Genomic DNA, 57,671 nt, shown 5'->3' with positions numbered 1-57,671 from the left:
GGCCGGCCTGCCCCGGCAGGACGTCGAGGGCGTGGAGCGGTCGGTCGGCGTGTACGGCCGGGGCATCACCCAGCTGGTGGTGGTGCCGATCCCGGGGCGCTTCGCCGACCGGCTGCGCGGGCAGCTGGACGTCGCCCCCGGCGCGGTGCTCGACGACCTCGGCGTCCGGCTGTCCGCCGGACCGCTCGGACTGATGATCGCCACGGGTCCCCGGGGCGCCACCTACCTGCTGGCCGGCACCGTCACGAGCGAGACGCTCGCGTCGGTGGCCGGGCAGCTGCCCACGACCGGAGGACGCGGATGACCGGGGCCCTGACCACCACCGGGACGCCGGGCGCGGCGCCGCCGGTGCGACGGTCGGCCACCACGGTGATCGGCACCTCGAACCTGCGCAAGCGCTACGGCGCGGTGCACGCCGTCGACGGCATCGACCTGGACGTGCGCGCCGGCGACGTCTACGGCTTCCTCGGGGCCAACGGCTCGGGCAAGACGACGACGGTGCGGATGCTGCTGGGCCTGGTGCTGGCCACCGAGGGCGAGATCGAGCTGCTCGGGGAGCCGATGCCGCGGGCCGGGCGCCGGGTGCTGCCCCGCGTCGGAGCGCTGATCGAGAACCCCGCGCACTACGGCCACCTCTCCGGCCGGGTCAACCTGACCCTGCTGGACGCCGCCGGCCCGGGCGGGGACCGGCGCACCCGCGCCGACCGGGTGTCGGCGGTGCTGGAGCAGGTCGGGCTGGGCGCGGTGGGCCGCCGCCCGGTGAAGGCCTACTCACTGGGCATGCGCCAGCGCCTGGGCCTGGCCGGGGCGCTGCTGCGCCGTCCGGAGCTGCTGGTCCTGGACGAGCCGACCAACGGCCTGGACCCGCAGGGCATCCACGAGATCCGCGACCTGCTGCTGGAGCTCAACCGCACCGGCACCACGGTCTTCCTCTCCAGCCACCTGCTGGCCGAGGTGGAGCAGCTGTGCACCCGGGTGGGCGTGCTGGACCGCGGCCGGCTGGTGCTGCAGGACGAGCTGGCCACCCTCACCGCACCCACCGGCGCGACCCTGGTGCAGACCCCGCGACCGGACCTGGTGCACCGGGTGCTCGGCGGCCGGGTGCTGCGCGTCGACGGTGAGCGCGTGGTGGTGCACGGCGCCGACCCGGCCGAGGTCAACGCCGCGCTGGTCGGCGCCGGCGTGCCGGTGACCGGGCTGGAGCTGGAACGGCCCTCGCTGGAGGAGGTCGTGCTCGCCGCGGCCAGCAGCAGCGCCGACCGGGTGGACGGCGCAGCGGGCCGGGGAGCCGGCCGGTGATCGCCGTCGAGCTGGTCAAGTTGTTCCGCCGGCCGCGCACCTGGGTGACCATCGCGCTGCTCAACGCACTGCCGGTGCTGGTCGCGGTGCTGCTGGCGCTCACCGACCTCGGGCCGCGCCCCGGTGAGGGCCCGGCGTTCCTCTCCGCGGTGCTGACCAACGGCAACCTGTACCCGCTGGCCGCGCTGGCCATCGTGCTGCCGCTGTTCCTGCCGATCGCGGTCGCCGTCGTCGCCGGGGACTCGGTGGCCGGCGAGGCGCAGGGCGGCACGCTGCGCTACCTGCTCGCCCGGCCCGCCGGGCGCACCCGGCTGCTGGTGGCCAAGCTGGTGGCGGCCTTCGTGTTCGTGCTGGTGGCGGTGGTCGTGGTCGCGGCGGTCGGCTACGTCACCGGCTCGGTGCTGTTCGGCGTCGCACCCACCGGCACCACCACCTTCTCCGGGACGACGCTCAGCTCCCAGCAGATCGTGGTCCGCACGCTGCTGGCGATCGGCTACGTCACGTTCTCCATGCTCGGGGTGGCGGCGTTCGCGCTGTTCTTCTCCACCCTCACCGACTCACCGCTCGGGGCCACCCTGGGTGCCCTCGCCGTGCTGATCACGTCCTCGCTGCTGTTCACCCTGGACGCCGCGTCGTCCATCGCGCCGTACCTGCCCACCCGGTACTGGCTGTCCTACGTCGACCTGTTCCGCGACCCGATCCTGTGGCGGGACATCGTGCGCGGCGTCGGGCTGCAGGCGGTGTACCTCGTCGTCCTGCTGGGTGCGTCGTGGGCGAACTTCACCACCAAGGACGTCACCAGCTGACCCGTGCTGGGCATGATCACGGCGTGAGGGGAAGGCGCCGCAGGGCGGTCGAGTGGCTGGCCGCCACCGCGGCAGGCGGCCTGCTGGCCGCCTGCCTGGTGACGGCGCTGCTGTCCCTGGTGTCCCGGGACCGGTGGGACTGGGGCCGGTTCTGGTTCCTGGTGCTCATGATGGGCGTCTGCTCGGTGGCGGGACGGGCGGGGGAGCGGCTGGGCCGCCGGATCGACCGGCCGCCGCTGCAGGCGCCGACGGCCCGGGAGTCGGCGCACACCCGGCACAGGGCCGAGACCGAGGAGGCGGTGCGCGCCGGGGTGCTGCCGGAGGGCGCCGACCCGGCCGAGTGGCGCGTGCGGGTGCGCGGCTACGTCCGGGGGGCGGACGCCCTCGTCGCCGGTTGTGTCGCCGCCTGCTGGCTGACCTCCGCGCTCACCGCCCTGGCCGCCGAGCTGCACTCCGACGGTGACCCGGTGGTGCGTGCCCTCGCCGTCGTGCTGCTGGTGCTGCCGGCGCCGCTCGGCCTCGTGCCGCTCCGGGTCCGCCGCCGGGTCCGGCGGCTCACCGACCAGCTCTGACCCCGGGGGCCTCGCCGGGGGCCGGAGCCGCCGCGCCGGAGCAGTGTCCCTCGGCCGGCCGCTCCCACGCCGGAACCGGCCGTTGTGGGGACGACGCTTCGACGGCCGGGCACGGTGACGAGCAGCTGCGGCTCGCCGACCTGACCTCCTGAGCGGGCAGTGTCCCCCGCCCGGCCGTCCTGGTACCCGGAACGGCCGCCACGGGGACGACGCCCGGCGGGCCGACGCTCAGGCGGCGGACAGCCGGGCACAGTCGGCGGCGGTCAGCGGGACCGGTGGGCCGGGGGCGAGTTCGGCCAGCACCATGGCCTGCACCAGCGGGTCGCGGGGGAGCTGGCCGTGCTCCACGCGGGAGTCGGCGCACACCGACTGCACCTGCAGGTCCAGGGCACCGTCCAGGCGGGCGGTCTCCGGCGGGGTCACCGTGGTGTCGGCCGTCGTCCAGATCGACACGTAGGTGGGCCCGGGCGGGGTCTCGTCGCCGGCGTTCAGCTCGGCCAGCAGCGCGCTGTCGGTGGTCAGCTGCTGGCAGGCCTCCGGGCAGACCGACGGCCCGACGTCCTGGCCCAGGTCGGCCAGCCGGGTGCCGTGGTTCGGCGTGCCCAGCAGCACCACCCGGCGGGCCTGGTCGGCGCCGCCGTCGGCCAGCCACAGCCGGGTGATGACGCCGCCGGCGGAGTAGCCGACCACGTCGACGCTGGTGGCACCGGTGCGGGCGAGCGCGGCGTCGACGGCCTCGCCCAGCACGTCGGCGGAGGCGTTCATGTCCCCGGTGCCGTCGCCGGGCACCTCGACCACCTCGGCGTCCCGGCCCTCGGCGCGCAGCCGGTCGGCCAGCGTCTGCAGCGACGCCGTCGAGCCGCCGTACCCGGGCACCAGCAGCACCGGGCCCACGGTCTCCTGCGGCACGGCGGCCACGTCGCCCGCGGTCAGCCGGGGCACCACCAGGGCGGCGGTCAGCGCCAGCGCGGCGACGACGACGAGGGCGGCGAGGCCGAGCGCGAGGCGGCGGCGGGCGGGAGCGAGACCGGAGAGCACGCCACCACTGTCCCCGCTGCACCGGACCGCGGGCCGGTGCGACCGGTGCGGCCACCCCGTCGGGGATGCTGGGCCGGTGCAGATGCTGAGCCGGGACGAGTACTTCGCCGCCTGGTCGACCTGGCACGGCGGCACCGACCCCAACGACAGCCGGCTGGTGCGCGGCTGGCTGTCCGCCGCGTACGCCCTCGCCGTCCCGCTGGCCGCGGTGCCGCCGGTGGCCGCCACCGCGTTCGGGCTGGCCGTGGCCGCGGCGGCGATCGGCCCGGCCGCCGCGGGCGGGTGGTGGCTGGTCGCGGCCGGGCTGCTCGTCGGGCTGTCCGGCCTGCTGGACTCGCTGGACGGGGCGCTGGCGATCAGCACCGGCCGGGCCTCGCGCCGCGGGTTCGTGCTCGACTCCGTCGTGGACCGGCTGACCGAGGTCGCCTACGCCCTCGCGCTGTGGGTGGCCGGCGCCCCCGGCTGGCTGGTGGTGCTCTTCGGCGCGCTCTGCTGGCTGCCGGACTACCTGCGGGCCCGGGCGGGCCAGGCCGGCGTCAGCGAGACCGGCGCCATCTCGGTGTGGGAGCGCCCCACCCGGGTGGCCATGGCCGGGATGACCCTGGGCGGCGCGGGCATCGTCTCGGCGACCGGGCAGGCCGGGCTCGTCGTCACCGTCGGGACGGCGGTCGGGGCGGCCCTGGGCCTGCTCGGCACCGTCCAGCTCGGGGTGCAGCTGCGCCGCCGTCTGGGTGAGCCCTGAGCCGGCAGCGTGCGGTCCGGCGGGGGCGTTGCCTACCCTGGTGGGGTCGTCCGGGTGGCAGGCAGGTGAACTGCCGCCTCCCCGGTGCGCGAACACCGTCCGCCCGCCCCGCGTCCCGCCCCTCCCTGGAGCCTCCTCGTGCCCGTCGCCGTGACCGGTTCCATCGCCACCGACCACCTGATGACCTTCCCCGGGAAGTTCACCGACCAGTTCGTCGAGGGCCAGATGGAGAACGTCTCGCTCTCCTTCCTGGTCGACGACCTGGTGCAGCACCGTGGCGGGGCCGGCGCGAACATCGCCTACGGCCTGGGCCTGCTCGGTCTCGCGCCGGTGCTGGTGGGCGCGGTGGGCAGCGACTTCGCCGACTACGACTCCTGGCTGAGCCGGCACGGCGTCGACACCGGCAGCGTGCACTGGTCGGAGGTCAAGCACACCTCCCGCTTCGTGTGCACCACCGACGCCGCGAACAACCAGATCGCGTCCTTCTACTCCGGGGCGATGGCCGAGGCGTCGATGATCGAGCTGGCGCCGGTGGAGAAGCGGGTGGGCTCGCTGGACCTCGTCGTCGTCGGCCCGAACGACCCGACGGCGATGGTGCAGCACACCCGCGAGTGCCTGGAGCGCGGCTACCCGTTCATGGCCGACCCGTCCCAGCAGCTGGCCTGGGCCGACGGCGAGATGGTGCGCACCCTGGTCGACGGCGCCGACCTGCTGTTCACCAACGAGTACGAGGCCGGCCTGCTGCTGCAGAAGACCGGCTGGACCGCCGACGAGGTGCTGGCGAAGGTGGGCACCTGGGTGACCACCCGGGCGGCGCACGGCACGATGGTCCGGCGGGCGGGCGAGGAGACGATCGAGGTCATCGCCGTGCCCGAGACCAAGACCGTGGAGCCCACCGGCGGCGGCGACGCGCTGCGCGCCGGGTTCATCGCCGCCCGCCAGTGGGGCCTGGGTCTGGAGCGGGCCACCCAGGTCGGCTCGGCGGTGGCCACCGAGGCGATCGAGGTCGTCGGCACGCAGGAGTACAGCCTGCCGCGCGGGCCCTTCCTGGAGCGTTTCGCCGCCGCCTTCGGCGCCGACGCCGCCGACGAGGTCGCCCCGCACCTGCCCTGACGGGCGGCCCCGCCCTGCCTCACTCCCCGCGCAGCGCCCGGCCGATCGAGGGGTCCTGCTCCCAGGTGCTGTAGGGGATGCGGCGGATCTCCTTGAGCTCGCCGACCGTCGTCCACTCGTTGCCGCCGAGCCGGGCCAGCGGGCGCAGCTCCTCGATCCGCGGTCGGCCGTCCCGCACCACCCGCGCGTGCGCGGCGACGTGCACGACCTCGCCGAGGACCACGGTGCTGTCGCCCAGGCGCAGGGTGGAGTGCAGCCGGCACTCCAGCGACACCGGTGAGTCCGCGACCCGCAGGGCCGCCACCCGCTCGCTGGGTTCCAGCCGGACGCCGGTCAGCTCGGCCTCGCTCAGGTCCGGTGGGAAGTCGGTGCCGCCGGCGTTGACCTGCTCGAAGAGCTCCACCGGGGCGAGGCTGACCGTGAACTCGCCGGTCTCCTCGACGTTGGTCAGCGAGTCCTTGCGGCCCACCGAGGTGAACTGCACGATCGGCGGGTCGACGCAGGCCACGGTGTAGAACGAGTAGGGCGCCAGGTTGTGCACCCCGGCCGCCGACCGGGTGCACACCCACGCGATGGGCCGGGGGACGACGACGGAGTTCAGCACCCGGTAGAAGGCGCCGGCGCCCATCTCGGCCGGGTCGAAGTGCACGCGCTCGGGGGAGTCGGGGACTGTCACCGGACCATCGTCGCCGAGCGGGCCGAGGTCACCGCGCCGGGGGTGACGACGCTCCCGGGCGCCCCACGTCCAGCGAGCGGCCGCGCCAGGTGAGCCGCCCGGCGCGGTGCGCCCGCAGCGACCGGACGAGCAGGACGTCGAAGGCCAGCACCGACAGCGGGTGCGCCAGTGCGTCGGGCCAGGCGCGGCCGCCGGTCGCCCGCGCGACCACCACCCGGTTCAGCACCCCGGCCGCGTAACCGACCAGCCCGGACCGGTGACCGGCCAGCGCGGCCACCGGGGGCACCACCCAGACGGCGGTGAGCAGGACGCCGGCCGCCGCCGAGGACACCGGGCTGCCGCCCACCGCCGCCCACAGCGACTTCGTGTAGCCCTCGCGCACGGCCGGCCAGCCTTGGTACATCCGGCAGGAGGCCAGCGAGGAGCCGTCGACCACGACGCCCGAGCCTCCCGCGCGCTTGACCGCGCGCAGCAGCGTGACGTCCTCGATCACCGCACCGCGCACCGGCGCGTGCCCGCCGGCGCGGTCGTAGCCGTCGGCCCGGCACACCAGGAACTGGCCGTTGGCGGCGGCCAGCGACGGCCGGGGTGAGCGTTCGGCGGCGCGCAACGGGAGCAGCGTGCCCCACAGCCACTGCTGCAGCGGCTGGACCAGGCGTTCGGCGGCGCTGCCGGTGAGCTGGCGGGGCCACGGGGACACCAGGTCCAGTCCGGTGCCGGCCAGCAGGGCCACGGCGGCGGCCACCGCCTGCGAGTCCAGCCGCACGTCGGCGTCGAGGAAGACCAGCACGTCGGTGTCCCCGGCGGCGGCCCGGCCCACCGCGCAGGCGTGCGGCTTGCCCAGCCACCCGGGCGGCAGCGGCCCGGCGGGCAGCAGGGACACCCGCGGGTCGTCCAGCCCGCGCACCAGGTCGGCGGTGCCGTCGGAGGACCCGTCGTCGACCACGACCACGGCCAGCCGCGGCACGCCCTGCTGGGCGAGCACGGCGTCCAGGCAGGCGAGCACGTGCTCCCGCTCGTCACGCACCGGCACCACCACGGTCACCCGGGCGCCGGTCGGCGGCGCGGGCAGCGGCGGGCGGTGCAGCAGCCGCACGTTCAGCGCCGCGTGCGCCGCGGCCAGCACCGACAGCCCGGCGAGCGCCGGCACCACCCGGCTGCCGGCGGTGCGGGTCACCGGCCGGCGCCGGGCCGCGCGGCGCGGTGGTGGAGGCCCAGCGCGGCCAGCACCGGCACGGCGAGCGCGACCCCCCAGGCCGCGGAGCCGGGCAGCCCCAGCCAGCCGACGTGCGCCAGCGCGCCGCCCAGGGTCATCCAGGCCAGGGCGACCAGCGGTGCGGCGTCCCCGGTGTGCGGGCTGCCGGGCTCCCGGGTGCGGTCGACGAGCACGTCGAGCAGGCCCATCAGCACGATCCCGGCCAGCAGCCAGCCGGCCAGGTTGGTCAGCGGCACCGTGTCGATGCCGGGCAGGCCGGGGGAAGGGTGCGCCCAGGTCCAGTAGCCGGCGTCGACCATCTGCGGGTCGAGCAGCACGTCCCAGCCGGCGAACACGTAGGCCGCGACCAGCACCCGCGCCGGGCGGCGCCGGGCCAGCCGGGCGGCGAGCACCCAGCTCGGCCAGGCCATCATCAGCCACGCCAGCGGCACCAGGAACGGCACCCCGGCCAGCGTCGGGCCGAGCTGGTCGGAGTACGTGTACGTCCCGTACGGGTAGCCGGTGGCCAGGCCCACCGCCTCGAACGCCACGGCGACCACGGCCACCAGCCCGAGCAGCCCCAGCGCGGTGCGCGGGCCGCGGCTCACCCCGGCGTGCACCACCGACAGGGCCGAGCCGAGCAGCACGATCGCCCAGCTCACCACGTCCCGGACGGCGCCGTCGGAGGTCAGCGGGTAGGCGATGGCGGTGAGCAGCAGCGCCCCGGTGAGCACCGCGGGCGCCCGCCGGGCCGCCGGCACCCGGGTCAGGGCACCGGCCGTCATCGGGTGGGGTCCGGGGGCAGGGCGGGGGTCATCGGGTGGGGTCCGGGGGCAGGGCGGGGCTCATCGGCGCCGGAGGGCCGACAACCCGGCCGACAGGCCGGCGGACACCGCCCGGCGGGCCCGCGCCGCCGGGGCGCGGTCGGCGAGCACGATCCGGGCCGCCGTCCGGCCGGAGTTGCCCGACACCCCGCCGCCGGGATGGGTGGAGGCCCCGGCCAGGTACAGCCCGTCCAGTCCCGGTACGCGGTGGCCGGACAGCGCCGGGGTGGGCCGGAAGGCGAACATGCTGGCCAGGCTCATCTCCACGTGCATCACGTTGCCCCGGGGCAGGGACAGTTCCCGCTCCAGCTGCAGCGGGGTCTGCACGTAGGTGTCCAGCACGGAGGCCGCGAAGCCGGGGGCGTACCGGTCCACGGCGTCCACCAGCTGCCGGGCGGCGGGCTGTGCCAGGTCGTCCCAGTCGCTGCCGTCGGCCAGCTGGTAGGGGTACCACTGGCCCCAGATGGTCACCACGTAGCGGCCCTCGGGCGCCAGCGTCGGGTCGCTCGCGGAGAACGACATGGCCAGCGGCACCGGGTCGCGGGGCAGCAGCCCGGCTAGCCAGTCGCCGTGCGCGGAGGCCAGTTGCGCCCGGTCGGTGCACAGCAGCTGCAGGCCCTGCAGGGCGTCGTCCGGGTCGACGCCGGGGTAGGCGGGCAGCGCGTCGGTCAGGCAGCGCACCACCAGCCCGAAGCCGTTGCCCAGCGGGGGCGCGGCGTCGGCCAGGGCGGGCGGGGCGTGCTCGCCGGCGATGTCGCGGGTGGCCAGCACGTGGCACGCGGCGACGACGACCGGGGCCTCGACCCGCCGTCCGGACGCCGTCCGCACGCCGGTGACCCGGCCGTCGTCGACCAGCAGCCGGGCGGCGCCGTCCCCGAGGATGACCCGGCCGCCGTGCGACTCCAGCTTGCGGCGCAGCGCCTGGGTCAGCCCACCGGAGCCGCCGACCGGGTGACCGGGCGGGGTGGTGTGCAGCAGGGCGACCCAGCCGACCATCGCCGCGGTGCCGGGCTCGTGCATGGGAGGGCCGGACTGCGCGCCGAACCAGGACAGCGCCGCCTTGAGTCGCTCGGAGCTGAACCAGCGGTCCAGCAGCGCGTCCCCGGAGCCCAGGAAGTCGGTGGCCAGCTCCGCGCCGGCGGTGCGCTCCTGCCCCTTCTGTGGTGCGCCCAGCGGCCACAGGTGCCGGGCCAGCCGGCCGGGGCTGGGCCGGTCGCCGAAGGCCCGCACCACGTGCGCGCTGCGCGGGCCCCAGACGCCGACGAAGCGCCGGTAGGCGGCGGCGTCCGCCGGGCCGCAGGCGGCCGCGATGGAGGCGCAGGTGGCGTCCAGGTCGACGGAGAACACCAGCGGCCTGCCGTCCGGGCCGGGGTCGCCGGGCACCGTGGCCGGGGCGAAGCCCCACGGGTCGCAGTCGATGTAGGTCAGCCCGTGGTCGGCCAGGCCCAGCTCCTCGACCACCCCGCTGTGCCGGATGATCACGTGCGCGCTGGAGCCGCGGTCGACCAGCACGCCCGGCCAGCGCTCGACGGTGGACACGGCGCCACCCAGCACGTCGTCGGATTCCAGGACCTCGACCCGGAGCCCGGCGGCGGCCAGGTGGCAGGCGGCCACCATGCCGTTGTGCCCGGACCCGATGACGACGGCGTCGGCGACGTCGGTGTGGATGTGTTCGATGTCGTTGGCGGGGGCGGGGCTCACGCGGGTTCAGGACTCCGAGGGACGGGCGCCGGGGCGCGGCAGGGGCAGCCGGGCGCCGAGGATGGCGAAGGGGCGGGCGTCACCCGGGAAGTGGTAGCCGCGGGCCAGGTCGACGAAGCCGTCCGCGTGGTAGAGCCGGAACGCCTTGGTGTCGGCGTCCGGGGTGGAGAGCAGGGCGGCCGGGTGCGGCAGGCCCTCGACCAGCGCGTGCAGCAGCTGGCGGCCCAGCCCGCGGCTCTGCGCGTCGGGGTGCACGTGCAGCTCGCACACCTCGAAGGCCCCGGTCAGCCACTTCTTCGCGGTGCGGCGGTCCAGGGCGTTGCGCACCTGGTCGTGCCACCACTGCCCGGGCTCGGCCAGGTAGCCGTAGCCGAAGCCGACCAGCCGCTCGCCGTCCACCGAGTCCGAGAACGCGCCCACGGCGCGGAACCCGGGCCGCTCGGTGTGCTGGACGGCGTAGCCATACCGGCCGGCGACGACGGACTCTCCGTAGCCCATCGCGGCGCCGTAGATGGCCAGCGCCTCGTGCATGTGGTCGCGCAGCCAGCGGGTGGGCAGCTCGGTGACCCGGGTGGCCGGGGTGGTGTCGGTCATGGCAGTGCTCCCTGCTGGGCGGTGCCGACCTCGGCAGGGGTGCCGTCGGTCAACCGGATCAGCTCGTCGTAGCTGGTGGGGAAGACGGTGTGCGGGTGGCCGGCCGCGGCCCAGACGGTGTCGAACCGGGCGAGTTCCACGTCGACCAGGGTGCCGATCGGCTCCGGGTGCCCGATGGGTGAGACCCCGCCGACGGCCTGGCCGGTGTGCTCGCGCACGAAGTCGGGGGTGGCCCGCTCGACCCTCGGCACCCCGAGCAGCCGGGCGACCGCCGGCTGGTCGACCCGGTGCGCGCCGCTGGTGAGCACCAGCAGCGGGCTGCCGTCGACGTCGAACACCAGGCTGTTGGCGATCGCGCCGACCGGGACGCCGAGCTGTGCCGCGGCCGCCGCGGCGGTGCGGGCGCTGTCGGGCAGCTCGCGGACCTCACCCCGCACCCCGGCCTCGGCCAGCAGCCGGGCCACCTCGGCGCCGGGGGTGCGGGCTGGCGGGGTCATGCAGGGCAGTCTCCCACCGTCGCGCGCGGCGCGTGGCGGTGACGTCGGGCCACCGTCACCGGGCCCCACCGGTCGCCGCCGGGTGACGTGCTGTCACCGAGCCGCACACCACCCGTGACCTGGGCGGCGTCCGGGCCGCAGCGCCCCGGCGACACCACCGCGGGACCGCGCGTCCGGCTTGACGCCGCCGGTGGGGTCGGGTCTACTCATCGGTGTTCGAACACGTGTTCGAACGTCGGCGGCCTGGTCGCCGGGCGGGGCGAGAGTGCGGAGTCTGACATGAGCCGGGTGCTCGTCGGGTCTGATGGCCGGGTCGGGGAAGAGGTGCAGGTCGAGCGGGGCCCGTCGGGGCCGGCGCAGTTCTGGCGCGGGCAGACCCGCTACGAGGTGGGCGAGCTGCTCGACTCCTGGGTCGAGACCACCCCCTGGTGGCGGCACGACGGCGGCCCCGGGCGCGGTGGCGCGTCGGCCACGCTGGTCACCACCCGCCAGGTGTGGCGGGTGGAGGCCGTGCGCGCCGGCCGCTCCCGGATGAGCTTCGCCGGGGTGTTCGACATCTCCTGGAACTCGATGGCCGACCAGTGGCTGCTCGTCCGGGCGCACGACTGATGGGCGCCCGGGTCCTGGCCGAGCAGCTCCCGCTCCCCGTGTCGCTCCCCGCCCGTCTGCCGGCCGCCGCCGCGCAGCTGCTCGGCCAGGCCCACCGCGGGCTGGCCGAGGCCGCCGTCTGCCCCGACCCGGGCTGGCGGTACGCCACCGCCCACCTGGCCGCGCTGCGCGGGGCGGCCGCGGTGCTGGCCGCACGCACCCGGCCCGAGGCGGGGCGCCGCCGGCCGCGCAGCGCCTGGGTGCTGATCGGCCAGGTGGCCCCGGAGCTGGGGGAGTGGGCGGCGTTCTTCGCCGCCGGCGCCGCCAAGCGGGCGGCTGCCGAGGCCGGGCTGCGGCACGCGGTCACCGAGCGGGAGGCCGACGACCTGGTCCGCGACGCCGGGGAGTTCCTCGCCGTCGCCGAGGCCTGCCTGGGGCAGCGGCCCGCCCCCGTCCGCGAGCCGGAGTCCCCCCGGGAGTCCCCCCGGGAGTCCTCGCGGCGGGTCACCCACCTGCGCCCCGCCACCCCCCGGCGCGCATCGCCGGTGCCCCCGTCCCCGGCCGACGAGCCCGGGCGGTGAGCGACCCCTTCGTCCACCTGCACGTCGCCTCGGGGTACTCCATGCGCCACGGGGCCAACCACCCGGCCGACCTGGTCGCCCGGGCTGCCGACCACGGGATGGAGGCGCTGGCGCTCACCGACCGCGACGGCCTCTACGGGGCGGTCAAGTTCGCCCTGGCCTGTCGCTCGGCCGGCATCCGGCCGCTGTTCGGAGTCGACCTCGCGGTGGCCCCGGCCGTCGACTCCACCCTGCCCCCGGCGCTGGCCCGGGCGATCGGCGGCGGCCCCTGGGACGCGGCGCCGTCCCCGGTGCGGCTGCACCCCGTCGGGCAGCGTCCCGGCGGTGCACGGTCGGGCCCGGCCCGGTCGGCGTCCGGGTCCATGTCGGCGGCCGGTCGCCGGGGCCCGGCCCGGGGCGGGGCCAGCGTCGACCCGCGGCTGCCGCGGGTCACCTTCCTGGCCCGGGACGGCGCCGGCTGGCGGTCGCTGTGCCGGCTCACCAGCGCCACCCACCTGCGCAGCACCCGCAGCGAGCCGGTGAGCTCGCTGGCGATGGCCGCCGAGCACGCCACCGGCCTGGTCGCCGTCCTGGGGCCCGGCTCACCGGTGGGCCGGGCGCTGGCCGCCGGCCGGGCCGACGTCGCCGAGGAGCAGCTGGACACCTGGCGGGCCGCCTTCGGCCCGGGCCGGCTGGTGCTCGAGGTCGTGCACCACCTGGGGCAGGGCGACCGGTCCCGGGCCCAGGCGATGCTCCGCTTCGCCGCGCAGGTGGGCGTGCCGGTGGTGCTGTCCAACGCCGTCCGCTACGTCGACGCCATCGACGCCCCGACCGCCGACGTGCTCGACGCCGCCCGCCGCCTGGTGCCGCTGGGTGAGCGGCACGTCGACCGGCGCACCGCCGAGGGGTACCTGAAGTCGGGCAAGGAGATGGCCCTGGTGGCCGAGGACCTGGCCGGCCCCGACCGGGACGCCGCCGCCCGGCTGCTGGCGGCCACCGCCCGGCTCGCCGAGCAGTGCGCCGTCGACGTCCGCGGCGACCTCGGCATCGGCACCGTGCGCTACCCCGAGCTCGACGTGGTCACCACCCCGGCCGAGCAGGGCATGACACCGGCCCAGGTGCTGCGGGCCCGCTGCGAGGCCGGCTTCGGCCGGCGCGGGATGGCGGTGACCGGCGCGGTGCACCAGCGGCTGGCCGAGGAGCTGGCGGTCATCGAGCAGCTGGGCTACCCCTCCTACTTCCTCACCGTCGCCGACGTCGTCGACCTGATCCGCGGCCTGCGGGTCCGGGCAGCGGCCCGCGGCTCGGGCGCGGGCAGCCTGGTCACCTACCTGCTGGGCATCTCCGACGTCGACCCGATCCGCTACGGCCTGCTGATGCAGCGCTTCCTGTCCCCGCTGCGCCACCAGCTGCCCGACATCGACATCGACGTGGAGTCCGCCCGGCGGTTGGAGGTCTACGACGCGGTCATCGACCGGTTCGGTGCCCACCGGGTCAGCTGCATCTCGATGATGGACACCTACCGGGTCCGGCACGCCATCCGTGACGTCGGCGCCGCGCTGGGCCTGCCGCCCACCGAGGTCGACGCCGTGGCCAAGGCCTTCCCGCACATCCGGGCCAGCCAGGTGCACGCGGCGCTCCGCGACCTGCCCGAGCTGCGGGCCAGCCGGATGGGCTCCCGGCGCGGCGGCGGTACCGGCGACCTGGACCTGCTCTTCGACCTCGTGGCCCGGCTCGACGGGCTGCCCCGGCACATCGCCCTGCACCCGTGCGGGGTGCTGCTGTCCGACGCCAGCCTGCTCGACCGCACCCCGGTGGAGCAGAGCCACCTCGGCTACCCGATGAGCCAGTTCGACAAGGACGACGTCGAGGAGCTGGGCCTGCTCAAGCTCGACCTGCTGGGCATCCGGATGCAGTCGGCGATCCGGCACGCCATGGACGAGGTGGCCCGGGTCGACGGCGAGCAGGTCGACATCGACGCCGTGCCCCGCGACGACCCCACCACCTTCGAGCTGATCCGCAGCACCCGCACGCTGGGCATGTTCCAGATCGAGTCGCCGGGTCAGCGCGAGCTGGTCGGCAAGTTCGGGCCGCAGACCTTCGAGGACCTGGTCATCGACATCTCGCTGTTCCGGCCCGGCCCGGTGAAGAGCGACATGGTCACCCCCTTCCTGCTCGCCCGGAACGGCTGGCGCGACCCGGTCTACCCGCACCCCCGGCTGCGCCCGTACCTGGAGCAGACCGCCGGGGTGGTGGTCTTCCACGAGCAGGTGCTGGAGATCGTCGCGGAGATGACCGGCTGCACCCTCGCCGAGGCCGACGAGGTGCGCCGCGCCCTGGGCGAGAAGGACGCCCACCCGGAGGTGCGGGCCTGGTTCATGCCGCTGGCCCTGGACAACGACTTCACCGAGGACGTCGCCGAGCAGGTGTGGCAGGTGCTGGTGGCCTTCGGGTCCTTCGGGTTCTGCAAGGCGCACGCGGCCGCCTTCGCCCTGCCCACCTACCAGTCGGCCTGGCTGAAGACGCACCACACGGCTGCCTTCCTGGCCGGTGTGCTCACCCACGACCCCGGCATGTACCCCAAGCGCCTGCTGCTGGACGACGCCCGCAACTTCGGGATCACCGTGCTCGGCCTGGACGTCAACGCCTCCGCCGACACCTACCGCATCGAGCGGCTGCCCCCGGCCGCAGACCCGGCCGGGGGCGGGCCGGCACCGGTCGCACCGGACGACGACGGCGCCCGCGCGCGCGACCGGCCGGACTGGATGCCCGCTGCGATGCCCGCCCCCGGCCGGTACGGCATCCGGGTGTCCCTGGCCGACGTCAAGGGCATCTCCGCCGAGGAGGTGGCCCGGGTCGTGGCCGGGCAGCCCTACCGGTCGCTGGCCGACTTCTGGGCCCGGGCGGCGGTCTCCCGGCCGGTGGCCGAGCGGCTGGTGCTCGCCGGCGGGTTCGACTCCCTCTACGGCTTCGGGGTGCGCGACAGCGAGGGCGGCCGGGCGGCGCGGGGGCGGTCCCAGGTCACCCGCCGCGACCTGCTGCTGCAGATCAGCGAGCTCGACCGGTGGAGCCGCAACGCTGCCCGGTCCACCGCCGGGGGGCAGCTGAGCCTCGACCTGTTCGACGAGGACACGCCCCAGGACCGGGACGCCGACCGCGACACCATCCGGGGCGGGACGGGGCGGCCGGACCACGGGGGTGAGCAGCACTGCCTGGACCAGGAGGACCGCCCCGACGAGCCGGGCCACGCGGACGCGGGCGAGCGGGGCCATGCGGACGAGCTCGACCACGCGGACGAGCGGGACCGCCTGGACGAGCGGGACCGCCTGGACGAGCGGGACCGCCTGGACGAGCGGGACCGCCTGGACGAGCGGGGGCCCGGCCCGGCCCGGGGCGTGGCCAGCGGGTTGCCGGAGTTCACCGACGAGGAGCGGGTGCGGGCCGAGCTGGAGGTGCTGGGCCTGGACACCAGCCAGCACGTCATCGCCTCCTACCGGCCGTTCCTGGCCGCGCTGGGGGCCGTGCCGGCCGGGGAACTGCTCGGCCGGCGCAGCGGCGCCCGGGTGCTGGTGGCCGGGGTCAAGGTGGCCACCCAGACCCCGCCGATCCGGTCCGGGCGCCGGGTGGTGTTCGTGACCCTCGACGACGGCACCGGCTGCACCGACTCCACCTTCTTCGAGGACGTGCAGGGTCCCTACGCGGCCACGGTCTTCCACTCCTGGCTGCTGGTGATCCGGGGGGAGATCCGCCGGACCGGTCCGCGGGGGGTGTCGATGCGCGCGACCGGTGCCTGGGACCTCACCGCCCTGCACGCGGCCTGGGAGTCCGGCGGCACGGACGCGGTGGCCGAGCTGATGGCCGCACCGGGGGAGTACACCGAGCAGGCGATCGCCGGGGCCGCGGCCTCCCGGGCGTCGCGGCCGGTGGTGGTCCGGCCGGTGCTGGTGCACCCGACCGGGTTCCGGATGTCGCCCTACGCGGACATCAAGCCCGCCGGCGAGGACTCCAAGGGCGCCCCGCGCAAGCTGTGGCACTCCAGCCCGGGCAGTCCCGGGCACTGAGGAAATCCCGCGTGCCCCCGCACACGCACGCCGGGCACTGAGGAGACCCCGCGTGCCCCCGCACACGCACGCCGGGCCCCGGCACCGGCAGGGCTACAGCACGCCGCGGAACTCCAGCACGGCCTGGGCGCTGTGGAAGCGCTGCTGCACCCCGGCCGGGCAGCGGGCCAGCCAGCCCGGCTGCCTCCCGGTCAGCCGGCCGAACACCTCGACGGTCAGGTCCTCGGCCAGCGCGCGGCTGGGTGCCAGCCGGCTCATCCAGCCGAGCACCACGGCGGCGTCGTCGGCCGCCTCGCGCGGCGACCCGGCACTCATGACGCTCCCGCTCCGGCGCGGCCGGGCACGGGCCGCGAGCGAACGGTCCCTGATCTGGAACGCATCATGATCGACATTGCGTTGCACGCTATACGTCTCACGCAGCGTGGTCGTCCCCCCACGGACGATCGACACGCACTCGTCATCCCCAGGAGTGACGAGCGGCCCCCGGGACACCAGCCGCACCTGCGGCACCCGGGGAGCGCAAGGTCCTCGCCCGGTCCGGGGGCAGCGGACGCACCGCCGGCCGGCCCGGGTGCGCCGCGGCTAGGCTCCGACGGGTGCCGCCTCCCGCCGCCGCCGCGCCCACCGCCGAGCAGTTCCCCGCCCGCACCGCGGCCATCTGGGCGGCACTGGACCCCCTGGTCGCCGCCGGCCGACCGCTCCAGGTGCTCGACGTCGGCGGTGGCAGCGGCATCTTCGCCGTCCCGCTCGCCGAGCTGGGTCACCAGGTCACCGTGGTGGACACCAGCGCCGACGCCCTGGCCACCCTCGCCCGTCGGGCCGGGAACGCCGGCGTCGCCGACCGGGTGCGGGCCCTGCAGGGCGACGCCGACCGGCTGGGCGGTGTGCTGCCCGCGGCAGGCGGTACCGGCTCCTTCGACCTGGTGCTGTGCCACTTCCTGCTGGAGGTGGTCGACGACCCGCACCGCACCCTGCAGGAGATCGCCGGCGTCCTGCGCCCCGGCGCCCCGGTCAGCGTGGCCGGTGCCAACCGGGCCGGCGCCGTGCTCGCCCGCGCCCTGTCCGGCCACCCGGTGGAGGCCCGGGCACTGATCGACGACCGCGACCCGGCTCCCGGGCGGGCCCGCCCGGCCCGGCGCCGGTTCACCCCCGACGAGCTGCTCGGCCTGGTGCGCGCCGCCGGGCTCCAGCCCGGGCCGTGGCGCGGGGTCTCGGTGGTCGCCGACCTGCTCGGGGCGTCGTCCGGGGCCGACCCGGCCGCGGTGCGCCGGCTGGAGGTCGCGCTGGCCGAGAGCTCGCCCTACCGCGACGTCGCCACCGCGCTGCACGTGCTGGCCACCCGGCCGGCCGACGCCGGCCCCGACGGCGCGGCCGGGGCCGCGGCGCTGGCGCCGGAGTGAGCGGCCGCCCCGGCGACCTGCTGGTCCCCGACTACGGCCGGGACACCCTGGCCGACGTGCTGCCCGGGGCGGCGGCGTCGCTCGGGGTCACCGTGCAGCGCGGTGACCTGCCGGCCGACCCGCTGGGCCTCACCGAGGCCCTCGGCGGGGCCCGGCGGGTGCTCGTGCTGCTCGTCGACGGGCTCGGGGCCGACCTGGTGGCCGCGCACGCCGACCTGGCCCCGACCCTGGCCGCACTCACCAGCCCGGCCGGCGTGCTGAGCGCGCCCTGCCCGAGCACCACCCCGGTCAGCCTCACCACCCTGGGCACCGGCCTGCCACCGGGCAGCCACGGCGTGCTCGGCTTCGTCACCGAGGTGCCCGGCGAGGGCCGGCTGGTCAACCACACCCACTGGACCGACGACCCCGACCCCGGCGCCTGGCAGTCCCGGCCCACCGTCTTCCAGCAGGCCATCGCCGCCGGGGTCCCGGCCACCGTGGTGGCGCCGCACAGCTTCGCCCGCTCCGGGCTCACCGCGGCCGCCTACCGGGGCGCCCACTACGCCGCCGCCTTCTCACCCGGCGACCTGGTCGCGCTGGCCCTGCAGTCCCTCGCCGCCGCCCCCCGGACCCTGGTGTACGGCTACCACGCCGAGCTCGACCTGACCGGCCACGTCCGCGGGGTGGGCTCCGACAGCTGGCGCAACCAGCTGTCCGTCGTCGACCGGATGGTCGAGCAGCTGGTCGCCGGGCTGCCCGCCGACGGCGCCCTGCTCGTCACCGCCGACCACGGCATGATCGACGTCGGCCCGGACACCCGGCTCGACGTGGACACCCACCCCGACCTGCTGGACGGCGTCCGGCTGCTGGCCGGTGAGCCGCGGGCGCGCTACGTGCACGCCGAACCCGGGGCCGAGGCCGACGTGCTCGCCCGCTGGCAGGGCGTGCTGGGCGACCGGGCCTGGGTGATGGGCCGCGAGGAGGCCGTGCAGAGCGGCGTCTTCGGCCCGGTCGGCGCCGGCCTGGACGCCCGGATCGGGGACGTCGTCGCCCTCGCCCGGGGCGACTGGGTGATGACCGCGACCCGGCAGGAGCCGATCCCGTCGATCCTCGCCGCCTACCACGGCTCGCTCACCGCCACCGAGCTCGCGATCCCCCTGCTGATGGCCCGAGGCGGCGCACTGGGCTGACGGGGCCCCGGCCGGGGGTCACCGGTGACGGGCTCGAGCCGGGGGATCCCGGTCGGGGCGGCGTCCGGCCGCGACGCGGCTCACGGGGTGGTGAGTGCCATGGCGTGCCAGGTGCGGGCCCGTCCCGGCCCGGGTGCCGCGCAGGTGAGCCGGTCGGGGTGCGCCGGCAGCCGGCTCTCCACGACCACGGCGACCGCGCCCCGCGGGCCGGCCAGCGTCACCGCCCACCGCTCCACGTCCGCACCGGGAGAGTCCAGGGTGGACAGCCGGAGCAGCGGCAGGTCCGCCAGCCCGGTCAGCCCGAGCTCGTGCCGGGCGTGGTGCTGGGCCGCCTGCACCGGCAGCGGCAGGCCGGTCCGCCCGCGCAGCCACGGCAGTGCCACCCGGCCCTGCTCGTGGGCAGCCACCACCTCCGCGCCGTCGCCGGGCACCTGCCCGTAGTAGCAACCCTGCGGCAGCACCACGATGTTCGCGGCGAACCGGCAACCGCCCAGGTGGCTGGTCTCCCACACGTCGGCCGGGCTGGGCGCCGGCAGGTCCCGGGCCAGCGGCCGCCCGCGCACCGCGCAGCACGTGTCGTGCGCGCCGTGCGTGCAGACCAGGTACATCGGCCGGTCGGCGGGGGTGCCCACCGACCCGTCCCAGGGCACGTCGAGCAGCTCGGCGTCGGTGGACCGGATCGACCACCACGCCCGCTCGACGCCGGGCGAGGTGTCCACGTACGCCCAGCGCCGGCGGGTGTCGGCGAGCCGGGCACCCGGACGCCGGACCAGCTGCACCCGCACGCCCTCCTCCCGGGCCCGCCGGGCCACCCGGGAGGCCACCGCCCGGTCGAACCGCGACTCCAGCAGCGCCTCCCGGCCCCACGGCCCGGGCTGCTCGACCAGCAGCCACCGCTGGGCCGGGGGAGCGGTGGCCACACCGGAGTCGCCGCGGGTCAGCGCGGCGACCGAGCAGCGCTCCGGGTCCAGCCGGGGCACCGGCCGGGACACCGCCGGGCCGGCACCGTCGTCCGGGATGCAGAAGTCGTCGAGCGTCTCGGGGGCCGGTGCGGAGGTGCAGCTGCTCACCCGGGGAGCCCGGTCAGGACCCGGGTCCGGCATCCCACGCACGCACCCCATCCTGCCCCGCGCCGGCCGGCGGTGACCCGGGCAGCACGGCGACCGCCTCGACCACCAGCTGGCGGGCCAGCTCGAGCTGCTCGCCGGCGGCCAGGCCGGGCAGGTCGCGGACGGCGACCGGTGCCCCCGCCAGCAGCGCGGCCAGCGCCGGTCGCCGGGCCGCGGGCAGGTCGAGCGTGCGCCGCCCGGCGACCAGGGCGACCCGGTCGCCGACGGCCGGGCGCAGCTGCACGCGCAGACGCGGCCGCAGCTGCAGCACCGAGTCCGGGCCGAGCGCGGCGGCGGCGGCGGAGGTGGCCAGCGGCGTGACCGGCTGCGGGCGCACCTGGGACCAGGCGCGGGCACGCAGCCGGTCGGCGACCTGCCCGGGGTCGATCCGGTCCAGCGCGGCGTGCAGCCCGGCGAGCACCGCCGCGACGTCGTCCGCGGCGCTGTCCGGGTCGGCCAGGTCGGTGCCCAGCGGCAGCGACCGGCGCAGCTCGGGGTCGTCGGCGGCCGCGACCCGGAGCAGGTCCAGGGCGGACTCCAGTGCACCCCACCGGGTCACCGGGTGCACCCCGATGGTCAGGTGGGCGCTGATCTCGCCCAGGGCGGTGGCCGCGTGCAGGTAGCCGCGCGGCAGGTACAGGGCGTCCCCGGGGCGCAGCACCGTGTCGATCACCGGTGGACGGCGGGCGGCGGCGGCGACCTCGGCGGCCCTGTCGGCCCACGGCTGGGTGCGCAGCGGGTCGGTGAGCACCGGTGAGTGGATCGTCCAGTGCTTCTCCCCGGCCACCTGCAGCACGAAGACGTCGTGCACGTCGTAGTGCGGGGAGAACCCGCGCGAGGACGGCGGGGTGACGTAGGCGTTGACCTGCGTGGGGTGCCCCAGGTCGGCGGCCAGCTGGTCGGCGAACTCGATCAGCGGCGGCCAGAGCCGGTGCAGGCCCTGCAGCACCACGGTGCTGCCCTCGGCGAACAGGCGCAGCACGGAGTCCGAGGAGACCTGGTCGGCGATCTCGGCGCCGGCGCCGCCGGAGGACGTGAACCGCCCCGGGTCCACCACGGCGCCGTCCTTGGCGATCCGCAGGAAGGGGGTGCGCAGGCCGCGCGTCGACAGCAGCTCGTCGACGTCGGCCAGCGTCAGCAGGTCGGTGAAGTCACCACCCAGGTCGGCGGCCCGGGACAGCATCGGCAGACGCGACCAGTGTTCCGCTGCGAAGACCCCCGGGTCGCCGGTGATGCAGCGGCGCAGGGCCGGGCGGTCGTCGTCCCCGGAGGGGGAGGACGCCGCCCGGCCCTGCGTGGTCGCGGTGAGGGTCAGGCCGACCCGTCCGCGCCGCCGTCGGCGCCACCATCGGCACCGCCGTCGGCGCCGCCGTCAGCACCACCGTCGGCACCGCCGTCAGCACCACCGTCCGCGGGCCCGTGCGCGCCGCCGTCGGCCGGGCCGTGGGCGCCACCGTCGGCACCGCCGTCCGCGCCACCGTCGGCACCACCGTCAGCGCCGCCATCGGCACCACCGTCGGAGCCGCCACCGGCAGCGCCGCCGTCCGCGGGGCCGTGGGCGCCACCGTCGGCGCCACCGTCGGCACCGCCGTCGTGCTGACCGGGGGTGCCCTCGCCGGCGCCGCTGTCCGCGGGGCCCTCTGCGCTGGTCATGTCCTCGTCGTCGAACGCCATGGGCTTCTCCGATCTCTGAGTTCGACCGGCCACCGGACGGCGGCCGCTCCGTGGGTCCCTACCGCGTTGATCCACGACCCACACCTGCCGCCCGAACGTACCCCGGCAGGTCAGGGCTCCGCGGTGAGCTGGTCGGCGTCCAGGCGCCCCTCCAGCAGGTCCAGCGCCAGCCCGTCGTCCGAGGTGTCCTGGGCGTGGGCCCGGGAGCGCAGCACGCCGCCGCCAGCAGCCCGCGGACGACCACGCCGCCGACCGTCCCGGCTATCCTCCTGGTCGAACACGTGTTCGATCGACGGGAGGGGTCCGGTGGGTGGGAGCACGGCGCGCGCTGCCGGGTGCACGGTGCTGCACGTCGACATGGACGCCTTCTTCGCCAGCGTCGAGGTGCGCCGGCACCCCGAGCTGGCCGGCACCCCGGTGATCGTCGGCGGCCACGGCAACCGGGGAGTGGTCACCTCGGCGACCTACGAGGCGCGCCGGTACGGGGTGCACAGCGCCATGCCGGTGTCCCGCGCGCTGCGGCTGTGCCCGACGGCCACCGTGCTGCCGGGTGACCTGGCGCTGTACGAGGAGGTCTCCCGGTCGGTCATGGCCCTGTTCCGCTCGATCACCCCGGTGGTCCAGCCGCTCTCCCTGGACGAGGCGTTCCTCGACGTGTCCGGCTCCGGTCGCCGGCTGGGCGACGCCCTCGCGATCGCCGAGCACATCCGTTCCCGCGTGCACGACGAGCAGGGCATCACCTGCTCGGTGGGGGTGGCCGGCAGCATGTTCGTGGCCAAGCTCGCCTCCACCCACAGCAAGCCCGACGGCCTGCTCGTCGTGCGGCCCCCGGAGGTCATGGCCTTCCTGCACCCGCTGCCGGTCGGGGCGCTGTGGGGCGTGGGCCCGAAGACCGAGGACGTGCTGCTGCGCCTGGGGCTGCGCACCGTCGGTGACCTCGCGCACGTGCCGGCACAGACCCTGCAGCGGGCGGTCGGCGCCGCCGCCGGCCGGCACCTGCACGAGCTGTCCTGGGGCCGGGACCCGCGTCGCGTCGTCCCCGACGAGCCGGACCGGTCGACCGGCGCCGAGGAGACCTTCTCCACCGACGTCGACGACCCGCAGGTGGTGCACCGGGAGCTGCTGCGGCTGTCCGAGCGGACCGCGGGGCGGCTGCGGTCGGCCGGCCACCTGGCCCGCACCGTCAGCATCAAGGTGCGCTTCGCCGACTTCCACACCATCACCCGCTCGCGCACGCTCGCCGCACCCACCGACGTCGGGCAGGAGCTCTACGACACCGCCCGGGCGCTCTACGACGCCCTCGGGCTGGACCGGGCGCGCATCCGGCTGGTCGGGGTGCGGGCCGAGCGTCTGGTCGACGAGGGCTCGGCGGCCCAGCAGCTGGAGCTCGGCGTGCGCGAGCACGGCCGCCGGGACGCCGAGCTGGCCGCCGACCGGGCCGCGCGACGGTTCGGTGCCGGGGCCGTGCGCCCGGGCACGCTGATCCGGCCGGCCGCCGGCGGCGGCGGCCGGCCCTGACCGCCCGCCCGGTCCCCGGCGCCGCGCGGGAGAACGTTCCCGGCCCCTCCATGGGATGAACCACACGGGCTGCTGGCGCGTCGGGAGGCTCTCGCCTTTCGCACTGTGCCAACGCCTCGTATCCTCGGGGTACCGTCGGTGGAGAGCCACCGACGCACTTGAGTTCCGCGCACCTGGAGGCCGACGTGCCGCTCTCCGAGCACGAGCAGAAACTGCTGGAGCAGATCGAGCGTGCGCTGGTCGACGACGACCCGAAGTTCGCTTCCACCGTCCGTACCGGCGACCACCGCATCAAGGCGCGCCGCAAGCTCCAGATCGGCGTCCTGCTGATCGTCCTCGGGCTCGCCGGCCTGGTCGCCGGCGTGGCGTGGAGCGTCCCGCTCGGTGTACTCGCCTTCCTGGTCGCCTTCGGCGGCGCCGTGCTCGGTGTCCTGAACTACAAGGCCGCGACCGGGGCGGTGGAGACCGGTCCGGTCGCCTCCGGCACCAGCGGCCGGCCGGGCGGTGCCAGCTCCACCAAGCCCCGCCGCCAGCCGCTCAAGGGCCGCCTCGAAGAGCGCTTCCGCCGGCGCTACGACCAGTAGCAGCCTCCTCGCACGCACCGACAGCCGCCGTCCCCCGGGACGGCGGCTGTCGTCGTCTGCGCCCGAGGTGGCCGCGGCCGACCCGGGGGCCGACCTGACGGGGGCAGACCCGAACCGAAGGCCGACCTGACGGGGGCCGGCCCGACCCGAGGGGCCGACCTGCCGGGGAGCTGACCTGCCGGGGGCCGACCCCGGCCAGGGACCGACCCGACCGGGGACCGCAGCGCACGAAGCGCAGGCGGAGCCGCGCTACGACCCGGCCGCCGCGAGGCGGCCCGGGCGTCAGGCCGGGCGGGTGCGCCCCGGGCGCCGGCGGGCCCAGCCGGTGACGGTGGCTGCCAGCCCGCGCATCGTGGATACCGGCCAGAGCAGCGCGCGCACCCGCTCGCTGCGCGAGGTGGCCCGCAGCAGACCGCGGCGGGCGGTGCCCAGCGCGTCCACCGGGCCCACGACGGCGCTCCCCGGCCGGCCGTAGCTGCTGCCCTCCTCGGCCACGGCCAGCGCGCGCACCGCGGCCACGGCGTCGGGCTCCAGCGGGGCCACCAGCTCGGCCAGCTGCCGGGCGGTCTGCCGGGGGGTGCGGGTGTCCGGCACCAGCACGCCCAGGTCCTCGGCGGTGGCCATCAGCTCGTCCCAGAGGGCGCTCGGCCCCCCGTCGGCCACCCGGCGCCGCCGCTGCCCGGCCCGGGCGACCCCGGGTGCGGCGAGCAGTCCGGCCAGCAGCGCCACCCCGCCGGTGCCCAGCAGCAGGCTGCGCCAGGGGACGGCGCTGTCCTGCGGGGCGACGGCGACCGGCACGAACTGGTCGTCCTCGTCGATCTCGGCGGTCGGCGGCGCGGGGGCCGCGGTGGGTGCGGGCAGCGCCTCCGGGGTGCCGGGCTGCGGCTGTACCGGGGCGTCGGCCCGCGGGGCCCACGGCAGCTCGACGGCGCGGCCGGCCGAGATGGGCGTGGGGTCGAAGGTCACCCAGCCGACCCCGGGGAACCAGACCTCGACCCACGCGTGCGCGTCGTCGCTGGTGATCGTCCGGCTGCCGTCGGTCTGCAGCATCCCGGTCGTGTAGCCGAGCACCACCCGCGCCGGCACCCCGGCGGCGCGGACCAGCACCGCCATCGCCCCGGCGTACTGCTCGCAGTAGCCCTGCTTGGCGTCCAGGAAGTCCAGCAGCGCGTCCCCGGTGGTGCCCGCGGCCGTGGTCAGGCTGTAGGTGAAGCCGTTGGCGCGGTCGGTGAGGTAGTCGCTGATCGCCCGCACCCGGTCGTAGGGCGTCTGCGCCCCGGCCGTCAGCCGGACCGCCAGGTCGGTCACGCGGGGCGGCAGCTCGGGCAGGGCCAGGTACCGCTCGGCGACGTCCTGGTCGTACTCCCCGGGGCTGGCCTCCAGCTGCGCCTCGCTCGGCCGGGGCTCGGCGGCGGTGACCTCGTACGTGCGCCCGCCGGTGGTGACGTCCTCGCCGAACACGGTGCTGGTGCCCGTGTCGAGGTACCAGTCGTCCTCGTCCTCGTCGATCCGGACGCTCAGCGGCGACCCGGGCACGGGCAGGAACCGGTCGTCGTGCTGCAGCACGGTGACCGTGGCGTCCACCTCGCGGCCGCTGGAGCCCGCGGGCAGGGGGGCCAGCGGCTCGTCGGACACGGCCGGCTCGTCCTCGTCCAGGGCGCCCATCCGCCAGCCCCGGTCGCCGTACACGTCCAGGGTGACCGCGCGCAGGTAGGGCGGGTCGTCCACGGACGGCGCCACCGACAGCAGCGGGATCGGCTGCGGCAGGGACAGCTCGCCCTGCAGCTCGGCGAACGGGTCCAGGCTGGTGCCGGTCCCGCCCGAGCCGGTGCTGTTCCCCAGCCCCTTGGCCAGCTGGCCCTCGGCCAGGGTCGGGACGGCGAGGGGCAGCAGCAGCCCGGCGACCAGGGCGACGGCGCCGGTGCGCAGCGCGGTGAGCGTGCCCGCACCCAGCGGTGCCCCGGGGCCCGAGCGCAGCCGCCCGGCCAGTCGGGTGCGCTGGTCGGCCCAGAGCAGCACGGCGAACCCGGCTGCCGGCCCCAGGAAGGTCAGCACGCCGACGTCGCCCACCACGGTGCTCACCGGCACGCAGTAGAGGACCAGCAGCCCGATGCCGCCGAGCGCCGGCTGCCGTGCGCCGGCGGCGACGAGGTCCACGGCCAGCGCGACCAGCCCGACCGCGACCGTGGTCAGTGCCACCAGCCCGTCCAGCGGCAGGGCCGGGGTGGCCTGCTCCCGCAACTGCTCACCGCCGCTGCCGAAGACGGCGAACAGGTCCGCGGCGCTGGTCGGGGTCGGCAGCCCCCAGGCGGTGTGCTGCGGGGCGAACACCCAGGTCAGGTAGGCGAACAGCACCGCCAGCTGCACCAGCGGCACCACCGCCGAGCCCAGCGTCGTGCCGCCCGGGTCCCGGCCGGGGCCCAGCGAGTCGACCGCCCAGGGCAGCGTGGTGCGCAGCAGCAGGCCGACGACGGTGACCACCACGACGGCGCCCACCACCGGCGGCACCCAGTCGGCGACGGCGAACACCGGGCTGAAGGCCAGCGACCCCAGCGCGGTCGCCACCCCGGCCGCGACCCCCGGTGTGGTCGACCGGCCGTTCACCCCTGCACCGGTCACGAGGCCACCGTCCGCAACCCGAGCTCCGGGCCCGACGTCACCCTGTCCCAGACCTGTTCCACCGACTCGTCCGCTCCTGCCGTGGCCACCCGCCAGCCCGCCGACCGCAGCAGGTCGACGGCGCCGGTGCGCTGGCGCTCCAGTTCCGCCCGGGCCGCCGCCGCCAGCGGGCGCCGGCCCCGGGAGCCGCCGGCGTCGGCCCAGCTGACCACGTCGACCAGCACCGCGACGTCCCGGCTGGGGCCGGACCGGGCGCGCACCAGCGCCTCGGCGTCCTCCACCCCGACCAGGCCCAGCAGGCAGACCACCGGTCCGTCCGCGCCGGCCCGCCGCAGCGCCTCGATGCCCAGGTCCAGCTCACCGGTGCGGGTGGGGCCCAGGGTGGCCAGCCGGTCCAGCAGCTCCCCGGCGTCGAACCCGCCCCGGGATGCGGTGGGGGTCAGCTCGCCGGTGTCGGTGACCACGCGCACCGTGGCCCCCCGCTGGGCCAGGTGGCTGCCGATGCTGGCCGCCGCCTCGACCAGCCACTCCAGGCTGTCCGGCGGGGGCGCGGGGTCACCGGGCGGGCCGACGACCTGGCCGCCGCCCAGCAGGTGCGCGCTGCGGCGGGTGTCGACGAACAGCGTGGCGTGCGAGCGCCACGGCCGCTCCTCCAGTCGCACCATCAGCTCCCCGGTGCGCGCGGTGGCCCGCCAGTGCACCTTGCGCAGGTCGTCGCCGTGCCGGTACTCCCGGGTGCTCACGTCGTCCTCGCCCTGCACGGCGAAGGACCGCCGCAGCCCGGCACCGCCGCCGCCCGCGCCGCCGTCCAGACCGGCCGGCGACAGCGGCCGCACCCGGGGGACGACGACGAGCGGCGCGGTGTCGGCACCGGCGGTGGTGCGCAGCACCAGGCCGAACGGGTCGACCAGCCGCAGCCGCAGCGGACCCAGGGCGTACCGGCCGCGCCGGGAGCCGTGCACCCGGTAGCGCAGCGCCGCGGTCGCCCCGGCGGGCAGCCGGTCGACGAGGAAGCGGGGCTCGGCGTGCAGGTCGCCGGGCACCAGCTCCGACAGCGCCCACGTACCGCCGGGACGCCGGTCGGTGTTGGTCACCTCCAGCAGGACCTCGGCGTCGGTGCCGCGCGGCACCTGCGCCGGCACGACGGTGCGCCGGGAGGCCAGCCGGAACCGCTCCCGCAGCACGGTGGCCGCCGACAGGGCCGGGAGCACCAGCGCGAAGACGGCCAGGGAGAGCAGGGCCTGCTCACCCAGCAGCGCGCCCAGGGCGAACAGGGTGATGCCGCCGGCCACCAGGCAGCGGCCGCGCAGGGTGAGCGAGGAGAAGGCGGTCCGGACCCGCCCGGTGGACACGTGCGGGGTGCCCGTCAGCGCCCGCGCGGCACGGGGACGGTCGCCAGCAGGTCGGTGACCACCGTGTCGGCGCTGCGCCGGGCGAGCGCGGCGTCGGGGGTGAGCAGCAACCGGTGGGCGAGGACCGGGCCGGCCATCGCCTGCACGTCGTCGGGCAGCACGTGGTCCCGGCCGGCCAGGGCGGCGGCCGCGCGCGCGGCGCGCAGCAGCTGCAGCCCGGCCCGCGGCGAGGCGCCCAGGCGCAGGTCGGGGGAGCGGCGGGTGGCCTCGGCGAGCGCCACCACGTACCGGCGGACGGCGTCGGCCACGTGCAGCTCGCGCACCGCGGCCACCATCGCCCGGACGCCGGCGGCGTCGGTGACCGAGGTGAGCGCGGCCAGCGGGTCGACGGTGCCGCGCTCGTCCAGCATCGCCAGCTCGGCCTCGCGGTCGGGGTAGCCCATCGACACCCGCGCGGTGAACCGGTCGCGCTGGGCCTCGGGCAGGGGGTAGGTGCCCTCCATCTCGATCGGGTTCTGGGTGGCGACCACCATGAACGGCCGGGCGAGCTCGTAGGTCACGCCGTCCACGGAGACCTGCCGTTCCTCCATGCACTCCAGCAGTGCCGACTGCGTCTTCGGCGAGGCCCGGTTGATCTCGTCGGCCACGACCAGGTTGGCGAACACGGCGCCGGGCTTGAACTCGAAGGCGCGGCTCTCCTGGTCGTAGACCGAGACGCCGGTCACGTCGCTGGGCAGCAGGTCCGGGGTGAACTGGATGCGCCGCACGGTGCCGTCGATCGACCTGGCCAGTGCCTTGGCCAGCGTGGTCTTGCCGACCCCGGGCACGTCCTCGATGAGCAGGTGGCCCTCGGCCAGCAGCACGACCAGCGCCAGCCGGACCACGTGCGGCTTGCCCTCGACCACCCGGCCGATGGCCGCGGCCATCGCGGCGCCCTCCGCCGCGACGTCGACGTGCCGCACCGGCTCCGACTCCGGGGGCGCGGCCGGCTCCGCGGCGTGGGCCGGGGTGGAGGACCCGGTGGGGGACGCGGCGGGGTGCGCGTCCGGGGCGTCGCCGGAGCTGGTCCGGGCGGTCGCTGTCGCTTCCGTCACCCCGCCCACGGTACGTGGCCACCCGCCACGCGCGGTGGCCGCGCGGGAGCGCTCCGCACGTCCGGTCACGGAGCTCGTGATCACGCCGTGACCGGCTGTCCTGACCTGGCCGGTGGGGCGCGGGGGAGGTGTGGGGACGACACGGGTCGAAGTGGTGTTTGGTGGGGGCCAGTGGGCTAATGTGTCGAGCAATGGGGAGCCGGGGTCCACTCGGGATCCCGTGGAGCCAGAGGAGGACCAGGTGGCGGAGGTGATCCCGTGTTCGTCGGCAGCTTCCCTCTGCGCCTCGACGAGAAGGGTCGCGTCGCGCTCCCGGTCCGCTTCCGGGACCAGGTCTCCGCGGGCATGGTGATCACCAAGGGGCAGGAGCGCTGCCTCTACGGACTCACCCTCGAGCGCGTGGCGGAGGTCCAGCGGGCGCGAGCGGCCGCGGTCGCCTCCGACACCGCCAAGGCCCGTGCCCTCAGCCGCCTCGGCTTCGGTTCCATGGCCGAGCTGGAGCCCGACCGGGCCGGCCGCATCACCATCCCCGCCTCCCTCCGGGAGTACGCCGGCCTGGACCGCGACGTGGTCGTGGTCGGCGTCGACACCCGCTTCGAGATCTGGGACTCCGCGGCGTGGGACGCCTACGTCGCCGAGCAGGAGGCCGAGTACGCGGCCATGGAGAGCGAGGGGATGCCGACGTTGTCCTGACCCTCCGTCCCCGACCCGTCCCTGCGACCGCTCCACCGGGCGGAATCCCCTCCGCGCGAGGAGCACCTGCACGACGCACTCCCGCTCGAGTCGACTTCCCCGCGACTCGAACGACCGGGTGCGAGCCGACTTCCCCGCGGCTCGCCTCCACCGCACCACCGATCCACCGCAGGACCGATCCACCGCACGACCGACGAGCAGCACCCCCGCCGTGCCGGCGGGGGCCCGCCCCGGCACCGTTCCCCACGGCGCCGGGCGGGCCCGGCGGGTCCTCCCGCCCCACCCCGTCCCACCCGCGCCACCCCGCCCCACCCGCGCCGTCCCCCCACCGGCCCCCACCCCGCCCGCTCCCGTGCACACCCCGGCCCCGCCCCGCACCCGGCGCGGCAGCCGGCGTCCCGCGCCTCCTGGCCGGTCCAACCCACCGCCCACCGAGAGGCAGCCGACGATGAGCAGCACCGAGCCCTCCGGGCCGCCGGTGCACGTGCCCGTCCTGCTGGACCGGGTCACCGAGCTCCTCGCCCCCGCCTGCTCCGCCGACGGCGCCGTGCTGGTCGACGCCACCTTCGGCCTGGCCGGCCACTCCATCGCCCTGCTGCGCGCCCACCCCGGGCTGCGCGTGGTCGGTCTGGACCGTGACCCGGACGCCCGCGCCGAGGCCACCCGGCGGGTCGCGGCCGCCGGGCTCGCCGACCGCGTCACCCTGGTGCCCGCCGTCTTCGACGAGATCGGCGACGTGCTGGACCGGTTGGGCATCGAGGAGGTGCAGGGCGTGCTCTTCGACCTCGGCGTCTCCTCGCTGCAGCTGGACCGGCCCGACCGCGGCTTCAGCTACTCCACCGACGCCCCGCTGGACATGCGGATGGACCCCTCCGGCCCGGTCACCGCCGCCGACGTCGTCAACACCTACAGCCGCGGGCAGCTGACCCGCGTGCTCAAGGTCTACGGCGAGGAGCGGTTCGCCTCCCGGATCGCCGCCGCCGTCGAGCGCGAGCGCGCCCGCGAGCCGTTCCGCGGCACCGCGCGGCTGGCCGAGCTGGTGCGGGACTCGATCCCGGCCGCCACCCGGCGCACCGGTGGGCACCCCGCCAAGCGCACGTTCCAGGCGCTGCGCATCGAGGTCAACGACGAGCTCGGCGCGCTGACCCGCGCCCTGCCGGCCGCCCTGGACGCCCTCGCCGTCGGCGGGCGGCTGGTCGTGATCAGCTTCCAGTCCCTGGAGGACCGCATCGTGAAGCAGGTGCTCGTCGCGCAGGCCACCGACCGCACCCCGCCGGAGATGCCGTTCCCGGTGCCCGAGCACGCGCCCGTGCTGCGGCTGCTGACCCGCGGGGGCGAGGCCCCGGACGACGCCGAGATCACCGCCAACCCCCGTGCCGCCTCCGCCCGCGTGCGGGCGGCCGAGCGCATCCGGCGTGCGCCGTGAGCACCCCGCCCGCCCCCCGCCCGGCCGCCGGCGCGGCCGCCGCGCGCACCGGCAACCGCCCCGCGGTGCACCGCACCGGCGCCGTGCGCACCGGCAGCTCGCGCCGCGCCCCGGCCGCGCGCCCGGTGTCCGCACCGGTCCGGCACTCCCGCGCGGTGCCGCCCCTGCCCTCGACGTCCCAGCCGGTGCCGCCGCTGCGCCTGGTGCCCGGCCGGCTCGGGGCGACCGGCGCCACGGCGACGACGACCGGCACGCCCCGCTGGTGGACCACCCCCAGCGGTCGCCGCGCGCCCTACGTGCTGCTGCTGGTGGTGCTCATCCTGGCCACCTCGCTGGGGCTGCTGGCGCTGAACACCGCCATCGCCGTGGACTCCCTGCAGGCCACCCGCCAGCGCACCGCCAACGCGGAGAAGGCCCAGGAGGTGGAGGAGCTGGAGCGGCGGGTCACCGCCGGCAGCACCAGTGCCGCCCTGGCCGCGGCCGCCTCCGCACTGGGCATGGTGCCCGCGGGCACCGCCGCGCACCTGGTGCTGGACCCCGACGGCGGCTCCGCCGTGGTCGGTGAGGCCGTTCCGGCCCCGGTGCCCCCGCCGCCGCCCGCGCCGGCGGTCCCCGCAGGAGCGGCTCCGGCCGCTCCCGGCGGCACCCCTCCGGCGGGCACCGTTCCCGGTGCCGCCGTCCCCGCCCCGGCCGGGACGCCCACCCCGGACCCGGCCACCCCCGCTCCCGCGCCCGCGGCGGAGGGTGACTGACCGGTGACGGACACGCCATCGTCCTGGGGTCCAGGAGATCGGCGCCGGAACGGGCACCCTGAGGGCGTGGACGATCACGACCGGCGCCGCCGGGAACCGGGGAGTCGCGGCCCGGCCAGCGGCCGGGCAGGCCGCCCCGACCCGGCCCGCCGGGCCGTGCCCCCGGCGCGGGCAGGCGCCCCGGCGCCCGGACGCGGCGCGAACGCCCCGTCCGCGCGGGGCTCCAGCACCACACCCGGACGCGGCGCGAGCGCGGCACCCGGACGGGGCGGCGCCTTCGCCCCGCGCCGCGAGCCCGGCAGCCGGCGCGTCGAGGGCCGCCTCGGCACCGCCGGCCGCAGCCGCTCGCACCGCTGGGGCGCGGTCCTGCTCGTGCTGCTGCTGGGGGCCATCGCCGTCCGGCTCGTCGTGCTGCAGGGCATCGACGGCAGCGCCTACGCCGCCCAGGCCACCGACGAGCGGATGCGCTCCTACCCGGTGGACGCGGTGCGCGGGAAGATCCTGGACAGCGCGGGCAACGTGCTGGCCTACTCCGTCGACGCCGAGCGCGTCGTGGCCAACCCCCGGCAGATCTCCGACCCGCAGGCCACCGCCCAGGCGCTGACCGGGCTGCTCGGCGTCCCGGTGGAGACGCTGGTCGAGAAGCTGTCCCGGGACTCCGGCTACGTGGTGCTCGCCCGCCGGGTGGCCCTGGACGTGACCGACCAGATCCGTGCCCTCGACCCGGCTCTGGCCGGGATCAGCTATGCCGACGACCCGGTCCGGCTGTACCCGGCCGGCGCCGTCGGCGGCCAGGTGGTCGGCTTCGTGGGCAGCGAGGGCACCGGGCTGGCCGGCATCGAGTCGGAGTACCAGGACGTGCTGGCCGGCACCCCGGGGGAGGAGCGCGTCGAGGTCGGCGCCAACGGCAACGTCATCCCCAGCGGCATCGACGACAGCACCCCCGCCGTCGACGGCGGCACGGTCACCCTGACCCTCGACGAGGACGTGCAGTACATCGTCCAGCAGCGCCTGGACCAGGCCTGCGCCGACGGCGACACCACCAGCGGGTCGGCCGTCGTGCTGGACGTGCAGACCGGCGAGGTGGTCGCCATGGCCTCCTGCCCCGGCTACGACCCGGGCAGCTACAACACCACCGACCCCGACCTGCTGGGCAACCCGGTGGTCTCCGACGTGTTCGAGCCCGGGTCGGTGATGAAGGCCGTCACCATGGCCGCCGCCGTCGAGGAGGGCATCGCCACCCCGGACACCGTGCTCAGCGTCAACGGGCACATCCAGGCCGGCGACAAGGTGGTCACCGACGCCCACGACCACGCGCCGGTCGACTGGACCGTCACCGGCATCCTCGCCAAGTCCAGCAACGTCGGCACGATCATGCTGGCCCGCGAGGTCGGCGACGCGAAGCTGGAGGCCTACATGCGGGCCTTCGGCCTCGGCAGCCGCACCGGCGTGGAACTGCCCGGGGAGAGCGCCGGCATCCTCGAGCCCTCCGCGGACTGGACGGCGAGCCGGGCGGCCAACGTGCCGATCGGGCAGGGCGTCTCGGTGACCGCGCTGCAGATGGCGTCGGTCTACCAGGCCATCGCCAACGGCGGCGTGCGCATCCCGCCGCGGGTGGTGGAGTCGGTGACCGCGGCCGACGGCACCGTCACCCGCCCGCCGGCTCCGGAGCCGACCCGGGTGGTCAGCGAGACGAGCGCGCGGGCCGTGGCGTACATGCTGGAGGCCGTCGTGGGCAAGGGCGGCACCGCCCCGCTGGGCGAGGTGCCGGGCTACCGGGTGGCCGGCAAGACCGGCACCGCGCAGCGCGCCAACCCCGACTGCAGCTGCTACTCCGGCGGCGGCTACTTCACCACCTTCGTCGGCTTCGCCCCCGCCGACGCCCCGCGGTACGTGGTCGCCGTCGACCTGGAGCGGCCCAACAGCGACGCCGAGGGCGGCCAGGTCGCGGCGCCGGTGTTCGCCGACGTGATGCGGCAGGTGCTCACCCTGGACCGGGTCGCACCCACCGGGACGGCGCGGCCCGACTTCACCCTCGTGGCACCGTGACCCCGGCCCCGCGCGTGCCCGCGGGCGCCCGCGGGGCCCGCCGGTAGATTGGCCCCCCGTGAGCCCGACCGCGCCCGGGTCGGTGCCCCGTCCTGCGGGCACCGACCCGCACCTGCTGACCGACCTCGCCGACCTCGTCGGCGAGCCCGTGTCCGGTGACCCCGCCACCGTCGTCTCCGGCGTCACCCTGGCCTCGACGGAGGTGCGCCCCGGCGACCTCTACGCGGCGCTGCCCGGCGCGCGCACGCACGGCGCGCGCTTCGCCGCCGACGCCGCGGCCGCCGGCGCCGCCGCGGTGCTCACCGACCCGGCCGGCCGGGCAGACGCCGAGGCCACCGGGCTGCCGGTGTGCGTCGTGGACGACCCGCGGACCACGCTCGGCCCGGTCGCCGCGCGGCTCCACGGCGAGCCCAGCCACCGGGTGCCGGTCATCGGCATCACCGGCACCAACGGCAAGACGACCACCAGCTACCTGGTCGAGGCCGGCCTCGCCGCCGCCGGCTGGGACAGCGGCCTGATCGGCACCGTGCAGACCCGCACCCGCGGCCGGGACGCCACCGGCGCCCCGGTGGTCAGCGCCCTGCCCAGCGTCCGGACGACGCCGGAGGCGCCCGCCCTGCACGGCCTGCTGGCCGGCATGGTGGGGTCCGGTGTGCGCGCGGTCGTGATGGAGGTGTCCAGCCACGCCCTCGTGCAGGGCCGGGTGGGCGGGGTGCGCTTCGCCGCGGCCGGGTTCACCAACCTCTCCCGGGACCACCTGGAGTTCCACGGCGACCTGGAGAGCTACTTCCGGGCCAAGGCGCTGCTGTTCGACGGCCGGGCCGCGGTCGAGGTGGTCGACGTCGACGACCCGCACGGCCGGCGGCTGGTGCGCGGGGACACCGTCACCGTCTCCACCACCGGCACGGACGCCGACTGGTGGGCCGGTGACGTGCAGCGGGCCCCGGCCGGCGGCTCGGCCTTCACGCTGCACGGCCCGGGTGGGCGCTCCTGGCCTGCGCGGCTGCGGCTGCCCGGCGGGTTCAACGTGGCCAACGCGGTGCTCGCCGTCGCGTTGCTGGACGCCGTCGGCGTGCCGGTCGAGGCCGCGCTGGAGGGCATCGCGGCCACCGTGGTGCCCGGCCGGATGGAGCCGGTGGACGCCGGGCAGCCCTTCGTCGCCGTCGTCGACTACGCGCACACCCCGGACGCCGTGGCCACCGCCCTGGCCGCGCTGCGCGGGTCGACCCCGGGCCGGCTGCTCACCGTGCTCGGCTGCGGGGGTGACCGCGACCCCGGCAAGCGCGCCGGCATGGGCGCCGCCGCCGCGGCCGGCAGCGACCTGCTCGTGGTCACCGACGACAACCCCCGCTCGGAGGACCCGGCGCTGATCCGCGCCGCGATGCGCGCCGGTGCCGACGGCGTGCCGGCCGGGAGCCGGGCCGAGGTGCTGGAGGTGGGCGACCGCCGCGCCGCCATCGCGGCGGCCCTGGCCCGCGCCGCCCCGGGCGACACCGTGCTCGTCGCCGGCAAGGGCCACGAGACCGGCCAGGAGGTCGCCGGGCGGGTCCTGCCCTTCGACGACCGGACCGTGCTCCGCGAGCTGCTGGAGCGCGGCCACGCCACCCCCGGTGGGCCCACCGCCGGGCCGGCCGGCCACCCCACCCCCTCGACCCCGGATGCTGGTGCCCCCGCGTGATCCCCCTGACGCTGGCCGAGGTCGCCGCCGCGGTCTCCGGCGAGCTGGTCCCCGGCTCCCCGCAGCCGTCCCCGTCGCCCTCCGCGCCGCCCGCCGCGACGCCTGCTGGAGCGCCCCGTGCTCCGGCCCCCGCCGGGCCGGTGGGAGCGGTGCCGGTCACCGGTGCCGTCACCGTCGACTCGCGCACCGTGTCACCGGGGGACCTGTTCGTCGCCCTCCCCGGTGAGCGGGTCGACGGGCACGCCCACCTGGGCGACGCCGCCGGCGCCGGCGCGGTGGCCGCGCTGTGCTCCCGGCCCGACCCGGCGCTGCCGTGCATCGTCGTCGCCGACCCGGTGGTGGCCCTCGGCGCCCTGGCCCACGAGGTGTACCGGCGGCTGACCGCCGGCGGCCTGGTCACCGTTGGCATCACCGGCTCGTCGGGCAAGACCTCGACCAAGGACCTGCTCGGCCAGGTGCTCGGCGCCGCCGGGCCCACGGTGAGCCCGGTCGGGTCGTTCAACAACGACATCGGCCTGCCGCTCACCGTGCTCACCGCCGACGCCGGCACCCGGTACCTGGTGCTGGAGATGGGCGCGCGGGGCAGTGGCCACATCGCCCGGCTCACCCGGGTCGCCCGGCCCCGGGTGGGCGTGGTGCTCAACGTGGGGTCGGCGCACCTGGGCGAGTTCGGCAGTGCCGACGGCATCGCAGCGGCCAAGGGCGAGCTGGTCGAGGCGCTGCCCGCCGACGGCACCGCGGTGCTCAACGCCGACGACCCGCGGGTGCGGGCGATGGCCACGCGCACCCGGGCCCGGGTGCTGTCCACCGGGCTCGCGCCCGACGCCGAGGTGCGCGCCGAGGACGTCGAGCTCGACGAGCGGGCCCGCGGCCGGTTCACCCTGGTCACCGCGGGCGAGCGGCACCCGGTGGAGCTGCAGGTGATCGGCGCGCACCAGGTGTCCAACGCGCTGTCCGCCGCCGGAGCCGCCCTGGCCGTGGGCCTCGCCCCGGCCCAGGTGGCCGCGGCGCTCACCGCGGCCGGCCCGCGCAGCCGGTGGCGGATGGAGGTCGACGTCCGCGCCGACGGCGTGACCGTCGTCAACGACGCCTACAACGCCAACCCGGAGTCGATGCGGGCCGCGCTGGCCGCGCTCGCCGGCCTGGCCGGCCGCCGCCGGGTCGCCGTCCTGGGTGCGATGGCGGAGCTGGGGCCGGACGCCCCGGCCGAGCACGAGAGACTCGGCCGCGAGGCGGTGCGCAGCGGGGTCGACCTGCTGGTCGCCGTCGGCCCGGACGCGGTCGCCCTGCACGCCGGGGCGGCGGCGGAGTGGGCGCAGCGGTACGGGCGGGACCCGGGACGGGGACAGGAGGAGGGCGTGGTGCACGTGCCGGACCGTGAGGGCGCTGCCGCGCTGCTCGCCGGGGTGCTCGAGCCCGGGGACGTCGTCCTGGTGAAGGCCTCGCGGTCCTACGGCCTGGAGCTGCTCGCCGCCGAGCTGCTGGCCGCCCCTCCGGCCGGGTCGGTGACCGCGTGAAGTCGGTCCTGATCGCGGCCGGCTTCGGCCTGGCCATCTCCATCCTGCTGACGCCGCTGGCCATCAAGGCCTTCCGCACCCGCGGCTTCGGCCAGGAGATCCGGGACGACGGCCCGGAGAGCCACCTGTCCAAGAAGGGCACGCCCACCATGGGCGGCACGGTGATCGTCGGCGCCACCGTCGCCGGGTACCTGATCGCCCACCTGTTCCTGCTCAACCAGCCCGGCCGCGGGGTCACCGCCAGCGGCGTCCTGCTGCTGCTGCTCATGGTCGGGCTCGGCACGGTCGGCTTCCTGGACGACTACCTGAAGATCCGGCACCGCCGCAGCCTGGGGCTCAACAAGACCGCGAAGCTGGTCGGCCAGCTGCTGGTGGGCGTGGTGTTCGCGGTGCTGGCGCTGCAGTTCGAGAGCGACGGGGTGACCCCGGCGTCGACGAACGTGTCCTTCGTCCGGGACATCGCCCCGCTGGCGCTGGGCTCGGTGGGGTTCGTGATCCTGGCCTACCTGTTCATCGCCGGGTTCAGCAACGCGGTGAACCTGACCGACGGCCTGGACGGGCTGGCCGCGGGCTGCTCGGCGATGGTGTTCGCCTCCTACGTGATCATCTCGTTCTGGCAGTTCGGCCACGACTGCAGCACCGCGCTGGCCGCCGGCTGCTACGAGGTCCGCGACCCGATCGACGTCACGCTGGTCGCCGCGGCCGCGATGGGCGCGTGCCTGGGCTTCCTGTGGTGGAACACCTCACCGGCCCGGATCTTCATGGGCGACACCGGCTCGCTGGCCCTGGGCGGGCTGATGGCCGGCCTGGCCATCGTCACCAGGACCGAGCTGCTGCTCGTCGTCCTGGGCGGGCTGTTCGTGGCGGTGACCATGTCGGTGGTCATCCAGGTGGCGTTCTTCCGGGCCACCCGCCGCCGGGTGTTCCGGATGGCACCGCTGCACCACCACTTCGAGCTGGCGGGGTGGGCGGAGAACACGGTCATCGTCCGGTTCTGGCTGCTCACCGGCATGGCGGTGGCCTTCGGGATGGGCCTGTTCTACACCGACTGGCTCAGCTTCACCGGCCTGTGAGCACCGGTCCCCGCCCGGGACGCCGGGTGCTGGTCGCCGGCCTCGGCGTCTCCGGCGCCGCGGCGGCCCGGGCGCTGCTGGCCGCCGGTGACGAGGTGCTGCTCACCGACGCCGCCGAGCCGGCCGTGCTCGGCGAGCTGGTGGGCGCCGGCGCCACCTGGCTGGGCCCGGTGGTGACGCCGCCGCCGGGGCTGGACCTGGTGGTCACCTCGCCGGGCTGGCGGCCGGACCACCCGCTGCTGGTCGGCGCCGCGCGCACCGGCGTGGAGGTGGTCGGGGAGCCCGAGCTCGCCTGGCGGATGCGCCTGCCCGGGCCGGACGGCGAGCCGGCGCCCTGGTACGCGGTCACCGGCACCAATGGCAAGACGACGACGGTCACCATGCTGGAGGCGGTGCTGCTGGCCGGGGGCCGGCGGGCGGTGGCGGCCGGCAACGTGGGCCGGCCGCTGGTGGAGGTGGTCACCGCCCGGGAGCCGGACGGCAGCCCGAGCTTCGACGCGGTCGCCGTCGAGCTGTCCAGCTTCCAGCTGCACTGGTCCAGCACGATCGCCCCGGCGGCGGCTGCCGTGCTCAACGTGGCCGACGACCACGTCGACTGGCACGGCTCGCCCGAGGCCTACCGGGACGCCAAGGCGCGGGTGCTCGCGCTCACCCCGGTGGCGGTCGCCGACGCCGGGGACCCGGTGGCCTCCGGCCTGGTGCGCGCGCACCCGCACCCGGTCACCGTCACCCTCCGGGAGCCGGCGCCCGGCCAGCTGGGTGTCCGCGCCGGCGCGCTGGTCGACCGGGCGTTCAGCGAGGGCCCGGCGGGGGAGCTGCTGCTGGAGGCCGGCGCCCTGCAGGTGGCCGGCCCGCACAACCTCACCAACGCCCTGGTCGCCGCCGCCCTCGGCCGGGCCGCCGGGGTGTCACCGGCCGACGTCGGCCGCGGGCTGGCCGGGTTCCGCGGCGGCGCGCACCGCAACGTGCTGGTGGCCACCGTGGACGGCGTGGACTTCGTCGACGACAGCAAGGCCACCAACCCGCATGCTGCCGCCGCCTCGCTGGCCGGCTACCCCCGGGTGGTGTGGATCGCCGGTGGCCTGCTCAAGGGCGCCGACGTCGACCAGCTGGTCGCCCAGGTCGCCCCGCGGCTGGCCGGGGTGGTGCTGCTCGGCCGCGACCGGGAGCAGCTGGCCCGATCTCTGGCGCGACACGCCCCGTCGGTCCCACGAACCGTGGTGCCCAGCGGCGACCATGGGGCGGTGGTGACCGGTGTGACTGGTGGGACGGGGGAACGGGTGAGCGCGGAGGACGTGATGCGGCAGGTGGTGTCGGCCGCCGCCCGCCTGGCGCGGCCCGGTGACACGGTGCTGCTCGCGCCGGCCGCCGCCTCGATGGACGTGTTCACCGACTACGGGCACCGGGGCCGTGCCTTCGCCGACGCCGTGCGGGCCCTCGGGTGACCCGCGCCGTCCCCGCCGCGCCGCCCGCGGCCACCCCACCCACCCGCCGGACGACGGTCCGCCGCCCGGTGTTCCGCGCACCGGCGTGGCTCGACGACCCGATGACCAGCTCGCACCTGGTGCTCGGCGCCGGCGGCATGCTGCTGGTCATCGGCCTGGTCATGGTGTTCTCCGCCTCCGCGGTCAGCGCCGCGATGGACAACGAGCCGGCCTGGGCGCCCGGCGTCCGGCAGTTGGTGTTCGCCGCGATAGGCCTGGTGGCGATGTTCGCGGCCATCCGGCTGCCGATCAGCACCATCCGTCGTTGGTGCGGTCGGGCGATGCTCGCCTCCGTGTTCTCGCTGGTCCTGGTGCTGTTGATCGGGGTCGAGCTCAACGGCGCGAAGCAGTGGTTCGACCTCAAGGTGGTGCTCCTCCAGCCCTCGGAGATCGCCAAGCTGGTGTTCGCCCTGTGGGGCGCCCACGTGCTGGCAACCCGGGACCGCTACCTGACCACGAAATCGTTGCTCGTGCCGGTCCTACCGGTCTACGGGGTCTGCGTCGCGTTGTTGATGCTGGAGCCCGACCTGGGCGGCTCCGTCAGCCTGGGTCTGGTGGTCGCCGGGCTGCTCTGGGCCGGCGGGCTGCCGCTGCGCTACTGGGTCGGACTCATCGCGGCCGGTGTGGGTGCGGTGGCGTACCTGGCCACCAGTGCGTCGTACCGCGCTGAGCGGATCACCTCGTTCCTCAACCCCTTTGCCGACCCGACGGGCGACGGTTACCAGGCGATCAAGGGCCTGTACGCGCTCGCCACCGGAGGGTTCTGGGGAGTCGGGCTGGGCAACAGTCGGATGAAGTGGGACCTTTTGCCGGAGGCGGAGAGCGACTACATCTTCGCCATCATCGGCGAGGAGCTCGGCTTCCTCGGCTGCCTGGTGGTGATCAGCCTGTACGGCGTGCTCGCCTACACCGGCTTCCGGATCGCCCGGCGCTCCACCGACCGCTTCGTCCAGGTCGCCAGCGTCGCCATCACGGTGTGGCTGATCGGTCAGGCCACCATGAACATGGGCTACGTCGTCGGCCTGCTGCCGGTCACCGGCGTGCAGCTGCCGCTGATCAGCGCCGGCGGCACGTCCCTGGTGCTCACCCTGTTCATCGTCGGCCTGCTCACCCGGTTCGCCCGCTCCGAGCCCGGCGCGGTCGAGTGGGCCCGCACCGCCGAGCGCAGCCGGCTGGCCCGGCTGCTGCTGCCGGTGCCGGCCCAGGCCGTCGACACCCGGCACGTGCGCCGCCCGGCCGGCTCGCCGGCCCGCGGCTCGTCGCGCGGTCCCGTCCGGGAGCCGGTCGGCGCCCGCCCCGCCGGCCCCGACCGGCCCGGGCAGCGGCGTGCCCCCCGGCCGCGGCCGGCGGCCGACCCGGGCGCGCTCGGCGTGCCGGCGCCCCGCCGACCCGGACCCGACCGGCGGGCACCGCTGCGCGGGGTGGACGGCACCGCGCCGCTGCGCCAGCGCGACGGCCACCCGGTCTCCCGGACCCGGGCGGTCCCGCGCGAGCGGTCGGCCGCCACCGCGCCGTCGGCTGCCACCGCCCCGTCGGCCGACCCGCGCAGCTCCCGCCGCGCCCGGGTGACCCCCCGGGACGCCGGACCGGCGCGCGACCGGCAGGCTGCAGGGGTGCGCACCGACCTCGACGCCCGCCCCGCCCCCGGATCCCGGCCGGACGCGCGGTCCCGCGCGTCCACCGGCCGACACGTACGCACCGATCGGCACGGGCGGCCGCAGCCGTGACCGGTGCTGAGACGTCCTCCGCGGCGCCCCAGCCGACCCCCCACGCCACACCCCGCCCCGACCAGAACCGCGCCCCTGCGGCTGCCGGCACGCGGCCGGCACCGCTGCGGGTGGTGCTCGCCGGCGGGGGCACCGGCGGCCACATCGAGCCGATGCTCGCCCTCGCCGACGCGCTCACCCGGCGCGCCGGGCTGCCCGGCGGCCCGGTGACGGTCACCTGCCTGGGCACCGCGCGCGGCCTGGAGACCCGGCTGGTGCCGGCCCGGGGCTACGACCTGCGACTCATCCCGCCGGTGCCGCTGCCCCGCCGGCCCACCGTCGACCTGATGCGCGTGCCCGGCCGGGTGCGCCGCTCGGTGGCCGACACCCGGGCCCTGCTGCGCGAGCTGCAGGCCGACGTCGTCGTCGGGTTCGGCGGGTACGTGGCCCTGCCGGCCTACCTGGCCGCCCGCCGGGAGCACGTGCCGGTGGTGGTGCACGAGCAGAACCCGCTGCCCGGCCTGGCCAACCGGATCGGTGCCCGGCTCGCCGCGCGGGTGGCGGTGACCGCCCCGGGCACCCCGCTGCCGCGGGCCGAGCACGTCGGCATGCCGCTGCGCCCGGCGCTGACCTCGCTGGACCGCCCGGCGCTGCGCGCCGAGGCCCGCGCCGCCTTCGGCCTGGACGCCGACCGGCCCACGCTGCTGGTGTTCGGCGGCTCGCAGGGTGCGGCCTCGCTGAACCGGGCCGCCACCGGTGCGGCCGACGCGCTCACCGCCGCCGGCGTCCAGGTGCTGCACGCCCGGGGGCCCAAGAACACCGACGTCACCGTGCCGGCCCGCCCGGCCGGCAGCGCGCCCTACGTGCTCGTGGACTACCTGGAGCGGATGGACCTGGCCTACGCCGCCGCCGACCTGGCCCTGTGCCGCTCCGGCGCCGTCACCGTCGCCGAGCTGTCCGCGGTCGGGCTGCCCGGCGCGTTCGTGCCGCTGCCCATCGGCAACGGCGAGCAGCGGCGCAACGCCCTGCCGCTGGTCGAGGCCGGGGGAGGGCTGCTCGTCGAGGACGCCGACCTCTCCCCGGCCTGGATCGGCACCCACCTGCTGCCGCTGGTCACCGACCCGGCCGCCCTCGCCGAGCTGTCCCGGCACGCCGCGGCCGCCGGGGCGCGGGACGCCGACGAGCGGCTGGCCGACATCGTGCTCGCCGTCGCCACCGGGGCCCGGAGGTGAGCGCCGACGACGTCGCCGCCTGGACCGGACCGATCCCGGCACCGCCCGAGCTCGGCGCGGTGCACCTGATCGGCATCGGCGGCGCCGGGATGAGCGGCATCGCCCGCATCCTGCTGGCCCGCGGCGTCCCGGTGTCCGGCAGCGACCGCCGGGACACCCCCACGGTGCTCGCCCTGCGGGCGCTGGGCGCCCGGGTGGAGATCGGGCACGCCGCCGCGCACGTCGGCGACGCCGACACCGTGGTGGTGTCCACCGCCATCCGGGACGACAACGCCGAGCTGGTCGCCGCCCGGGAGCGCGGCCTGCGGGTGCTGCCCCGGGCCGTCGCGCTGGCCGCGGTCATGGCCGGCCTGCGCAGCGTTGCGGTGGCCGGCACGCACGGCAAGACCTCGACCACGTCCATGCTCACCGTCGCCGTGCAGGCGTGCGGCGCCGACCCGTCGTTCGCCATCGGCGGTGACCTCAACGAGTCCGGGTCCAACGCGCACGCCGGCGAGGGCGACGTGTTCGTCGCCGAGGCCGACGAGAGCGACCGGTCGTTCCTGCTGCTGGCGCCGTTCGCCGCGATCGTCACCAACGTCGAGGCCGACCACCTGGACAACTACGGCGACCTGGCCGCCGTCGAGGCCGCCTTCGACCGGTTCCTCACCACCGTGGACCCCGCCGGCTTCGTGGTGCTGTGCGCCGACGACCCCGGCTCGGCCCGGCTGGCCGCCGCCCCCACCCGGGCCCGGGTGCGCACCTACGGCCGCGAGCCCGGCGCCGACCTGCAGCTGCGCGACCTGGAGGTCGGCCCGGCCGGCACCAGCTGGACGGCGGTGCTGGACGGCGAGGAACTGGGCCGGGTGGAGATCCGGCTGCCCGGCGCGCACATGGCCCTCAACAGCGCCGCGGCGCTGCTCGCCGGGCTGGAGCTCGGCTTCCCGCTCACCGGCCTGCTCGCCGGGCTGCGCCGCTTCGGCGGCGTGCACCGGCGCTTCGAGCTGCGCGGGGTCGCGGCTGGCGTGCGGGTCTACGACGACTACGCCCACCACCCCACCGAGGTCACCGCCCAGCTGCACGCCGCTCGGGCGGTCGTCGGCGACGGCCGCCTCGTCGTGGTGTTCCAGCCGCACCTGTACAGCCGCACCCGCGAGTTCGCCACCGCCTTCGGCACCGCGCTGGGGCTGGCCGACGAGGTGGTGGTGATGGGCGTGTACGGCGCCCGGGAGGACCCGGTGCCCGGCGTCACCGGTGCCCTGGTCGCCGACGCGGTGCCGCTGCCGGCCGGCCGGGTGCTCTACGAGCCGTCCTGGTCGGCGGCCGCACCCGCCGTCGCCGCGCGCGCCCGCCCCGGCGACCTGGTGATCACCATGGGGGCCGGCGACGTCGTCATGGTGGGTCCCGAGGTGCTCGCCGCCCTCGACGGCGCCGGTGCGGAGGAGGACCCGCGGTGAGCCGCAGCGGCCTGACCACCCGGGACCGCATCCGCGGTCGGGGCGGGGTCCGGGGGCAGGGCGGGCACCAGGGTGCGGGCCGGGGCCGGCCCACCGGCGACCAGCCGGTCCGCGCCGGCCTGGCCGGGGTCACCGCGCTGCGCACCCGCCGACGCGGCCGGGTGCGCGCCCGCACGCCCCGCCGGCGCCTGGTCCAGGTGCTGGTGGCCGTGCTCCTGGTCGCCGGCGTCACGACCTGGCTGGTGCTGGCCAGCCCCCTGCTGTCCGTGCGCGGGGTCGCGGTCGACGGCGCCCGCACCCTCACCGCCGAGGAGGTGCGCACGGCCGCCGGTGTGACCCCGGGGCAGGCGCTGCTGCGGGTGGACACCGACGCGGTGGCCGCCCGGGTGGCCGCACTGCCCCCGGTGGCCTCGGTCGAGGTGGTGCGCGGCTGGCCGGACAGCGTGGTGATCACCCTGACCGAGCGCCTGCCGGTCGCGGTCGTCGAGCAGGACGGCGTCCGCTCCCTGGTCGACCGCACCGGCACGCTCTACGACACCGTCACCGGCCCCGCACCGGACGGCGTGGTGCCGCTCGACGTCCCCAGTCCCGGCACCGGCGACCGGGCCACCCGGGCGGCCGTGCAGGTGCTCACGACCCTGCCCGACCCGGTGCGGGCCAGCGTCACCGACGTCGTCGCCACCGGCGCGGACGACGTCACGCTCACCCTCACCGGCGGGCGCACCGTGCTGTGGGGCGGCCAGGGCGACCCCGAGCGCAAGGCCCGGGTGCTGGCCGCGCTGCTGGCCCAGATCGAGGCCGGGACGCTGGAGCCGGCCAGCACCATCGACGTGTCGGTACCGGACTCCGTCGTCCTGCGCTGAGCGGCCGCGACCGGTCGGGGGACCGGCGCCGGTGGGGGAGCGTCCCCGGTCGTCGACCCGCCGACCCGCCGCCTCGTCGTCCCCGGTCGGCCCGGCCCGGCCCCGGCGCGTGGTGGCCCGGCACGCGGTGGCTCGGCGGACGGCGACCCGCTTCGGAGCCACGCCGCCGCCCCGTGACCGGTGGTCGCGGGACGCCGCGCGGGGCGCATGCGACACGCCCGGTCCGAGAAAGACTTCCCGGCTCCGGTCAGCGCGCGGCGAGCCGGTGTCTCAAGCTGAAGGTGAGCCGCTGGCGGCGCGGGTCGTCACCGGACGTGGTGCCGATGTGACCAGGTGGCACTGGGTGACAGCTGAGGTGAACGAGTTCCGACACGCCGAGCCGAGAAGGGTGCTTGTCCGGGACCCACCACCCACCTAACTTCGACCACATCGACCGAGTTGACATAACTATGAGGTTAAACCAGAGGATGAGGGTCCAGTTGGGGAGCGCGGCATGACACCTCCGCACAACTACCTAGCGGTCATCAAGGTCGTCGGCATCGGCGGCGGCGGGGTGAACGCGGTCAATCGCATGATCGAGGTCGGCCTCAAGGGGGTCGAGTTCATCGCGATCAACACCGATGCACAGGCCCTCTTGATGAGCGACGCCGACGTCAAGCTCGACGTCGGCCGCGAGCTCACGCGCGGGCTGGGCGCGGGCGCGCAGCCCGACGTCGGCCGGCAGGCCGCCGAGGACCACCGCGAGGAGATCGAAGAGGTGCTCAAGGGCGCCGACATGGTCTTCGTGACGGCCGGCGAGGGCGGTGGCACCGGCACCGGCGGCGCACCCGTCGTCGCCTCGATCGCCCGCAAGCTCGGCGCGCTCACCATCGGCGTGGTCACCCGCCCGTTCTCCTTCGAGGGCAAGCGGCGCGCGGTCCAGGCCGAGTCGGGCATCGAGGAGCTGCGCAACGAGTGCGACACGCTCATCGTGATCCCGAACGACCGGCTGCTGCAGCTGGGCGACCGGAACGTCAGCGTGATGGACGCCTTCCGCACCGCCGACCAGGTGCTGCTCTCCGGTGTGCAGGGCATCACCGACCTGATCACCACGCCCGGCCTGATCAACCTGGACTTCGCCGACGTCAAGTCGGTCATGTCCGGGGCGGGCTCGGCGCTGATGGGCATCGGCAGCGCCCGGGGGGACAACCGTGCCCTGCTGGCCGCCGAGCAGGCGATCGCCTCGCCGCTGCTGGAGGCCTCGATGGAGGGCGCCCACGGCGTGCTGCTGTCGATCTCCGGCGGCTCGGACCTCGGTCTGTTCGAGATCAACGAGGCCGCCTCGCTGGTCTCCGACGCGGCGCACGCGGACGCCAACATCATCTTCGGCGCCGTGATCGACGACGCCCTGGGTGACGAGGTGCGGGTCACGGTCATCGCCGCCGGCTTCGACAACGGCAAGCCGACCGGCACGACCGCCCACGTGGCCCAGGCGGCCCCGCCGCCCGCGCCCCCCGTGGAGCAGCCGGCACCGGCGCCGGCACCCCCGGCCCGCCCGGCGTACCAGCCGGCCCGGACCTACGACCCCGCGCCGACCCAGACCGGCGAGCGGCTCGTCGCCCGCCCGCCCGGTCAGCAGAACCTGGGCTCGTACTCGACCCCGCGCGGCGCGGCCGGCCAGGCGCCGCCCGCTCCGGCACCGGCACCGGAGCCGGTCGCTCCCGCGCCGCAGCCCGCACCGGTCCAGGGTGGTGGCATCGCGGTCCCGCCGCTGCCGCCGGTCCCCGGCGGCGTGCCCAGCAACCGTCGGCCGCTGTCCTCCGACGACTTCGAGGACGAGCTCGACATCCCGGAGTTCCTCCGCAGCCAGTAGTGGAAGGACCCCCGTGCCCCCCGCCACTCCAGAAGGACCTCCCTTCCCCCCACCCCTCGCAGGCTCGGGGCGGGACCCTGAAGGGAGGCCATCGGGCCCCTGCACGGGGGCCGATCTGGAGTGTGTCGGTGAGTGCTGATCCGGCCGCCCCGGCGGCGGTGCGACCCCGGCGGGTCGTCACCGACCGCCGGGGCGGCCGCTCCGTCGCGCCCTACGACTCCTTCAACCTGGGCGTCCACGTCGGGGACGACCCGGCGGCGGTCGCGGCCAACCGTGCCCGGCTGGCCGCCGGGCTGGCGGTGGCCGAGGACCGGCTGTGCTGGATGACGCAGGTGCACGGCACCGGGGTGGTCGTGCTGGACGCCGCCCCCGAGGGGCCGGTGCCCCACTGCGACGCGCTGGTCACCGGCACCCCGGGGCTGGTGCTCTGCGTCCTGGTCGCCGACTGCGTGCCGGTGCTGCTCAGCGACCCGGTCGCCGGGGTGGTGGCCGCCGTGCACGCCGGGCGGGAGGGCCTGCGGCAGGGCGTGGTGCCCGCCGCGCTGGCCGCCATGGCCGGACTCGGTTCCCGCCCCGCCGACGTGCAGGCCCTGCTGGGCCCGGCGGTCTGCGGTCCCTGCTACGAGGTGCCGCGGGCCATGCAGGTGCAGGTGGCGAGGGTCGCGCCCGCGGCCGCCGTGCGTTCCCGCACCGGTACGCCGGCCCTCGACCTGCGCGCCGGCCTGGCCCAGGTGCTGACCGGGGCCGGCGTGCGCCAGGTGGTGCACGACCCGCGGTGCACCGCCGAGGACCGTTTCCTCTTCTCCCACCGGCGCGACGGCGTCACCGGCCGGCAGGCCGGTGTCGCCTGGCTCGACGACACGCCCCGCGCGGTCCCCGCGGCGACCCGCCGCGGCCCGCGGGACGGGTACGGCTGACCCGGCCGGCCGGCGGGATGATCAGGGCATGAACCCGCTGGAGAGCAACCTGCGCAGCGTCCGGCAGCGGATCGACGAGGCCGCCCGCGCGGCCGGCCGGGACCCCGGCGACGTCTCCCTGCTCGCGGTCAGCAAGACCTGGCCCGCCGACGACGTGCGGGCCCTCGCCGCCCTCGGCCAGGTGGACTTCGCGGAGAACAAGGCGCAGGAGCTCACCGCCAAGGCCGCTGAGCTGGCGGACCTGACCGGCACCGGCGCCGGCGCCGGGTGTGGGACCGGAGCCGGGGCCGGGACCGGAGCCGGCGAGCAGGGGCAGGGAACCGGGGCGGGCACCGTGCGGTGGCACTTCGTCGGCCAGTTGCAGCGCAACAAGGTCAACGCGGTCGTGGCCCAGCGGGCCGTGGTGCACTCGGTGGACTCGGCGCGCCTGCTCGACGCCCTGTCCCGGGCCGGTGAGCGGGACGAGCGACCGGTCGAGGTGTTCCTGCAGGTCGACCTCACCCCGGGCGGACCGGACCCCGCGCGCGGCGGAGCCCCGATCAGCGACACGCCCGCACTCGCTGATCACGCTGCGGAGTTGCGTGGTGTGACGTTTCGTGGCCTGATGGCCGTGGCGCCCCGCGCGGTCGACCCTGCCGCCGCCTTCGGCGCACTCGCCGAGCTCGCCCACCGGGTCCGGACCGACCACCCTCGGGCCATCGAGCTGTCGGCCGGGATGAGCGGCGACCTGGAGCAGGCGGTCGCAGCCGGCGCCACGATGGTGCGTGTCGGAACCGCGATCTTCGGTGCCCGGCCCTTAGCCTCCGGTTGAGACCCCAGTGCACAGGGGCCACTCGAGTCACACGGTTCACACGGTGGAGGAGGCGGTCGAATGGCCGGAGCCATGCGCAAGATGGGGATCTACCTCGGTCTCGTCGAGGACGACGAGCGCGCGGGCTACGACAGGTACGCGGCCAGGCAGGGCAGCTACGACGAGGAGCCCGGCTACGGCCGGTACGCCCGCGAGGCGGGCTACGACGACTACGACCGCGACTACCCGGAGAGCGAGTACACCGAGGAGCAGGTGCCGGTCGAGGAGCCCGTCGTCGAGCGCGTGCGCGAGCGGGAGCCCGTCGCGGCCCGTCGCCCGGCCGGCTCCGTCCGTTCCCTGGGCCTGGCGTCGTCCGGTGCCGGCTCGGCCGGTGGGTCGGGTGGCAGCACCTCGGTGAGCAGCCTGGCCTCCTCCGCGCCGGTGCGGCTCGGTGGCGGTGGCGGCATGGGCGGTGCGAGCGCCGGGCTGGCGATGCGGGAGCCCACCGTCGCCTCGGCCCCGCCGGTGCTCTCCCCGGTGCCGGACCCCGCCCCGGCCCCCGCGCCCGCCGCGCAGCCGTACCGGATCACCACGCTGCACCCGCGCACGTACAACGAGGCCCGCACCATCGGGGAACGTTTCCGTGACGGCTCGCCGGTCATCATGAACCTCACAGAGATGAGCGACGCCGACGCGAAGCGCCTGGTCGACTTCGCTGCGGGCCTGTCGTTCGGCCTGCGCGGTAGCATCGAGCGCGTCACGGCGAAGGTCTTCCTGATCAGCCCGCAGAACATCGACGTGACAGCCGAGGACAAGGCCCGCATCCGCGAGGCCGGGTTCTTCAACCAGTCGTGACCACTGCGCATCTGCGGGGTACAGCCCCCTGAGCGCCTGAGCGAGCGGGGACCGTGACCCTCTTCTGGCAGATCGTGTCATCGGTGTTGCTGCTCTTCCTGATCCTGCTGTTCGCGCGATTCGTCGTCGACTGGGTCATGGTCCTGGCTCGCAGCTGGCGTCCGCAGGGGCTCGTCGCTGCGGGCCTGGAGATCGTCTACGCGACGACCGACCCCCCGCTCAAGGCGGTGCGGAAGGTGATCCCGCCCCTCAACCTGGGGTCCATCCGTCTTGATCTCGGGTTTATGGTTCTCTTGCTGCTCGTGTACTTCCTGCGTTCAGTGACCACCTACCTGGCCGTGGCCGCGTGACGGTCCTCCCCCCGGGGAGGCCCCACCGCGCGCCCGGCTGGTCTGCCGCCGCTCGTCAGACACCGTCCCCTGTCCTCCCGTCCGACCCGAGGTGAGCCTCATGCCACTCACGCCCGCCGACGTGCACAACGTCGTCTTCAAGAAGCCGCCGATCGGCAAGCGCGGCTACGACGAGGACGAGGTGGACGCTTTCCTGGACGTGGTGGAAGGCGAGCTCGCCCGTCTCATCGAGGAGAACAACGAGCTGCGCAGCTCGGGTCCCTCGATGCCCCGTGTCGAGGAGCGGCCGGCCGAGCGGCCGGCCGCCCCGCCGCCCGTGCAGGCGGCCCCGGCGCCCGCAGCCGCTCAGCGCGAGGACGACAGCGTCCGCGTGTCCCGGATGCTCGCCCTGGCCACCGAGACCGCCGAGCGGTACTCGGCCGAGGCGAAGGCCCAGGCCGACCAGCTCGTCGGGGGCGCCAAGTCCACCAGCGACCGCATGCTCACCGAGGCCCGCTCCAAGAGCGACCAGATGCTCAACGAGGCCAAGGCCCGCGCCGACGCCATGGTGGGCGACGCCCGCACGCGCGCCGACACGATGGAGCGCGAGGCCCGCGCCAAGGCCACCGCCCTCAACCAGGACGCCGAGCGCAAGCACGTCGAGGCGATGGGCTCGCTGGAGGAGAAGCGCAGCAGCCTGGAGCGCAAGATCGACGAGCTGCGCACCTTCGAGCGCGAGTACCGCACCCGCCTGCGGTCCTACCTCGAGTCGCACCTGCGCGACCTGGAGAGCCGCGGCTCCGCGGAGCCCGCGGTCAACGCGCGGCAGAACCAGCACGCCGGAGCCTGACCCCAGTTCCCGCAGCAGCACCCGTCGACAGGGCCCCGGACCTCGGTCCGGGGCCCTGTCGCGTCCGCCGGCCGGCGGCGTGCCTCGGAGCGGTGTGCTCCTGAGCGGTGGGCGGCCCGCGGTGACCGGATTATCGTGACGGCGTGATCGTGCTGTGCGGCGCTCTGGTGCTGGCCGGCATCGGCCTGCTCGTGGCCGGGGTGGCGGAGGGGTCGCCGCCGCTGCAGTGGTCGGCCGTGGCCGTGAGCGCCACCGCCACGGTGCTCCTCGTGCTCGGTGCCGCCCGCGCCCGGGCGCTCACCGCGGCCCTGCCCGGTGGCGGGTCCGCGCGGTCGCGCCGCCCGGACCGGGACGACGTCCACCACCCGGTGCGCCTGCCGACCCCAGCGACCGAGCGCACGGCCACCGCGCCCACGGCAGCCAGGTCCGGGGCAGGCGGGTCCACAGCCACGGTGTCGACGGTGACCGGGCCCGGGGTCACCGTGCCTACAGCCACTGGAACCACAGCCGGTCCGCCGGCTGCTGCGCCGGCGACCGCCTCGACCGCCGCGCCCACCGGCCGGCAGTCGCTGGTGGACGGCGAGCCCGTGTCGGGCGGGCGGCACGGCCACACCGGGGAGCACGCCGTCCTGGTCGAGACGCTCGTCCCCGTGGCCGCAGCCCGGCGCGGGCGTGCCCGGCACGCGGCCCCCGACCCCCCCACCGACTCCGGGCCGGACTCCGGGCCCGTGACGGGCCCTGCCGCGCACGCGTCGGCGGCAGTGCTGCCCCGGCGGCCCCTCGACCGCCACCGGACCGGTCACCACCCGGCCGGGGCGCCTGCGGACGTGGTGCTGGTGGTGGACGAGCAGCCGCTCCACCACCGGCCCAGCTGCGCCCGGCTGGTGGGGCAGGCGACCGTGCCGCTGCCCCTCGCCGAGGCGCGCGCGCACGGTTTCGCCCCCTGCGAGCACTGCACCCCGGCCGACTGACCGGACCCGACCGGCCGTGCGCCCGGGGTGGGCGCGCTCTCAGCCCGCCCGGCGCACCCAGACCCGGGAGCCCAGCGGGCCCTCGGTGCCCGGGCCCTCGCCGGGCTCCCCGGCGTGCACGCCGCTGGCCAGCACCTCCGCCGCCAGTTGCGCGCCGTGCTCGGTCAGCGCCTGCGCCACGGTGCCCTCGGCGGTCCACCACAGTTCGATCCGGTCGCTGACCTCCAGCCCGCTGCTCTTGCGCAGCTCCTGCACCAGCCGGACGACCTCGCGCACGAGCCCGGCCCGCTCCAGCTCCGGGGTGAGGGTGAGGTCGAGGGCCACGGTCAGTCCACCGGCGCTGGCCACGGTCCAGCCCTCGCGCGGGGTCTCGGTGACCACCAGGTCGCCCTCGGCCAGCGGCACGTCGTCTCCGTCGACCGGCACGGTGGCCGTGCCCGCCCGGTAGGCGGCCACCAGCGCGACCGGGTCGCTGGCGGCGACCGCGGCCGCCACGGCCTGCACCTGCTTGCCCAGCCGGCGTCCGACCGCCCGGAAGTCCACCTTCACGCTCACGTCGACCAGGGCGCCGTCCACGGCGGACAGCTCGGCGATCTCCGCCACGTTCAGCTCGTCGGCGACCTCGGCGACCAGGTCGCGGGGCAGCGTCGACCAGCCGGGTGCCGCCACCACGGCGCGGGCCAGCGGCTGCCGGGTGCGCGACCTCGCCGACGTGCGGGCCGAGCGGCCCAGGTCGACCAGCCGGCGCACCAGCGCCATCTGCGCCACCAGTTCGTCGTCCCGGGCGGCGGCGTCGACGGTCGGCCAGCTCGCCAGGTGCACCGAGTCGGGTGCCCCGGCACCGGCGCCGGGCAGCACCGCCCCGGCCCACACCCGCTCGGTGACGAACGGGGTGAACGGGGCCATCAGCCGGGTGAGGCCGTCGAGCACCTCGTGCAGGGTGGCCAGCGCCGCCGGGTCGCCGTCCCAGAAGCGGCGGCGGGAGCGCCGCACGTACCAGTTGGACAGGTCGTCGACGAAGCCGGCCAGCAGCCGGCCGGCGGCCTGGGTGTCGAAGGCCTCCAGCGCGCTGGTGACGTCGGCGGTCACCTGGGCGAGCTCGGCCAGCGCCCAGCGGTCCAGCAGCGGCCGGTCCGCCCGGGCGGGCGCCGGGGTGAGGGCCGGGTCCCACCCGTTGGTCTCCGCGTACAGGGTGAAGAAGCTCGCGGTGTTCCAGTAGGTGAGCAGCACCTTGCGCACCACCTCGGACAGCGTCTCGTGCCCGACCCGGCGGGCCGACCACGGCGAGCCGCCGGCCAGCATGAACCAGCGGACGGCGTCGGCGCCGTGCCGGTCCATCAGCGGCATCGGCTCCAGGATGTTGCCCAGGTGCTTGCTCATCTTGCGGCCGTCCTCGGCCAGGATGTGGCCCAGGCACAGCACGTGCTCGTAGCTGCTCTCCTCGAACACCAGCGTGCCCACGGCCATCAGCGTGTAGAACCAGCCGCGCGTCTGGTCGATCGCCTCGCAGATGAACTGCGCCGGGTACGCCTTCTCGAACTGCTCCTGGTTGCGGTGCGGCGCGCCCCACTGGGCGAACGGCATCGAGCCCGAGTCGTACCAGGCGTCGATCACCTGGCGCACCCGCCGGTAGGTGCCCTCCTCGCCCGGGACGGTGAAGGTGACCTCGTCGATGAAGGGCCGGTGCGGGTCGAGGTCGGCCAGGTCGGTACCGGTCAGCTCGGACAGCTCGGCCAGCGACCCGACGGCGACGAGCTTCGCCGGGTCGGCGTCGTTGCGCCAGATCGGCAGCGGGGTGCCCCAGTAGCGGTCCCGGGACAGCGCCCAGTCGACGTTGTTGCGCAGCCAGTCGCCGTAGCGGCCCCACTGGATGGTCTCCGGGTGCCAGCTGGTCTTCTCGTTCTCCGCCAGCAGCTGGTCCTTGACCTGGCTGGTGCGGATGTACCAGGACGGCTGCGCGTAGTACATCAGCGGCGTGTGGCAGCGCCAGCAGTGCGGGTAGCTGTGCTCGTAGCGCAGTTCCCGGTACAGCACGCCGCGGTCGGTCAGGTCCTGCACCAGCGCGGGGTCCGCGGCCTTGAAGAAGTGCCCACCCACCAGCGGGACGTCGGCCAGGAAGTGGCCGGAGGAGTCGATCGGGTTGACCACCGGCAGGCCGTAGCCCCGGCAGACGGCGAGGTCGTCGGCGCCGAAGGCGGGGGACTGGTGCACCAGGCCGGTGCCGTCCTCGGTGGTGACGTAGTCGGCCAGCACCACGTAGTGCGCGTCGACGACCTGACCGTCGGGGCCCACCGGGAACTCGACCAGCTCGAAGGGCCGCTGGTAGTGCACCCGCTCCCAGTCCCGGCCGGTGGTGCGCGCCAGCACCTCGACGTCCTCACCCAGGACAGCCACCAGCGGCTCGGCGACGACGAACGTGCCGGCGTCGGTGCGGGCAACCAGGTAGGTGACCTCGGGGTTGACCGCCACCGCGGTGTTGCTCGGCAGCGTCCACGGCGTCGTCGTCCAGATGAGCAGGTCGGCCCGGCCCGCCCACTCGCCGCTGGTGACCGGCAGCCGCACGTACACCGACGGGTCGGTGATCGACTCGTACCCCTGGGCGACCTCGTGGTCGGACAGGCCGGTGCCGCAGCGCGGACAGTAGGGCGCCACCCGGTGGTCCTCGACGAGCAGGCCCTTGCCGTGCACCTGCTTCAGCGACCACCAGACGCTCTCGATGTACGCCGGGTCCATCGTGCGGTAGGCGGTCGACATGTCGACCCAGTAGCCCATCCGCTCGGTCAGCTCGGTGAACGCGCCCACGTGCCGCTCCACCGACTCCCGGCAGCGGGCGTTGAACTCCGCGATGCCGTAGCGCTCGATGTCCGGCTTGCCGGCGAAGCCCAGCTCCTGCTCCACGGCGATCTCCACCGGCAGGCCGTGGCAGTCCCAGCCCGCGCGTCGGGGCACGTGCCAGCCCTGCATCGTCTTGAACCGGGGGAACACGTCCTTGAAGGCGCGGGCCTCGATGTGGTGGGTACCGGGGCGGCCGTTGGCGGTGGGCGGGCCCTCGTAGACGTTCCACTGCGGCTTGTCGGCCGCGCCCTCCAGGGTGCGGGCGAACACCCGGTCGCGGTCCCACTGGGCGAGCACCTCGTGCTCGAGCGCCGGCAGGTCGACCTGCGGGGGCAGGGCGCGGAACGGGCTCGGACGGGCGGACTGCGGGGCGGGGCTGCTCACGGCGCCCATCATCCCAGTGGGCGGCAAGCAGGATGTGCCCCGGCGCCCGGGGCGCCCTGCGCCCCGGTGCGGATCACGGTGCGGGAGACTGCCTGCGTGGACGGGGGCGGCTGAGTGGACACGACGGTCACCGTCGCGCTCGCCGTCGGTGCCCTCGTCGTGCTGGTCGCGGCGCTGGCGTTCCGGCTGGCCGACCGGCTGGGGCTGCCCAGCCTGCTGCTGTACCTCGCCCTCGGCGTCGCGCTGGGCGAGAGCGGTGCCGGCATCCAGTTCGAGGACGCCTCGCTCACCCAGACCCTCGGCGTGGCCGCGCTGGTGGTGATCCTGGCCGAGGGCGGTCTGACCACCCGGTGGTCGGACGTGCAGCGGGCGCTGGGGCCTGGCCTGGCCCTGTCGACCGTCGGCGTGCTGGTCAGCATCGCGGTCACCGCCCTGGTCGGGGTGTGGCTGCTGGACTTCTCCTGGGCCTTCGCGGTGCTGGTCGGGGCCGTGGTCAGCTCCACCGACGCCGCCGCGGTGTTCACCACGCTGCGCCGGCTGCCCCTGCCGCGGCGGATGGCGGCGTCGCTGGAGGTCGAGTCCGGGCTGAACGACGCGCCGGTGGTGCTGCTGGTCGCCGTGCTGTGCGAGGTGCTGACCGGTGGCGAGACCGCGCCGTGGTGGCTGGTGGCGCTGGAGGTCGCCGGTGAGCTCGCCGGCGGCTCGCTCGTCGGCCTGGCCATCGGCTTCGGCGGCGCGTGGCTGCTGCAGCGGGCCGCGCTGCCGCTGGTCGGCTTCTACCCGCTGGTCACCCTGGCGCTGTGCGTGCTGGCCTTCGCCTGCGCCGACCTGGTGCACACCTCCGGCTTCGTCGCGGTCTACCTCTGCGGGCTGGTGCTCGGCAACGCGTCGCTGCCGCACCGGGCCGCCAGCATCGGCTTCGCCGAGGGCATGGCCAACCTCGCCCAGATCGGCCTGTTCGTACTGCTGGGTCTGCTGGTCTCCCCGGCCCGCCTGCTGGAGTCGCTGCCCGCGGCACTGCTGATCGGGGCGGCGCTGCTGCTGGTCGCCCGGCCGCTGTCGGTGCTGTGCAGCCTGGTCTGGTTCCGGTTCCCACTCGCCCAGCAGCTGTTCATCTCCTGGGCCGGGCTGCGCGGCGCGGTGCCCATCGTGCTGGCCACCTTCCCGCTGACCGCCGGGGTGCCGGACGCGGCCTTCGTGTTCGACCTGGTGTTCGTGCTGGTCGTCGTGTTCACGGTCGTCCAGGGCGGCTCGCTGCCGACGGTGGCCCGCTGGCTGGGCATCGCCACCCCGCTGGCCCCCCGGGACATCGACGTCGAGTCCGCCCCGCTGGACGAGCTGGGCGCCGAGCTGATGCAGCTGCGGGTGCCGGAGCGGTCGAAGCTGCACGGCGTGTACCTGCCCGAGCTGCGCCTGCCCGAGGACGCCGCCGTCGTCCTCGTCGTCCGGGACGGCAAGCCGTTCGTGCCCGACCCGACCACCCGGCTGATGCGCGGGGACCAGGCGCTGCTGGTCTCCGGCCGGCAGTCCCGGGCCGAGGCCGAGCGCCGGCTGCGGGCGGTCAGCCGCGGCGGCCGGCTCGCCGCCTGGCGCGGCGAGGACGGCGCGGCCACCGAGGCCGACTGACGGAGGACCCCGCTGCCCCCCACGACGCGCTCCGCACGCCGCGGGGCCCTGCAGCGGGGCCGGGGGCCTGCGTGGGCCGGGGGCGGGTCAGGTGGCCGAGGACGGCGTGCTGAGCACGGCGTCGACCGGGTGCTCGACGACGAGCCGGCCGCCCTCGGTGGTGGCGATGCTGCGCAGCGCGTCGAGCAGGACGCCGCGCTCGGTCGCGGTCAGCCCGTCGCAGCGGGCCTGGGTCAGGAAGTCCAGCACCAGCCGCCCGTCGCCGGACCCGGGGTCGAAGCAGTCGGTGACGTCCAGCCGGCCGGTGATCCGGCACACCGTCGCGGTGAGCCCGGCCGGGCCCAGCGCCCGGGTCAGGTCCCCGCTCCACCACTGCGAGTCGGCCGGGCCGGACGCCCCCGGCGGCGCGGCGGGCGGGGTGACCGCGGCGGTCAGCCGGCACAGGTCCTCCAGCGGGGCCAGCAGGGTGACCAGCGTGCCGCCGGGGGCCAGCCGCCGCCGCGCCGCGCGCAGCGCCGCGGCCAGGTCGGGCACGTAGTACAGCGAGTGCACCGCGAGCACCACGTCGAAGCACTCCTCGCCCACCGTGTCGGCGAGGGTCTCGAACGGCCCGGCGTGCAGGCGCACGTCGGGTCGCGGCCGGACCGAGCCGCTCAGCCGGTCCCGGCACACGGCCCCGACGACGGGGTCGGGCTCGACGACGACCCAGCGCAGCCCGCGCGCACCGGCCGCCATCCGGGCGGCCAGCGGCACGTCCACGCTGCCGTCGCCGGCGCCGATGCTGAGCACCGACAGCGGGGGCGCCCCGGCCGGACGGTCCGCGAGCACGGACAGTCGCTGCGCCAGCCAGTCGGCGAGCAGGGCGCGCTGGTCGCTGCGCTGCTCGTAGGGCAGGTGCGCGGCCGCGTAGGCGCCGCCGGTGAGGGCGGCCAGCGGTGCCCTGCGGACGAGCATCGAACGCAGGGCGGACAGCGCGGCGGGGTCGGTCACCACTGCGACTGAACCACACCTGAGCGACCCGGCGGCGGGCCCGGACCGGGCGGGCCGGGGGCCGGAGGTGGACAGGGCGCGGAGCGCGGCCCACCCTGGGGTGTGCCCTCCTCCCCAGCTCACGCGCCCGCAGACCCCCGGACGCCCCCACCCACCGCCACCTCCGCCGCCAGCCTGGAGCACTGGTCGGAGGCCGGCCGCACCGGCATGGAGGCCTTCTACGCCCTCGCCACCGAGGACTACCGCCAGCTCGCCACCGCCGTCGACTGGGCGGCCGAGCTCACCCGGGTGGCCGCCGGCCGCGACGCCGTCCGGCTGCTGGACGTCGCCTGCGGCAGCGGCAAGTTCCCGGCCGCGCTGCTCGCCCGCCCCGCCGTGCGCGCCCTCGCCGGCGCGCTCACCGTGCACACCGACCTGCTCGACCCCTCGGCGTTCAGCCTGGCCGAGGCCCGCGGCCAGCTGCAGCCGCCGTTCGTGGGTGCCGCCGACCACGAGTGCACGCTGCAGGAGCTGGCCGTGCCCGAGGGCGGCTACGACGTCGTCTGGTCGCTGCACGGGCTGTACGCGGTGCCGGCCGA

50 protein-coding genes (2 of these 50 running past the window's edge) are annotated in these 57,671 nt (G+C 76.4%); 34 read left to right on the top strand and 16 right to left on the bottom strand.

Annotation, left to right across the window (positions count from 1 at the left end):
* The 4 genes in view from G1H19_RS05460 to G1H19_RS05445 are tightly spaced (at most 23 nt apart) and all read left to right on the top strand, a layout consistent with a single transcriptional unit that may run on beyond the window.
* A protein-coding gene (locus G1H19_RS05460; RefSeq protein WP_235927999.1) for a LolA-like protein crosses the window boundary here: on the top strand, positions 1-304 show its end. It extends 824 nt beyond the left edge of the window; only the last 304 of its 1,128 coding nucleotides appear in the window; the start codon falls outside the window, past its left edge; it ends in the stop codon at positions 302-304.
* Positions 301-1,299, top strand: a complete 999-nt coding sequence (locus tag G1H19_RS05455) for an ABC transporter ATP-binding protein (RefSeq protein ID WP_152728708.1) — start codon at positions 301-303, stop codon at positions 1,297-1,299. The genes G1H19_RS05460 and G1H19_RS05455 overlap by 4 nt, the downstream gene beginning before the upstream one ends.
* Positions 1,296-2,105, top strand: a complete 810-nt coding sequence (locus G1H19_RS05450) for an ABC transporter permease (RefSeq protein WP_162392557.1) — start codon at positions 1,296-1,298, stop codon at positions 2,103-2,105. Before G1H19_RS05455 ends, G1H19_RS05450 begins: the two co-directional genes overlap by 4 nt.
* A 23-nt stretch (positions 2,106-2,128) precedes the next feature.
* On the top strand, positions 2,129-2,677 hold the full coding sequence (locus tag G1H19_RS05445; protein ID WP_152728710.1) for a hypothetical protein: 549 nt from the start codon (positions 2,129-2,131) through the stop codon (positions 2,675-2,677).
* A 228-nt stretch (positions 2,678-2,905) separates the two neighbouring features.
* On the opposite strand, the gene G1H19_RS05440 is transcribed toward G1H19_RS05445, so the two are convergent.
* Positions 2,906-3,715 carry a lipase family alpha/beta hydrolase gene (locus G1H19_RS05440; protein ID WP_162392556.1) on the bottom strand — a complete coding sequence of 270 codons (810 nt, stop codon included), beginning with the start codon at positions 3,713-3,715 and terminating at the stop codon, positions 2,906-2,908.
* 82 nt (positions 3,716-3,797) lie between these two features.
* Between G1H19_RS05440 and G1H19_RS05435 the strand changes: the two genes are divergently transcribed.
* Positions 3,798-4,457 (top strand): CDP-alcohol phosphatidyltransferase family protein, encoded by a 660-nt coding sequence (locus tag G1H19_RS05435; protein ID WP_152729112.1) that lies wholly within the window; start codon positions 3,798-3,800, stop codon positions 4,455-4,457.
* Positions 4,458-4,595: 138 nt separating this feature from the next.
* Entirely contained in the window at positions 4,596-5,570 is a 975-nt protein-coding gene (locus tag G1H19_RS05430; RefSeq protein ID WP_162392555.1) for a carbohydrate kinase family protein, read from the top strand.
* A gap of 19 nt (positions 5,571-5,589) precedes the next feature.
* On the opposite strand, the gene G1H19_RS05425 is transcribed toward G1H19_RS05430, so the two are convergent.
* From G1H19_RS05425 to G1H19_RS05400, 6 genes are read right to left on the bottom strand one after another with little or no spacing between them, the layout of a single operon-like run.
* On the bottom strand, positions 5,590-6,246 hold the full coding sequence (locus G1H19_RS05425; protein WP_202925828.1) for a flavin reductase family protein: 657 nt from the start codon (positions 6,244-6,246) through the stop codon (positions 5,590-5,592).
* 28 nt (positions 6,247-6,274) lie between these two features.
* Positions 6,275-7,423, bottom strand: a complete 1,149-nt coding sequence (locus tag G1H19_RS05420) for a glycosyltransferase family 2 protein (RefSeq protein ID WP_162392554.1) — start codon at positions 7,421-7,423, stop codon at positions 6,275-6,277.
* Positions 7,420-8,226, bottom strand: a complete 807-nt coding sequence (locus G1H19_RS05415) for a carotenoid biosynthesis protein (RefSeq protein ID WP_152728714.1) — start codon at positions 8,224-8,226, stop codon at positions 7,420-7,422. Before G1H19_RS05415 ends, G1H19_RS05420 begins: the two co-directional genes overlap by 4 nt.
* Before the next feature lie 60 nt (positions 8,227-8,286).
* Positions 8,287-9,966 carry a phytoene desaturase family protein gene (locus tag G1H19_RS05410; RefSeq protein ID WP_235927998.1) on the bottom strand — a complete coding sequence of 560 codons (1,680 nt, stop codon included), beginning with the start codon at positions 9,964-9,966 and terminating at the stop codon, positions 8,287-8,289.
* 6 nt (positions 9,967-9,972) lie between these two features.
* Entirely contained in the window at positions 9,973-10,560 is a 588-nt protein-coding gene (locus tag G1H19_RS05405; RefSeq protein ID WP_152728715.1) for a GNAT family N-acetyltransferase, read from the bottom strand.
* On the bottom strand, positions 10,557-11,057 hold the full coding sequence (locus G1H19_RS05400; protein ID WP_152728717.1) for a YbaK/EbsC family protein: 501 nt from the start codon (positions 11,055-11,057) through the stop codon (positions 10,557-10,559). Before G1H19_RS05400 ends, G1H19_RS05405 begins: the two co-directional genes overlap by 4 nt.
* Before the next feature lie 279 nt (positions 11,058-11,336).
* Between G1H19_RS05400 and G1H19_RS05395 the strand changes: the two genes are divergently transcribed.
* Genes G1H19_RS05395 through G1H19_RS05385 form a run of 3 tightly spaced genes read left to right on the top strand, consistent with a single transcriptional unit; the run spans position 11,337 to position 16,266 of the window.
* Positions 11,337-11,666, top strand: coding sequence for a DUF6504 family protein (locus G1H19_RS05395; protein ID WP_152728719.1), 330 nt, complete (start codon positions 11,337-11,339; stop codon positions 11,664-11,666).
* Positions 11,666-12,226, top strand: coding sequence for an SAV_6107 family HEPN domain-containing protein (locus G1H19_RS05390; protein WP_235909436.1), 561 nt, complete (start codon positions 11,666-11,668; stop codon positions 12,224-12,226). Before G1H19_RS05395 ends, G1H19_RS05390 begins: the two co-directional genes overlap by 1 nt.
* Positions 12,223-16,266, top strand: coding sequence for a DNA polymerase III subunit alpha (locus G1H19_RS05385; protein ID WP_162392553.1), 4,044 nt, complete (start codon positions 12,223-12,225; stop codon positions 16,264-16,266). Before G1H19_RS05390 ends, G1H19_RS05385 begins: the two co-directional genes overlap by 4 nt.
* Positions 16,267-16,359: 93 nt before the next feature.
* On the opposite strand, the gene G1H19_RS05380 is transcribed toward G1H19_RS05385, so the two are convergent.
* Positions 16,360-16,581: a hypothetical protein gene (locus G1H19_RS05380; RefSeq protein WP_152728721.1), complete on the bottom strand. Its 222-nt coding sequence runs from the start codon at positions 16,579-16,581 to the stop codon at positions 16,360-16,362.
* Positions 16,582-16,862: 281 nt separating this feature from the next.
* Here G1H19_RS05380 and G1H19_RS05375 point away from each other — a divergent pair, with 281 nt between their 5' ends.
* Both G1H19_RS05375 and G1H19_RS05370 read left to right on the top strand, forming a co-directional pair.
* On the top strand, positions 16,863-17,666 hold the full coding sequence (locus G1H19_RS05375) for a class I SAM-dependent methyltransferase (RefSeq protein WP_162392552.1): 804 nt from the start codon (positions 16,863-16,865) through the stop codon (positions 17,664-17,666).
* On the top strand, positions 17,663-18,835 hold the full coding sequence (locus tag G1H19_RS05370; protein WP_162392551.1) for an alkaline phosphatase family protein: 1,173 nt from the start codon (positions 17,663-17,665) through the stop codon (positions 18,833-18,835). The genes G1H19_RS05375 and G1H19_RS05370 overlap by 4 nt, the downstream gene beginning before the upstream one ends.
* A gap of 80 nt (positions 18,836-18,915) precedes the next feature.
* Here the strand turns inward: G1H19_RS05370 and G1H19_RS05365 are convergent, their stop codons facing one another.
* The 3 genes from G1H19_RS05365 to G1H19_RS05355 form a co-directional block, all read right to left on the bottom strand.
* Entirely contained in the window at positions 18,916-19,905 is a 990-nt protein-coding gene (locus tag G1H19_RS05365) for a sucrase ferredoxin (RefSeq protein WP_235927997.1), read from the bottom strand.
* A gap of 13 nt (positions 19,906-19,918) precedes the next feature.
* Positions 19,919-21,127 (bottom strand): cupin domain-containing protein, encoded by a 1,209-nt coding sequence (locus G1H19_RS05360; protein ID WP_235909437.1) that lies wholly within the window; start codon positions 21,125-21,127, stop codon positions 19,919-19,921.
* Positions 21,128-21,255: 128 nt separating this feature from the next.
* Positions 21,256-21,618, bottom strand: a complete 363-nt coding sequence (locus tag G1H19_RS05355; protein ID WP_152728724.1) for a BatC protein — start codon at positions 21,616-21,618, stop codon at positions 21,256-21,258.
* A gap of 342 nt (positions 21,619-21,960) precedes the next feature.
* On the opposite strand from G1H19_RS05355, the gene dinB reads away from it, so the two are divergent.
* Together dinB and G1H19_RS05345 are read left to right on the top strand one after the other, a co-directional pair.
* The gene (gene dinB, locus G1H19_RS05350; RefSeq protein ID WP_235927996.1) at positions 21,961-23,136 is read left to right on the top strand and encodes a DNA polymerase IV; all 1,176 of its coding nucleotides are present in this window, start codon (positions 21,961-21,963) and stop codon (positions 23,134-23,136) included.
* 158 nt (positions 23,137-23,294) lie between these two features.
* Positions 23,295-23,720 (top strand): DUF3040 domain-containing protein, encoded by a 426-nt coding sequence (locus G1H19_RS05345; RefSeq protein WP_235909438.1) that lies wholly within the window; start codon positions 23,295-23,297, stop codon positions 23,718-23,720.
* 282 nt (positions 23,721-24,002) lie between these two features.
* On the opposite strand, the gene G1H19_RS05340 is transcribed toward G1H19_RS05345, so the two are convergent.
* Genes G1H19_RS05340 through G1H19_RS05330 form a run of 3 tightly spaced genes read right to left on the bottom strand, consistent with a single transcriptional unit; the run spans position 24,003 to position 28,785 of the window.
* Positions 24,003-26,339, bottom strand: coding sequence for a transglutaminase TgpA family protein (locus G1H19_RS05340; protein WP_235927995.1), 2,337 nt, complete (start codon positions 26,337-26,339; stop codon positions 24,003-24,005).
* Positions 26,336-27,691 (bottom strand): DUF58 domain-containing protein, encoded by a 1,356-nt coding sequence (locus G1H19_RS05335; RefSeq protein ID WP_162392550.1) that lies wholly within the window; start codon positions 27,689-27,691, stop codon positions 26,336-26,338. The genes G1H19_RS05340 and G1H19_RS05335 overlap by 4 nt, the downstream gene beginning before the upstream one ends.
* A gap of 14 nt (positions 27,692-27,705) precedes the next feature.
* Positions 27,706-28,785 carry an AAA family ATPase gene (locus G1H19_RS05330; RefSeq protein WP_235927994.1) on the bottom strand — a complete coding sequence of 360 codons (1,080 nt, stop codon included), beginning with the start codon at positions 28,783-28,785 and terminating at the stop codon, positions 27,706-27,708.
* A gap of 258 nt (positions 28,786-29,043) precedes the next feature.
* On the opposite strand from G1H19_RS05330, the gene mraZ reads away from it, so the two are divergent.
* The 19 genes from mraZ (at position 29,044) to G1H19_RS05230 (ending at position 51,258) form a co-directional block, all read left to right on the top strand.
* Positions 29,044-29,478, top strand: a complete 435-nt coding sequence (mraZ, locus tag G1H19_RS05325; RefSeq protein ID WP_162392810.1) for a division/cell wall cluster transcriptional repressor MraZ — start codon at positions 29,044-29,046, stop codon at positions 29,476-29,478.
* 448 nt (positions 29,479-29,926) lie between these two features.
* The gene (gene rsmH, locus G1H19_RS05315) at positions 29,927-30,904 is read left to right on the top strand and encodes a 16S rRNA (cytosine(1402)-N(4))-methyltransferase RsmH (protein WP_152728728.1); all 978 of its coding nucleotides are present in this window, start codon (positions 29,927-29,929) and stop codon (positions 30,902-30,904) included.
* Positions 30,901-31,656, top strand: a complete 756-nt coding sequence (locus G1H19_RS05310) for a hypothetical protein (protein WP_152728730.1) — start codon at positions 30,901-30,903, stop codon at positions 31,654-31,656. The genes rsmH and G1H19_RS05310 overlap by 4 nt, the downstream gene beginning before the upstream one ends.
* 66 nt (positions 31,657-31,722) lie before the next feature.
* Positions 31,723-33,705 carry a peptidoglycan D,D-transpeptidase FtsI family protein gene (locus G1H19_RS05305; RefSeq protein WP_235927993.1) on the top strand — a complete coding sequence of 661 codons (1,983 nt, stop codon included), beginning with the start codon at positions 31,723-31,725 and terminating at the stop codon, positions 33,703-33,705.
* Positions 33,706-33,763: 58 nt separating this feature from the next.
* Positions 33,764-35,383, top strand: a complete 1,620-nt coding sequence (locus G1H19_RS05300) for a UDP-N-acetylmuramoyl-L-alanyl-D-glutamate--2,6-diaminopimelate ligase (RefSeq protein ID WP_162392549.1) — start codon at positions 33,764-33,766, stop codon at positions 35,381-35,383.
* Positions 35,380-36,900, top strand: a complete 1,521-nt coding sequence (locus G1H19_RS05295) for a UDP-N-acetylmuramoyl-tripeptide--D-alanyl-D-alanine ligase (protein ID WP_235927992.1) — start codon at positions 35,380-35,382, stop codon at positions 36,898-36,900. The genes G1H19_RS05300 and G1H19_RS05295 overlap by 4 nt, the downstream gene beginning before the upstream one ends.
* Positions 36,897-37,973, top strand: coding sequence for a phospho-N-acetylmuramoyl-pentapeptide-transferase (gene mraY, locus G1H19_RS05290; protein WP_162392548.1), 1,077 nt, complete (start codon positions 36,897-36,899; stop codon positions 37,971-37,973). Before G1H19_RS05295 ends, mraY begins: the two co-directional genes overlap by 4 nt.
* Entirely contained in the window at positions 37,970-39,418 is a 1,449-nt protein-coding gene (murD, locus tag G1H19_RS05285) for a UDP-N-acetylmuramoyl-L-alanine--D-glutamate ligase (protein WP_162392547.1), read from the top strand. The genes mraY and murD overlap by 4 nt, the downstream gene beginning before the upstream one ends.
* Positions 39,415-41,184 carry a putative lipid II flippase FtsW gene (gene ftsW / locus G1H19_RS05280; protein WP_235927991.1) on the top strand — a complete coding sequence of 590 codons (1,770 nt, stop codon included), beginning with the start codon at positions 39,415-39,417 and terminating at the stop codon, positions 41,182-41,184. The genes murD and ftsW overlap by 4 nt, the downstream gene beginning before the upstream one ends.
* A gap of 113 nt (positions 41,185-41,297) precedes the next feature.
* Entirely contained in the window at positions 41,298-42,395 is a 1,098-nt protein-coding gene (gene murG, locus G1H19_RS05275) for an undecaprenyldiphospho-muramoylpentapeptide beta-N-acetylglucosaminyltransferase (RefSeq protein ID WP_235927990.1), read from the top strand.
* The gene (gene murC, locus G1H19_RS05270) at positions 42,392-43,831 is read left to right on the top strand and encodes a UDP-N-acetylmuramate--L-alanine ligase (protein ID WP_162392546.1); all 1,440 of its coding nucleotides are present in this window, start codon (positions 42,392-42,394) and stop codon (positions 43,829-43,831) included. Before murG ends, murC begins: the two co-directional genes overlap by 4 nt.
* Positions 43,828-44,694, top strand: a complete 867-nt coding sequence (locus G1H19_RS05265) for a cell division protein FtsQ/DivIB (RefSeq protein ID WP_235927989.1) — start codon at positions 43,828-43,830, stop codon at positions 44,692-44,694. The genes murC and G1H19_RS05265 overlap by 4 nt, the downstream gene beginning before the upstream one ends.
* Positions 44,695-45,187: 493 nt before the next feature.
* The gene (gene ftsZ / locus G1H19_RS05260) at positions 45,188-46,546 is read left to right on the top strand and encodes a cell division protein FtsZ (protein ID WP_152730671.1); all 1,359 of its coding nucleotides are present in this window, start codon (positions 45,188-45,190) and stop codon (positions 46,544-46,546) included.
* A 128-nt stretch (positions 46,547-46,674) separates the two neighbouring features.
* Positions 46,675-47,463, top strand: a complete 789-nt coding sequence (pgeF, locus tag G1H19_RS05255; RefSeq protein WP_202925827.1) for a peptidoglycan editing factor PgeF — start codon at positions 46,675-46,677, stop codon at positions 47,461-47,463.
* A 28-nt stretch (positions 47,464-47,491) separates the two neighbouring features.
* On the top strand, positions 47,492-48,274 hold the full coding sequence (locus G1H19_RS05250; protein ID WP_152730670.1) for a YggS family pyridoxal phosphate enzyme: 783 nt from the start codon (positions 47,492-47,494) through the stop codon (positions 48,272-48,274).
* 60 nt (positions 48,275-48,334) lie between these two features.
* A complete protein-coding gene (locus G1H19_RS24410; RefSeq protein ID WP_152730669.1) occupies positions 48,335-49,108 on the top strand; it encodes a cell division protein SepF in 774 nt (257 codons plus the stop codon).
* A 53-nt stretch (positions 49,109-49,161) separates the two neighbouring features.
* Positions 49,162-49,458 carry a YggT family protein gene (locus G1H19_RS05240; RefSeq protein ID WP_162392545.1) on the top strand — a complete coding sequence of 99 codons (297 nt, stop codon included), beginning with the start codon at positions 49,162-49,164 and terminating at the stop codon, positions 49,456-49,458.
* Between the two features lie 100 nt (positions 49,459-49,558).
* A complete protein-coding gene (gene wag31 / locus G1H19_RS05235; protein WP_152730668.1) occupies positions 49,559-50,287 on the top strand; it encodes a DivIVA-like cell division protein Wag31 in 729 nt (242 codons plus the stop codon).
* Between the two features lie 143 nt (positions 50,288-50,430).
* Positions 50,431-51,258 (top strand): hypothetical protein, encoded by an 828-nt coding sequence (locus G1H19_RS05230; protein WP_152730667.1) that lies wholly within the window; start codon positions 50,431-50,433, stop codon positions 51,256-51,258.
* A 39-nt stretch (positions 51,259-51,297) separates the two neighbouring features.
* Here G1H19_RS05230 and ileS read toward each other — a convergent pair whose 3' ends face one another.
* Positions 51,298-54,477 carry an isoleucine--tRNA ligase gene (ileS, locus tag G1H19_RS05225; protein WP_235927988.1) on the bottom strand — a complete coding sequence of 1,060 codons (3,180 nt, stop codon included), beginning with the start codon at positions 54,475-54,477 and terminating at the stop codon, positions 51,298-51,300.
* Between the two features lie 114 nt (positions 54,478-54,591).
* Here ileS and G1H19_RS05220 point away from each other — a divergent pair, with 114 nt between their 5' ends.
* Positions 54,592-56,103, top strand: coding sequence for a potassium/proton antiporter (locus G1H19_RS05220; RefSeq protein ID WP_162392544.1), 1,512 nt, complete (start codon positions 54,592-54,594; stop codon positions 56,101-56,103).
* Positions 56,104-56,190: 87 nt separating this feature from the next.
* On the opposite strand, the gene G1H19_RS05215 is transcribed toward G1H19_RS05220, so the two are convergent.
* Entirely contained in the window at positions 56,191-57,093 is a 903-nt protein-coding gene (locus G1H19_RS05215; protein WP_152730665.1) for a methyltransferase domain-containing protein, read from the bottom strand.
* A 102-nt stretch (positions 57,094-57,195) separates the two neighbouring features.
* On the opposite strand from G1H19_RS05215, the gene G1H19_RS05210 reads away from it, so the two are divergent.
* Positions 57,196-57,671, top strand: partial view of a class I SAM-dependent methyltransferase gene (locus G1H19_RS05210; protein WP_152730664.1) — the 5' portion only. The gene runs 463 nt beyond the window's last position; only the first 476 of its 939 coding nucleotides appear in the window; the start codon lies at positions 57,196-57,198; the stop codon falls past the right edge of the window.

This window comes from Goekera deserti (assembly GCF_010685995.1).
GTDB lineage: Bacteria > Actinomycetota > Actinomycetes > Mycobacteriales > Geodermatophilaceae > Goekera > Goekera deserti.
Note: the sequence above shows the minus strand (reverse complement) of the source record. Positions and strands in the feature narration are given on the sequence as shown.

Coding starts and splice junctions, on each gene's coding strand:
- rsmH (WP_152728728.1), top strand. CDS start 29,927: ATGAGCAGCACCGAGCCCTCCGGGCCGCCGGTGCACGTGCCCGTCCTG.
- wag31 (WP_152730668.1), top strand. CDS start 49,559: ATGCCACTCACGCCCGCCGACGTGCACAACGTCGTCTTCAAGAAGCCG.
- G1H19_RS05400 (WP_152728717.1), bottom strand. CDS start 11,057: ATGACCCCGCCAGCCCGCACCCCCGGCGCCGAGGTGGCCCGGCTGCTG.
- G1H19_RS05405 (WP_152728715.1), bottom strand. CDS start 10,560: ATGACCGACACCACCCCGGCCACCCGGGTCACCGAGCTGCCCACCCGC.
- G1H19_RS05360 (WP_235909437.1), bottom strand. CDS start 21,127: ATGCTGTCCCGGGCCGCCGACCTGGGTGGTGACTTCACCGACCTGCTG.
- G1H19_RS05380 (WP_152728721.1), bottom strand. CDS start 16,581: ATGAGTGCCGGGTCGCCGCGCGAGGCGGCCGACGACGCCGCCGTGGTG.
- G1H19_RS05355 (WP_152728724.1), bottom strand. CDS start 21,618: ATGGCGTTCGACGACGAGGACATGACCAGCGCAGAGGGCCCCGCGGAC.
- G1H19_RS05435 (WP_152729112.1), top strand. CDS start 3,798: ATGCTGAGCCGGGACGAGTACTTCGCCGCCTGGTCGACCTGGCACGGC.
- G1H19_RS05415 (WP_152728714.1), bottom strand. CDS start 8,226: ATGACGGCCGGTGCCCTGACCCGGGTGCCGGCGGCCCGGCGGGCGCCC.
- G1H19_RS05390 (WP_235909436.1), top strand. CDS start 11,666: ATGGGCGCCCGGGTCCTGGCCGAGCAGCTCCCGCTCCCCGTGTCGCTC.
- G1H19_RS05395 (WP_152728719.1), top strand. CDS start 11,337: ATGAGCCGGGTGCTCGTCGGGTCTGATGGCCGGGTCGGGGAAGAGGTG.
- G1H19_RS05455 (WP_152728708.1), top strand. CDS start 301: ATGACCGGGGCCCTGACCACCACCGGGACGCCGGGCGCGGCGCCGCCG.
- G1H19_RS05250 (WP_152730670.1), top strand. CDS start 47,492: ATGAACCCGCTGGAGAGCAACCTGCGCAGCGTCCGGCAGCGGATCGAC.
- ftsZ (WP_152730671.1), top strand. CDS start 45,188: ATGACACCTCCGCACAACTACCTAGCGGTCATCAAGGTCGTCGGCATC.
- G1H19_RS24410 (WP_152730669.1), top strand. CDS start 48,335: ATGGCCGGAGCCATGCGCAAGATGGGGATCTACCTCGGTCTCGTCGAG.